Annotated in this window: 53 protein-coding genes (1 of these 53 only partly in view); 35 read left to right on the forward strand and 18 right to left on the reverse strand. The window is 69.4% G+C overall.

Going from position 1 to position 57,108, the window contains the following annotated elements:
- Positions 1-220 precede the first annotated feature (220 nt).
- Positions 221-2,206, reverse strand: a complete 1,986-nt coding sequence (locus tag C466_RS14530) for an aconitate hydratase (protein WP_004599074.1) — start codon at positions 2,204-2,206, stop codon at positions 221-223.
- Positions 2,207-2,481: 275 nt separating this feature from the next.
- On the opposite strand from C466_RS14530, the gene C466_RS14535 reads away from it, so the two are divergent.
- On the forward strand, positions 2,482-2,955 hold the full coding sequence (locus C466_RS14535; RefSeq protein WP_004599073.1) for a deoxyuridine 5'-triphosphate nucleotidohydrolase: 474 nt from the start codon (positions 2,482-2,484) through the stop codon (positions 2,953-2,955).
- 24 nt (positions 2,956-2,979) lie between these two features.
- Here the strand turns inward: C466_RS14535 and C466_RS14540 are convergent, their stop codons facing one another.
- The 4 genes from C466_RS14540 to C466_RS14555 all read right to left on the reverse strand — a co-directional run bounded on the left by C466_RS14540 (position 2,980) and on the right by C466_RS14555 (position 6,567).
- Complete coding sequence (locus C466_RS14540) at positions 2,980-3,354, reverse strand: tautomerase family protein (RefSeq protein WP_004599071.1); 375 nt, start codon at positions 3,352-3,354, stop codon at positions 2,980-2,982.
- Positions 3,355-3,708: 354 nt separating this feature from the next.
- Positions 3,709-5,073: an LLM class flavin-dependent oxidoreductase gene (locus C466_RS14545; protein WP_004599069.1), complete on the reverse strand. Its 1,365-nt coding sequence runs from the start codon at positions 5,071-5,073 to the stop codon at positions 3,709-3,711.
- 95 nt (positions 5,074-5,168) lie between these two features.
- Positions 5,169-5,576 (reverse strand): CBS domain-containing protein, encoded by a 408-nt coding sequence (locus C466_RS14550; protein WP_004599067.1) that lies wholly within the window; start codon positions 5,574-5,576, stop codon positions 5,169-5,171.
- Positions 5,577-5,610: 34 nt separating this feature from the next.
- On the reverse strand, positions 5,611-6,567 hold the full coding sequence (locus C466_RS14555) for a DUF5787 family protein (RefSeq protein ID WP_004599066.1): 957 nt from the start codon (positions 6,565-6,567) through the stop codon (positions 5,611-5,613).
- Positions 6,568-6,702: 135 nt separating this feature from the next.
- Here C466_RS14555 and C466_RS14560 point away from each other — a divergent pair, with 135 nt between their 5' ends.
- The 3 genes from C466_RS14560 (at position 6,703) to C466_RS14570 (ending at position 8,668) form a co-directional block, all read left to right on the forward strand.
- Positions 6,703-7,086, forward strand: coding sequence for a hypothetical protein (locus C466_RS14560; RefSeq protein WP_004599064.1), 384 nt, complete (start codon positions 6,703-6,705; stop codon positions 7,084-7,086).
- Positions 7,083-7,730, forward strand: coding sequence for an NUDIX hydrolase (locus C466_RS14565; protein WP_004599062.1), 648 nt, complete (start codon positions 7,083-7,085; stop codon positions 7,728-7,730). The genes C466_RS14560 and C466_RS14565 overlap by 4 nt, the downstream gene beginning before the upstream one ends.
- Positions 7,731-7,828: 98 nt before the next feature.
- The gene (locus tag C466_RS14570; protein ID WP_004599060.1) at positions 7,829-8,668 is read left to right on the forward strand and encodes an NAD+ synthase; all 840 of its coding nucleotides are present in this window, start codon (positions 7,829-7,831) and stop codon (positions 8,666-8,668) included.
- Between the two features lie 491 nt (positions 8,669-9,159).
- Here C466_RS14570 and C466_RS14575 read toward each other — a convergent pair whose 3' ends face one another.
- Complete coding sequence (locus C466_RS14575) at positions 9,160-10,281, reverse strand: anthranilate phosphoribosyltransferase (protein ID WP_004598614.1); 1,122 nt, start codon at positions 10,279-10,281, stop codon at positions 9,160-9,162.
- Positions 10,282-10,677: 396 nt separating this feature from the next.
- On the opposite strand from C466_RS14575, the gene C466_RS17060 reads away from it, so the two are divergent.
- Positions 10,678-10,836, forward strand: coding sequence for a DUF7317 family protein (locus C466_RS17060; protein WP_017341892.1), 159 nt, complete (start codon positions 10,678-10,680; stop codon positions 10,834-10,836).
- Between the two features lie 89 nt (positions 10,837-10,925).
- Entirely contained in the window at positions 10,926-12,005 is a 1,080-nt protein-coding gene (ahbB, locus tag C466_RS14580; protein WP_004598619.1) for a siroheme decarboxylase subunit beta, read from the forward strand.
- A 45-nt stretch (positions 12,006-12,050) separates the two neighbouring features.
- Here ahbB and C466_RS14585 read toward each other — a convergent pair whose 3' ends face one another.
- From C466_RS14585 to C466_RS14595, 3 genes are all read right to left on the reverse strand, one after another.
- The gene (locus C466_RS14585; protein WP_004598622.1) at positions 12,051-12,830 is read right to left on the reverse strand and encodes a bacteriorhodopsin; all 780 of its coding nucleotides are present in this window, start codon (positions 12,828-12,830) and stop codon (positions 12,051-12,053) included.
- A gap of 1 nt (position 12,831) precedes the next feature.
- Positions 12,832-14,523, reverse strand: coding sequence for a methyl-accepting chemotaxis protein (locus C466_RS14590; RefSeq protein WP_004598624.1), 1,692 nt, complete (start codon positions 14,521-14,523; stop codon positions 12,832-12,834).
- A gap of 132 nt (positions 14,524-14,655) precedes the next feature.
- Positions 14,656-15,210, reverse strand: a complete 555-nt coding sequence (locus C466_RS14595) for a DoxX family protein (protein ID WP_004598626.1) — start codon at positions 15,208-15,210, stop codon at positions 14,656-14,658.
- Positions 15,211-15,360: 150 nt separating this feature from the next.
- Here C466_RS14595 and C466_RS14600 point away from each other — a divergent pair, with 150 nt between their 5' ends.
- The 3 genes from C466_RS14600 to C466_RS14610 all read left to right on the forward strand — a co-directional run bounded on the left by C466_RS14600 (position 15,361) and on the right by C466_RS14610 (position 16,986).
- Positions 15,361-16,167 (forward strand): aldo/keto reductase, encoded by an 807-nt coding sequence (locus C466_RS14600; protein WP_004598628.1) that lies wholly within the window; start codon positions 15,361-15,363, stop codon positions 16,165-16,167.
- 73 nt (positions 16,168-16,240) lie between these two features.
- Positions 16,241-16,438: a hypothetical protein gene (locus C466_RS14605; protein WP_004598630.1), complete on the forward strand. Its 198-nt coding sequence runs from the start codon at positions 16,241-16,243 to the stop codon at positions 16,436-16,438.
- Between the two features lie 128 nt (positions 16,439-16,566).
- On the forward strand, positions 16,567-16,986 hold the full coding sequence (locus C466_RS14610; RefSeq protein ID WP_004598632.1) for a DUF5790 family protein: 420 nt from the start codon (positions 16,567-16,569) through the stop codon (positions 16,984-16,986).
- Positions 16,987-17,004: 18 nt separating this feature from the next.
- Here C466_RS14610 and C466_RS14615 read toward each other — a convergent pair whose 3' ends face one another.
- On the reverse strand, positions 17,005-17,763 hold the full coding sequence (locus tag C466_RS14615; protein ID WP_004598634.1) for a creatininase family protein: 759 nt from the start codon (positions 17,761-17,763) through the stop codon (positions 17,005-17,007).
- Between the two features lie 105 nt (positions 17,764-17,868).
- Between C466_RS14615 and C466_RS14620 the strand changes: the two genes are divergently transcribed.
- Positions 17,869-18,207: a DUF5789 family protein gene (locus C466_RS14620; protein ID WP_004598635.1), complete on the forward strand. Its 339-nt coding sequence runs from the start codon at positions 17,869-17,871 to the stop codon at positions 18,205-18,207.
- Positions 18,208-18,254: 47 nt separating this feature from the next.
- On the opposite strand, the gene C466_RS14625 is transcribed toward C466_RS14620, so the two are convergent.
- Positions 18,255-20,198: an ABC transporter ATP-binding protein gene (locus C466_RS14625; RefSeq protein ID WP_004598636.1), complete on the reverse strand. Its 1,944-nt coding sequence runs from the start codon at positions 20,196-20,198 to the stop codon at positions 18,255-18,257.
- 215 nt (positions 20,199-20,413) lie between these two features.
- Positions 20,414-20,692 carry a DUF7538 family protein gene (locus C466_RS14630; RefSeq protein ID WP_004598637.1) on the reverse strand — a complete coding sequence of 93 codons (279 nt, stop codon included), beginning with the start codon at positions 20,690-20,692 and terminating at the stop codon, positions 20,414-20,416.
- A 116-nt stretch (positions 20,693-20,808) separates the two neighbouring features.
- Between C466_RS14630 and rnz the strand changes: the two genes are divergently transcribed.
- From rnz to C466_RS14705, 15 genes are all read left to right on the forward strand, one after another.
- On the forward strand, positions 20,809-21,741 hold the full coding sequence (gene rnz / locus C466_RS14635; protein ID WP_004598638.1) for a ribonuclease Z: 933 nt from the start codon (positions 20,809-20,811) through the stop codon (positions 21,739-21,741).
- A gap of 628 nt (positions 21,742-22,369) precedes the next feature.
- Positions 22,370-23,296: a replication factor A gene (locus C466_RS14640; protein ID WP_004598639.1), complete on the forward strand. Its 927-nt coding sequence runs from the start codon at positions 22,370-22,372 to the stop codon at positions 23,294-23,296.
- Between the two features lies 1 nt (position 23,297).
- Complete coding sequence (locus C466_RS14645; RefSeq protein WP_004599859.1) at positions 23,298-23,963, forward strand: RPA family protein; 666 nt, start codon at positions 23,298-23,300, stop codon at positions 23,961-23,963.
- Positions 23,964-24,128: 165 nt separating this feature from the next.
- The gene (locus C466_RS14650; RefSeq protein ID WP_004598641.1) at positions 24,129-24,533 is read left to right on the forward strand and encodes a hypothetical protein; all 405 of its coding nucleotides are present in this window, start codon (positions 24,129-24,131) and stop codon (positions 24,531-24,533) included.
- 332 nt (positions 24,534-24,865) lie between these two features.
- Positions 24,866-25,969: a pyruvate dehydrogenase (acetyl-transferring) E1 component subunit alpha gene (pdhA, locus tag C466_RS14655; RefSeq protein ID WP_004598642.1), complete on the forward strand. Its 1,104-nt coding sequence runs from the start codon at positions 24,866-24,868 to the stop codon at positions 25,967-25,969.
- On the forward strand, positions 25,970-26,956 hold the full coding sequence (locus tag C466_RS14660) for an alpha-ketoacid dehydrogenase subunit beta (protein ID WP_004598643.1): 987 nt from the start codon (positions 25,970-25,972) through the stop codon (positions 26,954-26,956). It abuts the gene before it with no gap.
- A 108-nt stretch (positions 26,957-27,064) separates the two neighbouring features.
- The gene (locus tag C466_RS14665; RefSeq protein ID WP_004598644.1) at positions 27,065-28,708 is read left to right on the forward strand and encodes a 2-oxo acid dehydrogenase subunit E2; all 1,644 of its coding nucleotides are present in this window, start codon (positions 27,065-27,067) and stop codon (positions 28,706-28,708) included.
- Entirely contained in the window at positions 28,708-30,135 is a 1,428-nt protein-coding gene (lpdA, locus tag C466_RS14670) for a dihydrolipoyl dehydrogenase (RefSeq protein WP_004598645.1), read from the forward strand. The genes C466_RS14665 and lpdA overlap by 1 nt, the downstream gene beginning before the upstream one ends.
- Before the next feature lie 376 nt (positions 30,136-30,511).
- Entirely contained in the window at positions 30,512-32,641 is a 2,130-nt protein-coding gene (gene katG / locus C466_RS14675; RefSeq protein WP_004598646.1) for a catalase/peroxidase HPI, read from the forward strand.
- 233 nt (positions 32,642-32,874) lie between these two features.
- The gene (locus tag C466_RS14680) at positions 32,875-34,029 is read left to right on the forward strand and encodes a substrate-binding domain-containing protein (protein WP_004598647.1); all 1,155 of its coding nucleotides are present in this window, start codon (positions 32,875-32,877) and stop codon (positions 34,027-34,029) included.
- Positions 34,030-34,071: 42 nt separating this feature from the next.
- A complete protein-coding gene (pstC, locus tag C466_RS14685; RefSeq protein ID WP_004598648.1) occupies positions 34,072-35,199 on the forward strand; it encodes a phosphate ABC transporter permease subunit PstC in 1,128 nt (375 codons plus the stop codon).
- Positions 35,196-36,764, forward strand: coding sequence for a phosphate ABC transporter permease PstA (gene pstA / locus C466_RS14690; RefSeq protein WP_004598649.1), 1,569 nt, complete (start codon positions 35,196-35,198; stop codon positions 36,762-36,764). Before pstC ends, pstA begins: the two co-directional genes overlap by 4 nt.
- Positions 36,761-37,675 (forward strand): phosphate ABC transporter ATP-binding protein PstB, encoded by a 915-nt coding sequence (gene pstB, locus C466_RS14695; protein WP_049902514.1) that lies wholly within the window; start codon positions 36,761-36,763, stop codon positions 37,673-37,675. Before pstA ends, pstB begins: the two co-directional genes overlap by 4 nt.
- On the forward strand, positions 37,672-38,349 hold the full coding sequence (phoU, locus tag C466_RS14700; protein ID WP_004598651.1) for a phosphate signaling complex protein PhoU: 678 nt from the start codon (positions 37,672-37,674) through the stop codon (positions 38,347-38,349). The genes pstB and phoU overlap by 4 nt, the downstream gene beginning before the upstream one ends.
- 2 nt (positions 38,350-38,351) lie before the next feature.
- Positions 38,352-39,368, forward strand: a complete 1,017-nt coding sequence (locus C466_RS14705) for a hypothetical protein (RefSeq protein ID WP_004598652.1) — start codon at positions 38,352-38,354, stop codon at positions 39,366-39,368.
- 40 nt (positions 39,369-39,408) lie between these two features.
- On the opposite strand, the gene C466_RS14710 is transcribed toward C466_RS14705, so the two are convergent.
- Positions 39,409-40,359: a hypothetical protein gene (locus tag C466_RS14710; RefSeq protein WP_004598653.1), complete on the reverse strand. Its 951-nt coding sequence runs from the start codon at positions 40,357-40,359 to the stop codon at positions 39,409-39,411.
- Between the two features lie 52 nt (positions 40,360-40,411).
- Positions 40,412-40,591 carry an arsenate reductase/protein-tyrosine-phosphatase family protein gene (locus C466_RS17480; protein ID WP_004598654.1) on the reverse strand — a complete coding sequence of 60 codons (180 nt, stop codon included), beginning with the start codon at positions 40,589-40,591 and terminating at the stop codon, positions 40,412-40,414.
- Positions 40,592-40,846: 255 nt separating this feature from the next.
- Here C466_RS17480 and C466_RS14720 point away from each other — a divergent pair, with 255 nt between their 5' ends.
- From C466_RS14720 to polC, 4 genes are all read left to right on the forward strand, one after another.
- The gene (locus C466_RS14720) at positions 40,847-41,176 is read left to right on the forward strand and encodes a DUF5783 family protein (RefSeq protein ID WP_004598655.1); all 330 of its coding nucleotides are present in this window, start codon (positions 40,847-40,849) and stop codon (positions 41,174-41,176) included.
- A gap of 74 nt (positions 41,177-41,250) precedes the next feature.
- Entirely contained in the window at positions 41,251-41,640 is a 390-nt protein-coding gene (locus C466_RS14725) for a NifU family protein (RefSeq protein ID WP_004598656.1), read from the forward strand.
- Between the two features lie 235 nt (positions 41,641-41,875).
- Positions 41,876-42,295 carry a PPC domain-containing DNA-binding protein gene (locus C466_RS14730; protein WP_004598657.1) on the forward strand — a complete coding sequence of 140 codons (420 nt, stop codon included), beginning with the start codon at positions 41,876-41,878 and terminating at the stop codon, positions 42,293-42,295.
- Between the two features lie 40 nt (positions 42,296-42,335).
- Positions 42,336-47,447, forward strand: a complete 5,112-nt coding sequence (gene polC / locus C466_RS14735; RefSeq protein WP_004598658.1) for a DNA polymerase II large subunit — start codon at positions 42,336-42,338, stop codon at positions 47,445-47,447.
- Between the two features lie 274 nt (positions 47,448-47,721).
- On the opposite strand, the gene C466_RS14740 is transcribed toward polC, so the two are convergent.
- A complete protein-coding gene (locus C466_RS14740; RefSeq protein WP_004598659.1) occupies positions 47,722-48,366 on the reverse strand; it encodes a bifunctional 4-hydroxy-2-oxoglutarate aldolase/2-dehydro-3-deoxy-phosphogluconate aldolase in 645 nt (214 codons plus the stop codon).
- Positions 48,367-48,625: 259 nt separating this feature from the next.
- On the opposite strand from C466_RS14740, the gene C466_RS14745 reads away from it, so the two are divergent.
- A complete protein-coding gene (locus C466_RS14745; protein ID WP_004598660.1) occupies positions 48,626-50,815 on the forward strand; it encodes an elongation factor EF-2 in 2,190 nt (729 codons plus the stop codon).
- Between the two features lie 108 nt (positions 50,816-50,923).
- On the opposite strand, the gene C466_RS14750 is transcribed toward C466_RS14745, so the two are convergent.
- Positions 50,924-51,406 (reverse strand): DUF3592 domain-containing protein, encoded by a 483-nt coding sequence (locus C466_RS14750; RefSeq protein ID WP_004598661.1) that lies wholly within the window; start codon positions 51,404-51,406, stop codon positions 50,924-50,926.
- 433 nt (positions 51,407-51,839) lie between these two features.
- On the opposite strand from C466_RS14750, the gene C466_RS14755 reads away from it, so the two are divergent.
- The 4 genes from C466_RS14755 (at position 51,840) to rpsJ (ending at position 55,302) form a co-directional block, all read left to right on the forward strand.
- Positions 51,840-52,469, forward strand: a complete 630-nt coding sequence (locus tag C466_RS14755; RefSeq protein ID WP_004598662.1) for an amino acid-binding ACT domain protein — start codon at positions 51,840-51,842, stop codon at positions 52,467-52,469.
- Positions 52,466-53,458, forward strand: a complete 993-nt coding sequence (locus C466_RS14760; RefSeq protein WP_004598663.1) for a homoserine dehydrogenase — start codon at positions 52,466-52,468, stop codon at positions 53,456-53,458. The genes C466_RS14755 and C466_RS14760 overlap by 4 nt, the downstream gene beginning before the upstream one ends.
- A gap of 266 nt (positions 53,459-53,724) precedes the next feature.
- Complete coding sequence (tuf, locus tag C466_RS14765) at positions 53,725-54,990, forward strand: translation elongation factor EF-1 subunit alpha (protein WP_004598664.1); 1,266 nt, start codon at positions 53,725-53,727, stop codon at positions 54,988-54,990.
- Positions 54,991-54,993: 3 nt separating this feature from the next.
- Positions 54,994-55,302 carry a 30S ribosomal protein S10 gene (rpsJ, locus tag C466_RS14770; RefSeq protein WP_004048854.1) on the forward strand — a complete coding sequence of 103 codons (309 nt, stop codon included), beginning with the start codon at positions 54,994-54,996 and terminating at the stop codon, positions 55,300-55,302.
- Between the two features lie 87 nt (positions 55,303-55,389).
- On the opposite strand, the gene C466_RS14775 is transcribed toward rpsJ, so the two are convergent.
- Both C466_RS14775 and C466_RS14780 read right to left on the reverse strand, forming a co-directional pair.
- Positions 55,390-55,950, reverse strand: coding sequence for a rhomboid family intramembrane serine protease (locus C466_RS14775; protein WP_004598665.1), 561 nt, complete (start codon positions 55,948-55,950; stop codon positions 55,390-55,392).
- A gap of 81 nt (positions 55,951-56,031) precedes the next feature.
- Positions 56,032-56,334 (reverse strand): hypothetical protein, encoded by a 303-nt coding sequence (locus C466_RS14780; RefSeq protein ID WP_004598666.1) that lies wholly within the window; start codon positions 56,332-56,334, stop codon positions 56,032-56,034.
- A 118-nt stretch (positions 56,335-56,452) separates the two neighbouring features.
- Between C466_RS14780 and C466_RS14785 the strand changes: the two genes are divergently transcribed.
- Positions 56,453-57,108: the 5' portion of a lysylphosphatidylglycerol synthase transmembrane domain-containing protein gene (locus C466_RS14785; protein WP_004598667.1), read on the forward strand. The gene runs 478 nt beyond the window's last position; 656 of the gene's 1,134 nt are visible here — the first part of the coding sequence; its start codon is at positions 56,453-56,455; its stop codon lies beyond the right edge, outside the window.

Here is a 57,108-nt window from a genome sequence, read left to right on the forward strand (position 1 = left end):
GGAGGTGTTCACCGTAGAATCACTAATCACTTATAAATAGACGACAGCAACACCACGACTCAATTTATAAACGACCGCTCAGCCGATCGACTCATCCACTCCCGCTCTCGCTCACATCGGAATCGACGACACTCCGCCGATCCACACAGCCGCCGCTGAAAGAGCGGACACGTCGAAAAATGCGGGCAATCGAGTTGCTGAGTCTCGCGGGACAGCGCGCTCAGTCGTCGGCCGGCGCCGCGCCGGAGCCGCCGTCGGCGTGCTGCTGTTTGACCCACGAGAGCTTGCCGCCGGCCGCGAGGATGTCGCGCTCGCGCTCGGAGGCGTCGAGGTCGGCGGTGAACTCCCACTCGCCGTTGACGCTCACGGTGAACTCCTCCTGCCCGGAGCGGACGCCCGCGGGCACGTCGTCGACGATCGCGAGGTCGTCGCCCTGGTCGATCTTCTCGTACGTCTCCTCGTCGATCGCCAGCGGGACGATCCCGAAGTTGAAGAGGTTCGCCTTGTGGATGCGGGCGAAGCTCTGGGCGAAGACGGCCTCGATGCCGAGGTACATCGGACAGAGCGCGGCGTGTTCGCGCGAGGAGCCCTGGCCGTAGTTCTCGCCGGCCACGAGGACGCCGCCGTCGGCGGCGAGCGCGCGGTCGGCGAACGTGTCGTCCACGCGCGAGAGCGTGAACTCGGAGAGCTTCTCGATGTTCGAGCGGAACTTGAGGATGTCCGCCGTCGCCGGGATGATGTGGTCGGTGGTGATGTTGTCCTCCATCTTGAGGAGGGCCTCACCGCCGTCCACGTCGATGTCGTCTTTCAGCGGCACGTCGCCGATGTTCGGGCCCTTGACGAGGCCGTCGTCGATCGCCTCGTCGGGCGAGATGATGTCGGAGTCGTCCTCGCCCATGCCGGGACCGTACTTCGTCCCCATCTCCAGGCCGGGCGCCTCGAGGTCGCCGAGCTCGTCCGCGAGGTCGCGCGGGTCGACGATCTCGCCGGTGATGGCCGCCGCGGTGGCGACCTCGGGCGAGCAGAGGAAGACGGAGTCGTCCTCGATGCCCGAGCGGCCCTCGAAGTTGCGGTTGAAGGTGCGCAGCGAGACGGAGTCGGAGGCGGGCACGTGGCCGATACCGATGCACGCGCCGCAGGTCGCCTCGGAGAAGTTGACGCCGGCCGCCATCATCTCCGCGGTCCAGCCCTCGCGGGCCAGCATCTCGGAGGCCTGCTTCGAGCCGGGCGCGACGATCATCTCGGTCTGCTTGGCGACCTCGCGGTCCTCCAGCATCTTCGCGCTGGGGAGGATGTCCTCGTAGGCGCCGTTGGTACAGGAGCCGACGATGACCTGCTCGACGTCGGTGCCCTCGTACTCGCTGACGGGGGCGACGTTGTCGGGCATCGAGGGGGCGGCCACGAGCGGTTCGAGCTCGTTTAAGTCGACCTCGATCGTCTCCGCGTACTCCGCGTCGTCGTCGGGCTGGAGGTCGACGTACTCCTCCTCGCGGTCCTGGCGCGCGAGCCAGTCCTTCGTCTTCTCGTCGGTCGCGAAGATCGAGGAGGTGGCGCCGAGCTCGGTGCCGAGGTTCGTGATCGTGGTGCGCTCGGGGATCGTGAGCTTCTCGGCGCCGGGGCCGGTGTACTCGAAGATCTTGCCGACGCCGCCCTTGACGGTCAGCTCGCCGAGCAGGTGGAGCGCGATGTCCTTGGCGGTCGCCCACTCGGGGAGCTCCCCCTCGAGGTGGACGTTGACGACTTCCGGCATCTCGACGTAGTAGGGGCCGCCGCCCATCGCGACGGCGATGTCGAGGCCGCCGGCGCCGATCGCAAGCTGGCCGAGCCCGCCGGGGGTCGGCGTGTGCGAGTCGGAGCCGAGCAGCGTCTTGCCGGGCGCCGCGAAGTTCTCCTTGTGGACCTGGTGGCAGATCCCGTTGCCGGGCCGGGAGAAGTACGCGCCGTACGTGCCGGCCGCGGAGCGGAGGAAGCGGTGGTCGTCGGTGTTCTTGAAGTCGAACTGGTACGTCTGGTGGTCGCAGTACTGCGCGGCCAGCTCCGTCTGGACCTCGTCCAGGTCGAGCGCCTCGAACTGGAGCCACACCATCGTCCCCGTCGTGTCCTGCGTCAGCACCTGGTCGATCTCGATGCCGATCTCCTCGCCGGGCGTCAGCTCGCCCTCGACGAGATGCTCATCGAGGATCTTCTCCGTAATCGTTTGTCCCATATCACGCCAAGATGGCCGTCCCGTGGATATAAAACCCGCGAGTTTCCCGAAGATCGACCGTGTTAGATCCCGCGATGCGGCAACGATCGCTGTGATCTCCGCGTGGTACCACGCACCGTGAAATACGTAGCCGTCCGGAGTGTTTTAGGTCATTAATCACCTGAAACGACCGAAATCGGGGGTTTCAATGGTCGCGGCGAAACCTGCCGATTCGCCCCTCCGCGTCGCGCGACGCGGGCGACACCGTTTTGCCTCGCCCGCGGTTCCGGACGCGCATGTTCGACTCGGGAGCCGCGGTCGCGGCGGCGCTGGAGGCGGCCGGCGCCGACCTCGACGAGGAGCAGCGACAGCCGAACGGCGTCGACCTCACCGTCGACGCGGTGTTCGCACAGACCGAACCGGGACGGCTCGGGCGCGACGGGAAGCGCGTGGGCGAGCGACGGGAGCTGGAGCCCCGCGGCGACTGCTACCGGCTCGAACGCGGGAGCTACGTCGTCCGCTACGGCGAGCGGGTACGGATCCCGGAAGAGCGGATCGGGTTCGTCCTCCCGCGCTCGACGCTGCTGCGCAACGCCTGTACCCTCGACACCGCGGTGTGGGACGCGGGCTACGAGGGGGTCGGCGAGGGCCGACTCGACGTGGGCCACCCGATCGAGATCGAACCGGGCGCGCGGATCGCGCAGCTGGTGCTCGCCGAGGCCGACCACGAGGGGACATACGACGGCGCGTACCAGCGGGAGAACCTCTGAGGGACGGCGTCTGCTGCGGGCCGGCTACGCACCGTCCCAGTCGCCGCCGACGCGGTCGATCCCCATCATGTCCTCCCCGGCGTGTTCGGAGAACACGACCTTACAGTTCGGCTCGGGGACGTCGAACGCCTCGACCGCCCGCTCCATCACCGCCAGCGCGAACGCGCGCTTGTATTCGAAGGGCCGGCCCTCGCGGATCTCGGCGTCCAAGAAGAGGAGCGGCCCCTCGACCGCCCGCCCGATCGCCATCGCGGACGGTTCGCGTTCCGCGATCGTCACGGCGACGTGGCCGGCGCTCGTCTCCATCTCCTCGGTGTACCGATCGGTGACGAACGAGACGAACGCCTCGCGGTCGGCGGGCGACAGCGACAGCGTCGTCGCGAACTGTAGGAGTGGCATACTCGCGACTCGGACCGGGGCGACTTCGCACTGTCGGCCGTCGCGGCGCGTCGGCGCGGAACGGTCGTTGCCCGCGGCTGTGCGAGCGACTCGCTCGGTGAGTAAAGGAACGAACGGCACGCCCGTGCCGGGAAAAGGTGGCACGGGCGTGTCGTTCTGTAGGTCCCCGCTGACGCTTCGGCCCTCCAAGCGAAGCGTCACCTGATACAAGCGGTGGTAGACACTTAAGCGTGCCGGGGGCGGCAGCGTTGTCGTATTAGTTAGCGGCAATTCGTTCACAACAGCTCGCTAATATGAGCCGCGAAACCGCGCGACTGCGTCCGGTCGAGTCGGTGTCCGAGCGCTTTCCGCGCGCTACTGCCGGGCGGGGTGGTCCGCGCGGAGCCCCGTCTGCCCCTCGCCGAGGAGCTGTTCGCGGAGCGTCTCGCCCGGGGGTTCGGCGTCGGCCGGAGGGACCAGTCCGCGCTCGCGCAGCTCCGGGACGACGAGGTCGACGAAGTCGACGAGCGAGTCGGGGCGGACGACCTCCTTGACGTTGAACCCGTGGACGCCGACCTCCTCGTGCCAGCGCTGAAGCTCGTCGGCGACGTGTTCGGGGGTGCCGACGACCTTCGGCGAGGTGGTGCCGAGCCCGCAGAACTCCGCGACCTCGCGGACCGTCCACTCGCGGTCGGGCTGGGCCTTCGTGAACGCGTTCATCGTCCCCTGGATCGCGTCCGTCTCGATGTGCTCGACCTTCTGGTCTGGGTCGAGCTCGGAGAGGTCCATGTCGAGGAAGCCGGACAGGAGCGCGAGCGTCGCCTCGACGTCGACGTGCCGCTTGTACTCCTCGTACTTCGCCTCCGCGAGCGCGTGCGTCTCGCCGACGACCGGCACCACGCCGATGAAGAACCGGAGGCTCTCGGGGTCGCGGCCGGCGTCGGCCGCGCGCGACTTCACGTCCTCCATGTACTCGACGACCCCCTCCTCGGTCGGCTGGCTGGCGAAGACGGCCTCCGCGTTGCGCGCGGCGAACGACCGGCCGTGGTCGGAGGAGCCGGCCTGGTAAACGACCGGGGTGCGCTGGGGGGACGGCTCGCAGCCGTGCGGGCCCGGCACGGAGAAGTGGTCGCCCTCGTGGTCGATCGCGTGGACCTTGTCGGGGTCCGAGTACCGCCCGGCCTGGCGGTCGACCTCGACGGCGTCGTCCTCCCACGACTCCTCCCACAGCTTGTAGCAGACGTCGAGGAACTCGTCGGCGCGGTCGTAGCGCGTCTCCTTGTCCATCCGCTCGTCGAGCCCCAGGTTCTCGGCGGCCGACTCCAGGTAGGAGGTGACCACGTTGATCGCGATCCGGCCGTCGGTGAGGTGGTCGAGCGTCGAGAACTCCCGCGCGAGCTGGTAGGGGTGGGTGTACGTCGTCGAGCGCGTCACCGCGAACCCGAGGTCGTCGGTGACCTCCGCCATCGCCGGCACGACGAGCTGCGGGTCGTTCGCGGGGGTCTGGACCGCCTTTTCCACGGCGACCTCGCGGTCGTCGCCGTACACGTCGTAGATCCCGCGCACGTCCGCGAAGAACACGGCGTCGAAGCCGCCGCGCTCGGCGGTCCGCGCGACCTCGGTCCAGTACTCGCGGTCGGCGTAGTCCGCCGACCGGTCGCCGGGGTACCGCCACGACCCGGGCGAGACGTGCTCGACCGAGGACATGGTGAAGAGGTTGAGGTGTAGGTGATCGGACACGGACCTCGGTACGCGCTCCGGAGTAATACGGACACAGGAAGTGGCGGGTCTTGTCGCTGTCGCGGACGCCTCGGATGCGCCGCTTCGACGCGACGCTACGCCGAGACGGACTCCGGCGAGGAGACGTACGCCGCGAAGTCGGAGGTGGTGATGATGCCGATGGGCGTCTCCCCGTCGACGACCGGCACGTGGTGGAACCCGTGTTCGAGCATCGTCGCGGCGACGGCCGCGACGTCGTCCTGCGCGCCCGCCGTGATCGGGTCCCGCGTCATGTACCGCTCGACCGTCGTCTCGGCCTTCGGCTGGCTCTTCGCGACGATGTCGACGAAGTCAGTCGAAGTTAAGATTCCGACGAGGCCGCCGTCGTCGTCGACGACCAGCACCGAGCTGATGTCGTTGTCCAGCAGCACCGCGGCCGCGTCCTCGACCAGCGTGTCCGGCGTCACCGTGTGGAGGCCCGTCGACATCAGTCGTGCCACGAAGACGTCTTCGATCTCGTCCATACCTGAAACACCCGCCCTCGCCGTATAAGCGTTCTCACAGGTACCGCGAGAGCCCGGACTGGCGGCGCGGGCCGTCCCCGTCCGGGTCCGCGACCCACGCCGTCCGCTCGTCTCGAAGCCCCTCTCGGTCCGCCGCCGGCGGGTCGGCGGGCTCGAAGGCGGAACACCCGCTCCCGCACTCGCGACCGGGGTCGACCACGCGGTCGAAGTGCGCGCAGCGCGGCCGGCCGTCGGCGGTCGCCTCGCCGTGCGCGCACGCCGGCGGCTCGGGACGCCACCCCTTCCCGTACGCGCGCTCGGCGATCCGCCGCCGCTTGCGGGCCTTCGCCTCGGGGCCGACCAGGGCGACGTCCGCGCGGGAGGGGCGCTCCTCTACGATCTCGACGCCGGGCGCGTCGGGGTCGAGCGGCGTCGGCTCGCGGACGACCTCGCGCTCCCCGGTCTCGGGGTCGAACCGCCAGACGCCGACCGCGTCGGGGATCCGGTTGAGGTGCGCGCGGGTGACGTAGGAGGCGGTCGCGAGGACGACATCGTCGAAGAGGCCGAGCGCGGCGTCGTAGCGCAGCTGCGCCTCGAGGTCGCCCGGCGTCCCGAGGTCGGGCTTGTTCTCGACGGCGACCAGCCCGCCGACCCAGTCCTCGGGGTAGCGCGCGGTCGCGCGCACGACCGGCCGCCCGTTCCGGCGCTCGCGTTCGAGGTAGCCGACCTCGACCGCGCGCTCGACGACCGCGGCGGCCCGGTCCGGCGGGAGGTCGAACGCGTCGCGGACGGGGACGGCCTCGCCGGGGCCGACCGCGGCCTCGATGGCGGGGTCCGGGATCCGCTCGGCGCTGACGGCGGCGCGGTCGTCGAAGCCGGGCCCCGGCGACAGCAGGCAGACGTCGACGATGCGGGTCCCCGGCGTCTCGACGCCCGCGCCGAGCTGGCGGGCGACGACGCGGTCCGGGGATTCGAGCGCGGCGCAAAGCGCCAGCTCGAACCGGTACTCCATGACGGGGGAAGGGACCCGGCGGGCTAAAGCGCGTCGTCCGCGACGATCGCCGCCGAGTCCCGCCCTCGTTCGCCTCTGTACCGTCGCCCCGCCGCCGGCCGAAACCGGTATTCCCCGCCGGCTCCAACTTCGACTATGCGCCGGGTCACCCGGAACGTCTTTATCGCTATCGCCTTGGTCGTCGTCGCGCTGCTCGCGCTCGGCGCCCTCCCCAGCTACCTCGGCAGCGGCGACCCGTACTACCTCACGGTCGAGCCGATCGAGACGAACGGCACCGCCGCCGACGTGAACAACGTCTCCGACCGGCGGTACCCGTTCCTGATCGGCGCGATAGAGAGCGAGGACGGGCGCTCCATGGGGTACCAGACCGGCCCGTACGGCATGAAGGAGTGGTTCACGCACACGCCGTTCGACGAGGTGGACGCGCTCACCCGGCAGGTGCCGAACGCCTCGACGGAGACCGGCGTGCGGGTGCGCCGCGACGGCCAGGTGTACCGCGCGGAGGTGGTCCGCCCGTGACGCGCGAGAACGCTGACTCCGACGCGGGCGACGCCCCCGACGACCCCGATGCCCCCGCCGCCGACCTCCGCGACCTCCCCGCGTTCGCCGACGGCCGTAACCACTCGCTGCCGGGAGAGCCCGAGTGGCCGGTGAAGGAAGTGGTCGTCGAGTACGACGAGGGGTGGTTCGTCGGCGGCTACGACCGCGTCGAGCAGCCCGACGGGACGGAGAAGAACTACTACTGGGCCGAGCTGTCGCCCGCGACGGTGATCGTCGCGGTCGCGGACGACCGGGTGCTGTTCGTCGAGCAGTACCGGCCCACCGTGCGGAACACCCAGCTGGAACTTCCCGCGGGGATCGTCGAGTCCGGCGAGTCCTACACCGAGGCGGGCGCGCGCGAGCTCGCCGAGGAGACCGGCTTCGAGCCGTCCTCGACGTCGCTGCTGCAGGAGGTATGGTGTTCGACGGGCGTGTTGCGCCACACGCGCGGCTACGTGTTCGCGGAGGGGTTGGAGCCGGTCGACGTCGACCACGACAGCAACGAGTTCCTCGCCCCGCGGTCGGTCCCGGTCGAGGAGGCGCTCGAAATCGCCCGCGATCCGCCGACGAACGACGCGACGCTGGAGGGGCTCCTCCTCGCCGAGCGCGAGGGGCTGCTGTAGGCTCACGCCCGCCGTCACCCCCCCCTTCGAACCCGACGAACGTCCAGTTCCCGGCGTCGACGGGGAGGTATTAGGCGTCTCGACCCCTAACACCCTCCATGAGCCAGACTTCGGAGCAGTCGGTGTTGCTGTCGGACGACCCCCCGCTCGACCTCCGCCTCTCGGACGAGGAACTGGCGGCGACCCGCGAGCGCATCGTCTCGTTCATCCGCGACGTCGTCGACGAGGCGGGCGCGGAGGGGGCAGTACTCGGCCTCTCGGGCGGTATCGACTCGACGCTCACCGCCCACCTCGCGGTCGAGGCGCTCGGCGAGGACGGCCTCCACGGGCTCACGATGCCCTCGGCAGTGAACGACGCGGACGTGATGAGCGACGCCGAGCGCGTCGCCCACGACCTCGGGGTCGAGTACGACGTGATCGAGATCCAGCCGATCGCGGAGGCCTTCTTCGATGCGGTCCCGGAGGCCGCGGCGGACCAGATGGCGGCCGGCAACGTCTACGTCCGCACCCGCGCCGTGCTGAACTACTTCGTCGCCAACGCCGAAAATAGGGTCGTCCTCGGCACGGGCAACCGCGCCGAGGCGATGACCGGCTACTACACGAAGTACGGCGACCAGGCGGTCGACTGTAACCCGATCGGGAACCTCTACAAACAGCAGGTGCGCCAGCTGGCCGCCCACGTCGGCGTCCCCCGCGACCTCGTGATGCAGGAGCCGACCGCGGGGATGTGGGAGGGCCAGACCGATGCCGAGGAGCTGGGGCTCGACTACGACACCGTCGACGCCATCCTCGCGGTCCACGTCGACGGCGGCCTCTCGCGCGCGGCGACGGTCCGCGAACTCGACGTCCCGGCAGAAGCCGTCGACCGCGTGGTCGACCTCTACGAGCGCAGCGCCCACAAGCGGGCGATGCCGCCGGCGCCCGAGCGGGATTTATAAAAATCGACGCGGTGGCGCGTGCCTGCGAGCGGCCGACAGGCCGCGAGACGCGAGGGACCGAAGGTCCCTCTGGCAGCCGGCGCGAAGCGCCGGCGACAGCACGCGCGAGGGAGTCGCTGGCGCCGGCGGCGCCAGCGACGAGGCTGGGGAGGCGTGAGGTGCGGTCGCTGTGCGGGGCGGGACTCAAAGGGACAGTCCTGAGGCGGGCGCAGGCAATGTAAGTAGCGTGGCGCTACGCGCCACGGAAAGGCGGCGGCGAAGCCGCCGGCGACACCGCAGGAGCGAGCATCGCGAGCGACGAGGAGCGCAGCGAGCGTGCGTCCGCCTCGCGGCTGGGGCTTTGGCGGTGTTCGCCGCTGATCCGCTGTTAGCCATTTATAAACGAGTGGTTGCCTCTTTGGAGGAATTCGTCGCAGAGTCTTCGACTGCTTATAAACCTCTAGCAGCGACACCGCTCGATCAGAAACGGAATTCCGGCGACGCGACCGCTCTCAGAACTCCCGCATCGCTTCCAGCACGTCGTACGCGGAGCCGTCGTCGATAACCTCGCGGGCCGCGTCGAGGCCCTCCTCGATCGAGTCGACGTCCTCGCCGGCGTAGATCCGGAGCGCGGCGTTGACCGCGACCGCGTCCGCGAAGGCGCCGTCGCGCTCGCCGGCCAGCACCTCCTCGGTGATCGCGGCCGACTCGACCGCCACGTCGTCGACCGCGAGGTCCTCCTCTTCGAGGTCCATGCCGTAGTCGGCGGTCTCGATCTCGAAGTCGGTGAAGCTCGCGCCCTCGCTGCCGGCCGCCTCGGCGTCGCCCTCGCTCGCGCCGCCCGCGCCGTCGCCCGCTGCGTCCCACTCGGCCACCTTCGTGTAGCCGGGGCGCACGTCGTCGTACCCCTCCATGCCCTGGAACATCAGGACGCGGTCGAGGTCGTGGAACTCGCTCTCGACGAACGTGTCGACCACCTTCTTCGCGAACGCGAGGTGGTAGAAGGAGCCGAGGTGAACGGAGGCGCCGGCCGGGTTCGCCAGCGTCTCGACGGTGTTGACGAACGTCCGGACGCCCATCTGGTCGCGGCGGTCGAACAGGTCGTCGATGGCGGGGTTGAACGCGGGCTGGTAGTAGAAGCCGAAGCCGGTCTCGTCGACCATGTCGGCGGAGTCCGAGGGCGTCAGCTCGGTGTGGACGCCGAGCTCGTCGAGGACGTGCTTGTACGAATCCTGCTTCTGGGTCGGCACGCGATCGCCCGAGTGGACGACGACGGGGGTGCCCGCGGCGGCCGCGACCGCTCCGGCCGCGACGCCGAGGATCGCGGTCCGGCCCTTCCCGTCGTAGTTGGCGCCGCAGTCGACGGGGTCGACGTCCGGTTCGGCGTACTCGACGCGGTCGCACATCACGTCGACGTACGCGCCGAGCTCCTCGGGCGTGTTCCGCTTCCAGCGGTTGGAGAGCCAGAACGCCCCGAGCGTCGTCGGGTCCGGCTCGCCCGCGAGGATCCGCTCGAACGCCTCGGTCGCCTGCGCGCGCGTGAGGTCGTCGGCCGACTTGTGGCCGGAGCCGCAGACCTCGGTCATCAGCCGCTTGAGGGGCCAGTCGCCGAACTCCTGGGTCGCCTGAGCCATACGCGCCGTTCGGGTTCTCCGACGAAAAGTCCCCCGTTCGACTCCCGGGCGCCGGGAACGCGTCGGGCCGGGGCCGGTCGCCCTACGCGCGACCGAGGCGACGCGCGCGAGCGGCGAGCGGGGNTCCCCCGTTCGACTCCCGGGCGCCGGGAACGCGTCGGGCCGGGGCCGGTCGCCCTACGCGCGACCGAGGCGACGCGCGCGAGCGGCGAGCGGGGTGACAGCGCCGATCTCGCCGGGTCCGTGGTACTCGTTCGCAAACAATAACTCCACGGGCGTTCGTTTATCCGTCATAGAATAACAGATTCAAGCCTTTCTTCTCTCTATTGATTCTGTATAAAGGGCCAAACAGCGTTAGAGTTATATGTATGTCCAGCCATCGTTTGGATGTACCCGATGACGTCCAAATCCGTCGCCACCGCGCTCACGCTGTACCGCTCCCGCACGCTGACGCTCGAACAGGCCGCGACCGTCGGCGGCTGCTCGACGACGCAGCTGGAAGAGAGCGCCCGGGCGTTCGCCCCGACGCCGGGCGACGCTCCCGCGGACGACTGAGACGCGCGCTCGTCTCCGACGACACGCGTCCCGCTGACGCTCGACGACCCTCCGAAACCCGTACGTACGCGGGTCTCCTAACCCGCGTAATGAGTTTGGACGCCGACTGGCGGGCCGACCTCGACGCGGTCGACGCGGCCCTCATCGACGAGTACCAGAGCGGCTTCCCCGTCGAACCCCGGCCGTTCGAGCGGGTCGCCCGCGAGATCAGCGCCGAGACGGGAATCGACGTCGACGCCGAAACGGTCCTCGACCGCGTCCGGGACCTCCGCGAGCGCGGCGTGTTCCGGCGGTTCGGTGCGGTGCTCAACCCGCCGGTCATCGGCTCGTCGACGCTCGCGGCGGTGCGCGCCCCCGAGGACCGGTTCGACGCGGTCGCCGAGGTCATCAACGGCTACCGGCAGGTGAACCACAACTACCGCCGCGACCACGAGTGGAACCAGTGGTTCGTCGTCACCGCGGGCTCCCGCGAGAAGCGCGACGAGATCCTCGCGGAGATCGAGGCGCGCACCGGCTGTGAGGTGCTCGCCCTCCCGATGCTCACGGACTACTACATCGACTTGGAGTTCCCCGTGGTCAACGCCGACCGATTCGCCCGAGAGTCGCTCGACGAGACCGCGGTCTCCGCCACCCGCATCTCCGAGAACGCTCGCGGCGATCTGAGCCCCCTCGAAGCAGACCTCCTCTTGGCGATCCAAGACGGCTTCCCGCTCTCTTCGACCCCCTACGCCGACGTGGCGGACGAGATCGGCGCGAGCGGCTCGGGCGTCGACCCGACCGTCGACGACGTCCTCGAAGCGGTCGAGCGCCTGCTCGCGGACGGCTGTATCAAGCGGATCGGCTGTATCGTCAACCACGTCGTCACCGGGTTCACGAACAACTGTATGGTGGTCTGGGACGTGCCCGACGACGAGCTCGACGCGCGCGGCGAGGCGGTCGGGAGCCTCCCGTACGTCACCCTCTGTTACCACCGGCCGCGCCGCCCTGACTTAGACTGGGAGTACAACCTGTTCACGATGATCCACGGCCGCGAGGCGGAGGCCGTCGACGCGAAGATCGACGAGCTGGCGGCCGACCACCTCCCGTTCGCCCACGAGCGGCTCTACTCGACGGAGACGCTGAAACAGACCGGCGCGCGCTACGAGGACCTCGTCGCGGACGGGCAGTAGAAGGACACAGCGGACGGAAAAGAGGAGAGGGAGACGGCCCGCGGCTCAGTCGTCGCCGAGGACGGTCGGCTGCTCCTCGTCGCTCGAGTCCAGCGCATCGGCGGCGACGAACTCGCCGTCGCCGCCGAGCCCGCTGCCGGCGCCGAGGCGGTCGAGCGCGTCGGCGCCCGCGACCGCGACGACGACGAAGCCGACCTTCGAGACGACGTCGAGGTAGACGAACACGAGCATCTCCGTGGCGGGCGTCAGCAGGCCGAAGCCGGTCGGCGCGAGCAGCCACACGACCGGGTACAGCGTCCACAGCACCACGGTGATGTTCCGGAGCGTGCCGAAGACCGCGCGGACCCGGTCGCCCTCCGCCGAGGCCGACCGCGGGAGCGAGACGAGGAGCCCGTAGACGAGCGCGACGTACGCGGCCCCGGCGACGCCGAAGGCGACCCACGAGACCGTCCCGGTCGTCGCGGCGGCCGCGATACCGCCGGCGATGATCACCACGTCGACCCCGATCAGCCCGGCGAGCACGCGCCGCGACGGCCGCGCGAGCAGGCCGAGGTAGAGCAGCAGCAGCGGCGTCGTCAGGAGCCAGTCGACGTACCGGGCGACGTCGAGATCCCCGGCTGACAGCGAGACGCTTCCGAACCCGAGCGCCATCAGGAGGTACGCGATCGCCGCGATACCGGTGACCCCGGCGAGGGTGCCGTAGTAGACCGCGTGCGACTCGTCTGCCTCCGAAGACCGGGAGAACCACGCCCACAGGGGCGGAATCGTCCCGGCGCCCATCGCGAGGGCGCCGATCCACGCCCAGACGGCGGTGTCGACGAGCATCTCAGTTCACCCCCTCCCCGGCGGGCGATTCGTCGCCCCCGCCGCCGTCGCGCGAGAAGTCGAACTCGGTCCCCCCGCCGTCGGTTCCCCCGTCGGAGACCGCGGTAGCGGCGTTGTTGCCGCCGCCCGCGGCGTCCCGGTCGGTTCCGCCGCTCGCGGCGCCGAGGTCGTCCTCGGCCGCGAACTCGAAGTCGTCGACCGCGTCGCGCAGCGCGAGCGCACGGTCGGAGAGCGACCCGGCCGCGGTCTCGACCGCCCCGAGGGTCTGCTCCTGTTCGTCGACCGCCCCGGTGACGTCGCCGGCCGCGCTGGCCGTCTGCGCGCTGATCGCGGAGACGTCCTCGACGTGGCCGACGACTGCGTCGACGGAGTCCGCCTGCGTCTCGGTCGCTCGGGTGATCTCGGTCATGCTCGTGTCGGTCCGTTCGGAGGCCTCCGCGAGGCGTTCGAGGGCGTCGATCGACGTCTCGACCGTGTCGACGCCGGCGGAGATCCGCTGTTCGGTGCGCGCCATCGCGTCGGCGCCCGTCTCCGCGCGCTCCTGGACGGAGTGGATCCGGGCTTCGATCTCGCCCGCCGATTCCTGGGTCTCCTCCGCCAGCGCCTTCACCTCCTCGGCGACGACCGCGAAGCCGGCGCCCTCGGCGCCGGAGCGGGCCGCCTCGATGGAGGCGTTCAGCGCGAGCAGGTTCGTCTGCTCGGCGATCTCCGAGATGGTGTCGACGACCTCGCCGATCTCCTCGACCTCCTCGGCGAGCGCCTCGACCTCCGCGGTCGTCTCCGCCGTCGTCTCCTCGACCGCGTCCATCTCGGCGAGCGCCTCCTCGGCGGCCTCGCGGCCCTCCTCGCCGACCTCGGCGGCGTGTTCCGCGGTCTCCGCCACGTCGGTGACCGTGGAGGCGACCTCCTCGGCCGACGACGCGAGGTTCTCGGCCTCGTCGGTCGCCGCCTGGAGGTCGTCGCGCTGGGTGCGCGCGCCCTCGGCGATCTCCGAGACCGCCTCGCTCACGGTCCCGGTCGTCGCCCGCAGGTCCTCCGTGCGGTCGTCGACGGTCCCGGCCACGTCGGCGGTGTCCTCGGCGACGGTCGCGACGGACGCGACCGTCTCCTCCAGCTCGTCGGCCATCTCGTTGAACGCGACGCCGACGCGCGCCATCGCCTCGTTGTCGGCGTCGGAGTCGACCCGCTGGGTCAGGTCGCCGTCTGCGAGCGCCCGCATCGCCGACTCGTACTCGGTCGCCTTCCGCTCGACCGTCTCGGCGCGCGCGTCGGCCTCCCGCCGCGCCTGCTCCGCCTCCTCGCGAGCCGCTTTCGCGTCGGAGATCTCCGAGCGCAGCGAGCCGCGCATCTCGTCGAACGCCCGGAACAGCCGCCCGATCTCGTCGGTTCGGCCCGTGTCCAGTCGCACGTCGAGGTCCCCCTCGGCCATCCGCTCGGCCTTGGCCGTGAGCTGTCGCAGGGAGATGACCGTGTTCGATCCGATGGTGACGCCGATGAGCGCGAGCCCGATCACCGTCAACAGCGTCATCCCGACGAGCCCGGAGCGTACCGCCGCGCCTGCGGCCCCGGCCTCCTCCGCGCGGAGGTAGACGATGACACCGTATGAAACTGAAACCCCCATGACCCCGATCAAAGACAGCGCGAGCTTCGCGCCGTAACTCGACCGGACGCCGGAGGACGATCCCGCTTGCATGTGTACTGGATCGCACGGATCGTATCGGGATAATAACTGCTCCCCGAATATTACCAGTGATAACTGCGTTCGGCGCTGCGTCCGTTTAGCCCGCGGTTGGCGACCGAATCGGTCCGGGGGACCGACCTCGCCTCACCCGAGGAGGTACCGCGTCCACGGGTACCGCTCCACGAGGGGCCGGCCGCCGACCTCGTACTCCTCGACGACCGAGTCGAGCCCGAGGATCCGCCCGGCGCCGAAGGCGGCGACCGAGAGGAACACGAGCATGTACGCGAAGTCGCCGTTGATGTAGCCGTGCGAGATGTCCCAGTTGCCGAGATAGAAGAGGAGCATCATGAACGCGCCCCAGAACGCGGCGAGCCGCGTGAGGAGTCCGACGATCACGCCGAGCCCGATGAGCACCTCGCCCCACGGCACCGCGACGTTCACGAAGTCGACGAACAGCGCGTTCTCGCCCATCGCGGCGAACAGGCCGGCAGCCGGGCTGCCGTTCGCGGCGGGCGCGTTCTGGAGGTACCCGACGGCGCTGAAATCGCCGCCGAGGACCTTACTGAGGCCGCTCTGGAAGAACGCGAGACCGATCATCAGCCGCAACGCGAGGATGAACCAGACGCTGAGCGTGTGGAGCTTTCCCTCGACCGAAACGCTGCCGATCGTGCTTCGGAGCGCGACTTCTTTCGTTGACATACGTCACCCGACTCTCGGAGGTGTCTTAAGTAGAACGGCGGATTCTCGGGCGGCGTGACCCGTTCGAGGTCGCTCCCGCGATCTGTTCGAGGCCTGTCTCGCGGTTCGGGGACCGGTACGTTGAGGGCGTCGCCGTCCGCACGCGACCACATGGCGAGCACCTTCGACCGACTCGGGTACGGGACGTACAAGCTGGCGGACGGCGAGGAGTGCGCGGCCGGCGTCGCGCACGCGATCGAGACCGGCTACCGCCACGTCGACACCGCGCAGGGGTACGACAACGAGGCCTCGGTCGGCGACGGGATCGACCGCAGCGACGTCGACCGCGAGGACCTGTTCGTCGCGACGAAGCTCTCGACGGACAACCTCTCGTACGACGACGCCGTCGAGACCGCGCGCGCCAGCCGCGACCGGCTCGGCGTCGACTCGATCGACCTGCTGTACGTCCACTGGCCGATCAACAGCTACGACCCCGAAGAGACGCTGCCCGCGCTCGACGACCTCGTCGACGACGGCGTGATCGACCGGATCGGGCTCTCGAACTTCCGGCCAGACCAGCTCGACGAGGCGATCGCTCGACTCGACCACGACGTGTTCGCCCACCAGGTGGAGTGTCACCCCCTGCTTCAACAGGAGCGGCTCCGCGAGTACGCCGTCGAGGACGGCCACTGGCTCGTCGCCTACTCGCCGATCGCGCGCAACCGCGTCGCCGACGTCGACGTGCTTCAAGAGATCGCGGCGAGCCGCGACGCGACCCCCGCGCAGGTGAGCCTCGCGTGGCTGCTCTCGAAGGAGCGCGTCGCGCCGATCCCGAAGGCGGCCGACTTCGGGCACGTCGGGGAGAACTGGGCCGCCCGCGAGCTCGACCTGACGGACGACCAGATCGCCCGGATCGACGCCTTGGACCGCGACGAGCGGATCGTCGACTTCGAGGAGGCGTCGTGGAACCGAGGGTGATCTCCGGAGCGCTCAATACCCGTACTGTGGCCTCATAGTCGGTTTAACGGGCCTCCCGATCGAACGGTCGACCGTGTCGGACCCGAACCCCCAGACGGACGTGCGTCCCGACCCCGAGAGCGAGTCAGGCCCCCGCGACCGCCCGGCCCTCCTCGCCGCCACGCCCGACGTCGAGGCCGTGTCCGACTGGCTCCGGACGCTCGCCGCCCTCGCGGGCCTCCTCGGTCTCCTCCTGACGCTGATCGCGGTGGAACTGCTGGTCCGGATCTGAGCCCGTCCGCCGCCGAACCGAAACTGAACGCGAAATCCGCCCGATCCGGCGATGGACCCGTCCTCACCGGCGGTTTCACTTCCGCTTTCGGGCGCGTTTTTAAAAGGTGCGGGCACGACGTGTCCGGTATGGGCCAGTCCACGTTCGACGACGACGACCTGTTCGGCGAGGCGGCCGAGGAGACCCGCGCGGAGGTCGAAGAGCACCTCGCGGCGGCGCGCGACCAGCTCCCCGACCCCGACGCGGTGTGGGAGACGGACGCGGACAACGTCCTCGGCGCGCTCAACGGGCTGAAGTCCGCCCTCGACGCCGGCGACGCGGTCGACAGCGTCCGCTCGGCGAAGAAGGCGTACGTCCTCGGCGAGCGCGCCGACGCCTTCGAGGACGCCGACGATTTAAAAGCGGAGATCGAGGAGCTGGAGTCGCTCGTCGGCGACATCGAGGACGCCGCCGAGGAGGTGGCCTCCCTCACCGGCACCGTCCCCGCGATCCGCGGGGCGCTTCAGGACGCGGCGGACGACGACGAAGCGGAGGAAGACGAGGAGTAGCTCCCGCGCCGTGCTTTTTTAAGCGGCGTCGCGGTCGACGACGGCCGCCGACAGCTCCGCGAGCGCCGCGCTCGCGCGGTCGAGCAGCTCCGTGCCGCGCTCGGCGTCGCCCGCACGCGGGTCGCCGACGACGCCGTTGTCGGTGAACTCGTCCGAATCGTGCGCGAGGTTCACGCCGGACACCCACTCCCCCCACCGGTCGGCGGCGCCAGCGCTCGCCGCTTCGACCCGCTCCTCGCGGACGAGGTCGGGGTTCGTCGCGCGAAGCAGCGCGGTCTCCAGCGGGCCGGCGTGGCCCATGTCGCTCGCGTGGTCGCCGACCGCCTCGAACCAGGTGAACGCGACGCCGTACCCCGCGTGGGCGTCGTCCCGCGAGAACCGGCGGGCGACCTCCGCGAGCGCTTCGACGTTCCCGCCGTGGCCGTTGACGAACACGACGCGGTCGACCCCGTGGGAGACCAGCGACTCGGCGGCCTCGCGGACGTAGGCGCGGAACGTCTCCGGCGACACCCACATCGTCCCGTCGAACGCGCGGTGTTCCTCGGCGACGCCGACGGGGACCGGCGGCGCGACCGCGACTTCCCCGCGGCCCGCTCCCGGCCCGCCACTCGACTCCTCGTAGGCGTCGGCGGCCGCCTCCGCGACCGCGACGGCGTTCAGCGCGTCGGTGCCGAGCGGGGCGTGCGGCCCGTGCTGTTCCGTGCTCCCGACCGGGAGAAACGCGACGTCGACCTCGGCGTCGCGCACGTCGGTCCACGTGACCTCGCTGAGGCGCATACCGGGTCCTCGACGCGCGGCGTCGTATAGGCGGCGGTCACCGGCGACGCCGTGGCCGTTCGGCGCTCGCGTCGGTCACCGTCGAGCGAACGCTCCCGGGGTATTATGCCCCTCCCCGTGGATCGCGACCGCATGAGCGGTGACAACGCGGATCACGACCCGGAGGCGCACGGTTCGGCTCCCGCCGTGACGTTCGGCCCGCTGAAGCGGGCGCTCCGCGAACACCGCTACCCGGTCACGGCGGCGGAGCTGATAGAACAGTACGGCGCGGCGACACTGGAGACTCCGACGGGGACGGCGCGGCTCGACGGCCTGCTCGAAGGGAGCGAAGAGGCGCAGTACCGGAATCCGTCTGAGGTCCGAGAGGCGGTCCTCGACGCGCTCGGGTACACCGACGCGTCTCCGGAGGCGCCCGCGGACGAGTGGACCGAACTCCCGCGGTGACGCTCGGGCGCTCCTGAATCGTCCCGCCCGGTCGACCGCGGTCGCGGTCAGTCGTCGTCGCTCTCGGCGTCCTCGACGATCCGGGCGGTGCGCTCCTGCGCGCGGTCGATGAACTCCTGTGGCAGCTCGTCGATCTCGCCGGCCTGAACGCCCCAGAGGTGCGCGTACAGCCCGTCGTTGTCGAGCAGCTCGTCGTGGGTGCCGCGCTCGGCGATCTTCCCGCCCTCCAGCACGAGGATCGTGTCCGCGTCCTTGATCGTCGAGAGCCGGTGGGCGATCGCGAACGTCGTCCGTTCCTCCGTGAGCCGGTCGAGCGAGCGCTGGATCAGCATCTCCGTCTCCGTGTCGACGTCGGAGGTCGCCTCGTCGAGGATGAGGATGTCCGGGTCGGTCAGCACGGCGCGCGCGATGGTGATCCGCTGGCGCTGACCGCCGGAGAGCTTCACGCCGCGCTCGCCGACCATCGTGTCGTAGCCGTCGGGGAGGTTCTGGATGAAGTCGTGGGCCTCGGCGGCCTCGGCTGCCTCGCGGACCTCCTCGTCGGTCGCGTCGAAGGTGCCGTAGGTGATGTTCTCGCGGACGGTGCCGTAGAACAGGTACGACGACTGCCCGACGTAGCCGATCGAGCGGCGCAGCGACCGCAGCGTCACGTCGCCGACGTTCTGGTCGTCGATCCGAATTTCCCCGTCGTCGACGTCGTACATCCGGAGGAGGAGCTTGAGGACGGTCGACTTACCGGCGCCGGTGGGACCGACGAGGGCGAGCGTCTCGCCGCCCTCGACCTCGAAGTCGATGTCCTCGACGATGGTCTCGTCGTCGTAGCCGAAGGAGACGTCGTCGTACACCACGTGTCCCTCGTCGACGGCGAGCTCCTCGGCGTCGCGGTCCTCCGCCAGCTTCGAGGGCTCGTCCATCAGCCCGAAGATCCGCGCGGAGGAGGCGCGGGCGCGCTGGTACATGTTGATGATCTGCCCGAACTGCGCCATCGGCCAGATGAACCGCTGCGTGTAGAGGATGAACACGACGAACATCCCCTCGGAGAGCTCGCCGGTGAACGGTCCGGGCGGCCCCTGGAACACCCAGAGCCCGCCGACGATGAACGTGAGCACGAAGCCGATGCCGGCGAGGACGCGGAGCGCGGGGAAGAACTTGATCCGCGTCTCGATGGCGTCCCAGTTCGCGTCGAAGTAGTCGAAGGAGACGTCGTCGACGCGGTCGGACTCGTAAGACTCGGTGTTGGCGGCCTTGATCACCTGGATGCCGCCGAGGTTGTTCTCCAGCCGGGAGTTCATCTTGCCCACCGTCGACCGCACCTCGGCGTACTTCGGCTGAATGATCTTGATGAACAGGTAGGTGAACCCGGCGATGACGGGGACGGGAAGCAGCGCGACCAAGGCGAGCTGCCAGTTGATCCAGAAGAGGAGGACGCCGATCCCGACCACCATCACGGAGAGGCGGAACACGGAGTTCATCCCGTCGTTGAGGAACCGCTCCAAGCGGTTCACGTCGTTCGAGAGGATGGACATCATCTCCCCGGTCTGCTTGTCCGAGAAGAAGTCCATGTTGAGCCGCTGCATCTGGTCGTACGTGTCGGTCCGGACGTCGTGCTGGATGTTCTGTGCGAACGCGTTGAACCCCCAGTTGCGGACCCAGTGGAACCCGGCGCCGAAGGCGAACGCCCCGGCCAGCACCGCGATCGTGAACCAGAACTGCGCCGCCTGTTCCGTCGGGAGCCACGCGTCCGGCAGCAACACGAGCGGGATCTGCTCGTCGAACGCGGCCTCGCCGCGGAAGATCGCGTCGAGGGCGATCCCGAGCATCAGCGGGGGAAGCAGATCGAGCAGCCGCGCGAAGACGCTCGCGAGGATCCCCACCGTCACCTGCGGGACGTAGTCGCGGCCGTACTCGACGAACAGCCGCTTCATCGGATTCTCGATCTTGTCCCGCTGCTCCTCGAAGGGATCGTCTTCCTCCCATTCGACGCCACTCATCACAAAATCGTATCAGGTAGGGCGGCAAATAGGTTTCCTTCGAACCGAAATACATCGGCAGAAAACGCCGGTAACGAGCGGTCGATCGGGTGATATCGACCTCGAGAACGCGTTCGACGGCGGGGCGGCTCCGGTCGGGTCGGGGTAAGATCGGCGCGCGCGGGCATCGGTCCGGCGACTGCCCGTCGGCCTCACCTCTCGCGGCCCCGAGGCGGTCAGAGTTCGCGGCGCTCGACCTCGGTGTCGATCCCGGCCTCGTCGAGGTCCTCCCGGACGCGCCGCCGGAGCGGCTCCGGGACGCCGTCGCGCGGGACCGGCGCGGCCGTTCCGCCCTCGTCGTCGTCGGTCGGGACGGCCCAGTAGAGCACGCGGCCCGTCTCGGCGTAGAACTCCACCGCGTATCGGTCGCTACCCCCCTCGTAGTGGACGCGGGCGGCCGCGCCCTCCGCGCGCCACCCCTCCTGTTTGACCAAGGCGGCGATCGGATCTCGCATGCTCGCCCTCGGGCGGCCGGACTCATGTGGGTGTCGGCCGGCGCTCCGCGAGGCCGAGCCGACCGCCGCTCTCCCGCATCGACACCGGTTTACAACCGCCGCCCCGACGACTCGGCATGTCTCTTCGCGTCACCTTCCTCGGGACGGGCGGCGCCGTCCCGACCGTCGAGCGCGCGGCGAGCGCCGTCTTCGTCAACCGCGAGGGCGACCGCTTCCTCTTCGACTGCGGCGAGGGCACCCAGCGCGAGATGATGCGCGCCGGCACCGGGTTCGCCGTCGACCGCGTGTTCGTCTCCCACCTCCACGGCGACCACGTCCTCGGCATCCCCGGCCTCGTCCAGACGCTCGGGTTCAACGACCGCACCGACCCGCTGACGGTCCACTGCCCGCTGGGGACCGACGACCACCTTCACGACCTCGTCCACGCGGTCGGCCACGACCCGGCGTTCCCGGTCCGGATCGAGCCGGTCGCCCCCGGCGAGGTCGCCTACGAGACCGACGAGTACGAGGTCCGCGCGTTCGAGACGGAACACCGGACCGTCTCGCAGGGGTACGTCTTGGAAGAGGACGACCGCCCCGGCCGGTTCGACCGCCCGAAGGCGGAGGCGCTCGGCGTCCCCGTCGGCCCGAAGTTCGGGCGCCTCCACGAGGGCGAGTCCGTCGAGGCCGAGGACGGGACGGTCGTCGAGCCCGAGCAAGTCGTCGGCCCGCCCCGCCCGGGCCGCAAGTTGGTGTACACCGCGGACACGCGCCCGCGAGAAGCGACCGTCGAAGCGGCCAAGGACGCCGATCTGCTCATCCACGACGCCACTTTCGCCGACGACATGGCCGACCGCGCCCGCGACACGGCCCACTCCACCGGCCGCGAGGCGGGGTCGATCGCCGACCGTGCGGACGCGAAGCGGCTCGCCTTGGTCCACATCTCCTCGCGCTACGCGGCCGACGCGCGACCGATCCGCCGCGACGCCCGCGAGGCCTTCGACGGCGAGTGTATCCTCCCCGACGACGGCGACCTGATCGAGGTGCCGTTCCCCGACGCGGACGACTGACACGGCGGGTCCGCATGAACGAATCGACGTTCGACGAACGATCCCGTAGCCGAGACCACCGAAGCCCCAGCCGCTCGGCTGTACGTAACTAGTTCTCGAACAGCGGAGAACGCCTCCAAAGCCCCAGCCGCGAGGCCGCAGTACGCTCGTTGCGCTCCTCGCTCGCGCTGCTCGCTGCGGTGCTTATGTCGCCTACTGCGGCCTCGCGGCTGCCCCTTTGAGTCCCGCCCCGCACCGCTTCGCACCACTGCCTCACTCCTCCCCAGCCTCGCGGTTCGCGCTCTGCGAGCGCTCACCGCGTCCCTCGCGCGTGCGACTCGCGCCCTACTGGGCGCTCGTCGGCACGCGCCACCGCTCCGCTTCGTCACCTCCGTCGGATCTCCACCTGTGTGACTCCGGCCCGTGTGATCGTTCCACTCGAAACGAAGCCCGCGCACGGCTGACGGGCGTCTGACGCGAGCGAGGTCGTCCCGTCGGCCGATCTCCGCGGATCGAAAGAACACCGCGTAGCGGCCCTCAAGCGGGCGTTTCGTTTCACTTTCACCACGGTCACGTACATTTTAATACCATCTGGAACCAACCGTCGTACGCCTCCCACTGAAAACAAGACCGGAGGCGGAGACACCCCATGAGCGAACTGCGACAGGAAGCGGAAGCGATAGCGGAACAGTTCTCGGACCACACCGACGTCGACCCCGACGACGTCGAGGAGCGGCTGACGACGCTCGTCGACGAGTACCGCGTACCGCTCGACGAGGCGAGCCGGAGCGTCACCAACAGCTACCTCGAAGACGCCGGCATGGAGCGCGACGAGCTCGGCCGCGGCGGCAGCGAGGAGGTCCTCGTCAACGACATCGACGAGGACGAGCAGTGGGTCGACCTGCGCGTGAAGCTGGTCGACCTCTGGGAGCCCCGGAGCGACTCCATCTCGCAGGTCGGCCTCCTCGGCGACGAGTCGGGCACGATCAAGTTCGTCGCCTTCGAGACCTCCGACCTCCCCGAGCTGACGGAGGGGCAGGCGTACGAGCTCTCGAACGTCGTCACCGACGAGTACGAGGGGAGCTACTCGGTGAAGCTCAACCGGACGACCGGTATCACCGAGATCGACGAGGAGATCGAGGTCGGCGACAACGCCGACACCGTCGAGGGCGCCCTCGTGGACATCCAGTCCGGCTCCGGGCTTATCAAGCGCTGCCCCGAGGAGGACTGTACGCGCGTCCTCCAGAACGGGCGCTGCTCGGAACACGGCCAGGTCGAGGGCGAGTTCGACCTCCGGATCAAGGGCGTCCTCGACGACGGCGAGACCGTCACCGAGGTCATCTTCGACCGCGAGGCCACCGAGGAGCTCACCGGCATGACCCTCGAAGCGGCCAAGGACATGGCGATGGACGCGCTCGACACCACCGTCGTCGCCGAGGAGATGGGCGAGGACGTGCTCGGGCGCTACTACCGCGTCACCGGCCCGACGTTCGGCCGGTACGTCCTGGTCGACGAGATGGACGAGCCCGGGAGAGTCGACGTTGAAAGCGCGCTGATCGAAGCGAGGTCGATTTGAAATGAGCCAGTCAGCCCCCACCCGAGAGGTCGCCCGGCGCGTGTTCGCGAGCGAGTTCAACGACGCCGGCTACACGTTCACCGAGTCCGACGACGAGCGCGCCCCCGTCTACGCGCTGTTACCGACTGGCGAGTCCTCGAACCGCGTGTTCTTCGTCGGCACTCTCACGGAGAAGGAGGACGTCGGCGAGGACAGCGAGTACTGGCGCGGCCGCATCGTCGACCCGACGGGCACGTTCTTCGTGTACGCCGGCCAGTACCAGCCGGAAGCCGCTTCCAAACTCCGGGACTTGGAGCCCCCGGCCTACGTCGCAGTCGTGGGGAAGCCCCGGACCTACGAGACCGACGACGGCACGGTCCGGGTCTCCGTCCGCCCCGAGTCGATCACCGAGGTCGACGCCGCCACCCGCGACCGCTGGGTCGCGGAGACCGCTCGCCGCACCGTCGAGCGCGTCGCCGCGTTCGACGACGAGGGCAACGAGTACGCGCGGATGGCCCGCGAGGAGTACGACCTCGATCCCGAGACGTACAAGGCCGCCGCACTGTCGGCGCTGGAGGACCTCGACGAGAGCGGCGACGAGCTCGCGGGCGACGAGTCCGGGAGCGACGACGCCACGCTCGACGACGCCTCGGACGGGACCGACCCGGCCGGCACGCCGGAGCCCTGACGCGGCCGGCGGCTCGGCGTTCTGACGCGGTCGGCGCGCCGGAACGCTGACGCGCTAACCCCAGATTTTCGCGGGGTTCGGCGCGGCTCTGCCTCCGTACGCGATTTTCGCTCTTGCGATCGTCTGACAAACGCTTAAGTGATCCGCGGAACGAACGGTCCGATAATGGGCAACAAGAACAAGACGATCTCGTTCCGCGTCAACGAGGACGCGTTCGAGACCCTCCGCGACATCGCCGAGGAGCGAGACATCTCGCTGTCTGCGGTCTTCCGGGACTACGTGGACACGCTCGTTGCCCACGACGGTCAGGTCCGGGTTATCCCGGAGGCCGAACTGGACAGCATGGGCGACAGCGGGGAGTCGTTCCCCCCGAAGATCGAGGTCCCGAAGAGCTTCGTCCGCGAGCACGAGCGCCTGGAGCTCGAGGCCGAACACCTCCGCGAGCAGCTCGAAGAGCACAAGCGCTACGTCAACTACCTCCGCGAGCAGCTGGAGGACGGCGACGAGGAAGTCATCCAGCTGGAGGACCTCGACGGCGAGCCCGACGAGCCCTCGTTCCGCCTCGGATAACCCTTCGATCCGGGCGAGACCGCCCGTCCAACCGATTCTCTCGCGCCACTCGCGGTCGCCGAGCCGCGGCGCCGCGACGCCCGGCTCCCGCGCCGGACGACCGACCCCCGCGCGAAAACCTTCCTGTTCGTCCGTTACTGACCGACGAAACGCCCATCTTGGCGAAAATATTGCCGAACGAGTCGGAGTTTGTTCAGAAACGTCCGATTCTCCCCGAATCTGATGGACGGTCTCTCAGCGCGAAGCCGCTATTTCTGATTATACTAAATTATTTACGAAAACGATATTACCCGGGCGGTGGACGTATCTGACATGCGAAGGTGGGTTCGACCGTGACCGTGTTCGACAGGGCGTACGACGATACGGTTCGCGTCCTCGACGAGGACGGCGAGGTCGTCGGCGATCTCCCCGACCTCGACGACGAGTCGCTCGTCGAGATGTACAGGCACATGCGGCTGGCGCGCCACTTCGACGGCCGCGCGGTGAGCCTCCAGCGGCAGGGCCGGATGGGGACGTACCCCCCGCTCTCTGGACAGGAGGGCGCCCAGATCGGGTCGGCGTACGCGCTCGACGCGGACGACTGGATGGTCCCGTCGTACCGCGAGCACGGCGCCGCCCTGGTTCACGGGCTGCCGCTCAAACAGACGCTGCTCTACTGGATGGGCCACGAGGACGGGAACCGCGCGCCAGACGGCGTCAACGTCTTCCCGGTCGCCGTCCCCATCGCGTCGCAGGTCCCCCACGCGACGGGCGCCGCGTGGGCCTCGAAGCTCCGCGGCGAGAACGACGCGTTCATCTGCTACTTCGGCGACGGCGCGACGAGCGAGGGCGACTTCCACGAGGGGGTCAACTTCGCCGGCGTGTTCGACACGCCGACCGTCTTCTTCTGTAACAACAATCAGTGGGCGATCTCCGTCCCCCGCGAGCGCCAGACTCGGAGCGCGACGCTGGCGCAGAAGGCGGAGGCGTACGGCATCGACGGCGTCCAAGTCGACGGGATGGACCCGCTCGCGGTGTACAGCGTCACGGAAGCGGCCTTGGAGAAGGCGCGCGACCCCGAGACGGACCGGCCGCGGCCGACGCTCATCGAGGCGGTCCAGTACCGCTTCGGCGCGCACACGACCGCCGACGACCCGACCGTCTACCGCGACGACGACGAGGTCGAAAGCTGGAAGCGCAAGGATCCGATCGACCGGCTGGAGTCGTACCTCCGCGGCGAGGGCGTCCTCGACGACGAGCGCGTCGCGGAGATCGAGTCGTCGGTCGAGGCGCAGGTCGCGGACGCGATCGACGCGGCGGAGTCGATGGCGCGGCCCGACCCGCGCGAGCTGTTCGAGCACGCCTACGCGGAGCTTCCGCCGGAACTGGAGCGGCAGTACGAGGAGTTCGCCGCGCTGCACGACGAGCGCGGCGACGCGGCGTTCCTGGAGGATTGAATGACCGAGACACAGAACCTCACGCTGGTACAGGCGATACGAGACGGATTACACACCGAACTGCGCGAGGACGACGACGTCGTCGTGATGGGCCAGGACGTCGGCAAGAACGGCGGTGTCTTCCGCGCCACCGAGGGCCTCTTCGACGAGTTCGGCGGCGACCGGGTGATCGACACCCCGCTCGCCGAGTCGGGCATCGTCGGCACCGCCGTCGGGATGGCCGCGATGGGGATGCGACCGGTCCCGGAGATCCAGTTCTCCGGGTTCATGTACCCCGGCTTCGACCAGATCGTCTCGCACATGGCGCGGTTCCGCACCCGGAGCCGCGGGCGGTTCACGCTCCCGATGACGCTGCGAGCCCCCTACGGCGGCGGCATCCGCGCACCGGAACACCACTCCGAGTCGAAGGAGGCGTTCTACGCCCACGAGGCGGGGCTGAAGGTCGTCATCCCTTCGACCCCCTACGAGGCGAAGGGGCTGCTCGCGGCGTCGATCCGCGACCCCGACCCGGTGATCTTCCTCGAACCGAAGCTGATCTACCGGGCGTTCCGCGAGGAGGTGCCCGAGGAGCCGTACACGGTCCCCATCGGCGAGGCGGCCACGCGCCGCGAGGGCGACGACGTCGCGGTGTTCACCTACGGCGCCATGACCCGCCCCACGCTGGAGGCCGCCGAGACGCTCGGCGAGGAGGGGATCGAATGCGAGGTCGTCGACCTCCGGACGATATCGCCGCTGGATCGCGAGGCGATCGTCGAGGCGTTCGAGAAGACCGGCCGCGCGGTCGTCGTCCACGAAGCGCCGAAGACGGGCGGGCTCGCGGGCGAGATCACGGCGATCCTCCAGGAGGAGGCCCTCCTCTACCAGGAGGCGCCGATCGGCCGCGTCACCGGCTTCGACGTGCCGTACCCGCTGTACGCGCTGGAGGACTACTACCTCCCGTCCGCGGCGCGCATCGAGGACGGGATCTTGGAGGCGGTCGAATTTTAAGATGTCCGCCGGAGATACATCCATGAACATCGAGGGGCGACGCACGATCGTCGAGCATCGAGGCGCGATCGACGAGCGTCGACGCGCGACCGCCGAGGGGGTCGACACATGACCGTCAAGGAGTTCAAACTCCCCGACGTCGGGGAGGGCGTCGCGGAGGGCGAACTGGTCTCGTGGCTGGTCGCGCCCGGCGACCGCGTCGAGGAGGATCAGCCCGTCGCCGAGGTCGAGACCGACAAGGCGCTCGTCGAGGTGCCGTCGAGCTACGACGGGACCGTCGAGGAGCTGTTCGTCGAGGAAGGGGAGATGGTCCCCGTCGGCGACGTGATCATCTCCTTCCGCGTCGACGAGGACGGCGACGCGGGGGCGGCCGCCGCCGACGCGGGATCCGACGCCGAATCGGACTCCGATTCGGCCGCGGCCGACGAGCCCGAGCCGGAACCGGACGCGACCGCCGACGAGGGCGACGCGGAGCCCGCCGAACCCGACACGCCCTCCGGGCGCACCTTCGCGCCGCCGTCGGCCCGCCGGCTCGCCCGCGAACTCGGCGTCGACGTCGCGGCCGTCGAGGGGAGCGGTCCCGGCGGCCGCGTCAGCGAGGCCGACGTGCGGGCGCACGCCGAGGGCGGGGCCGCCGAGAGCGGCGGGAGCTCCGACGGCGACGCCCCGACGCCGCGGCCCGCGCCGACCGACACCGGATCGGGCGAGCGGAAGTCCGCGGTCAGCAAGCGCGGGGGCGATGAGTCGGCCGACTCCGCGGCGGCCGGGGGGAACGCCCCCGAGCCCGCGGGCCGCGAGACGACGCTCGCGACGCCCGCGACGCGGAAGGTCGCGCGCGACCGGGGCGTCGACATCGACGACGTGCCGACCGACGAGACTCGCGACGGCGAGGCGTTCGTCACGGCCGAGGCCGTGAACGCGTACGCGGACGCGCTGGAGTCGCCGGCCGAGCCGACCCCGGAGCCGGCCGACGTCGACGCGGGCGCCGGGGACGACCCGGCCGCTGCTAGCGACGCCGCGGACGCGGCCGCCGCCGCGTCGGGCGACGAGACCGTCCCCTACCGCGGCGTCCGGCGCACCATCGGCAAGCAGATGGAGCGGTCGAAGTTCACGGCGCCGCACGTCACCCACCACGACACCGCCGAGGTCGACTCGCTCGTGGACGCCCGCGCGGACCTGAAGCCGACGGCCGAGTCGGAGGGGGTGAAGCTCACCTACATGCCGTTCGTGATGAAGGCCATCGTCGCCGGGCTGAAGGAACACCCGTACCTCAACAGCGAGCTCCGCGAGGAGGACGAAGCGATCGTCCTGAAGAAGGACTACAACCTCGGGATCGCGGTCGCGACCGACGCCGGCCTCATGGTCCCCGTCGTCGACGACGTCGACGAGAAGGGGCTCTTCGAGCTGGCCGACGAGGTGAACGACCTGGCCGCTCGCGCCCGCGAGCGCAAGCTCAAGCCCGCCGAGATGAAGGGCGGCACCTTCACCATCACCAACTTCGGCGCCATCGGCGGCGAGTACGCCACGCCGATCATCAACTACCCCGAGACCGCGATCCTCGGCCTCGGCGCCATCGAGGAACGACCCGTCGTGCGCGAGGGCGCCGACGGAGCGAGCGAGGTCGTCCCGGCGCCGACGCTGCCGCTGTCGCTGTCGATCGACCACCGCGTCGTCGACGGCGCGATCGCGGCCCAGTTCGCAAACACCGTCATGGAACACTTAGAAAACCCCCTGCTGCTACTCAACGAATAATGGTCGTCGGAGACGTCACCACGGGAACGGAGGTACTGGTCATCGGCGCGGGGCCGGGCGGCTACGTCGCCGCCATCCGCGCCGCACAGGAGGGGCTCGACACGACCCTCGTCGAGAAGGACGCCTACGGGGGCGCCTGTCTCAACCGCGGCTGCATCCCCTCGAAGGCGCTGATCACGGGCAGCGGGCTCGCCCACGAGGCCGGCAACGCGGAGTTCATGGGCGTCCACGCGGACCCCGCCGTCGACATGGGGAAGATGGTCGAATGGAAGGACGGCGTCGTCGACCAGCTGACGGGCGGCGTCGAGAAGCTCTGCAAGGCGAACGGCGTGAACCTGATCGAGGGGACCGCCTCGTTCGTCGGCGAGGACACCGTCCGCGTCGCGCACGGCGGCGACGGGCAGGGCTCCGAGACGCTCTCGTTCGAACACGCGATCGTCGCGACCGGCTCGCGACCGATCCAGATCCCCGGCTTCGAGTTCGCCGAGGACCACGTCTGGAGCTCCGCCGACGCGCTCGACGCCGACACCGTCCCGGACCGGCTCGGGATCGTCGGCGGGGGCTACATCGGGATGGAGCTGGCGACGACGTACGCGAAGCTCGGCGCCGACGTGACGGTCGTCGAGATGCTCGACGACATCCTCGACCCGTACGAGGACGACGTGAAGCGGATCGTCCGCAACCGCGCCGAGGAGCTGGGCGTCGAGTTCCACTTCGGCGAGGGCGCGAGCGAGTGGTCGGAGGCGCCCGACGGCGGCTACCTGCTCCACACGGAGACGGAAGAGGGAGAGGAGTCGACGTACGGCGTCGACAAGGTCCTCGTCGCGGTCGGCCGCCAGCCGGTCACGGACGGGCTCGACCTGGAGGAGGCCGGGATCGAGACTGACGAGCGCGGGTTCATAGAAACTGACGACCGCACCCGGACCGCCGTCGAGCACGTTCACGCCGTCGGCGACGTGGCCGGCGACCCGATGCTCGCGCACGCGGCCTCGAAGGAGGGGATCGTCGCCGCCGAGGTGATCGCGGGCGAACCCGCCGCGATGGATCAGCAGGCGATCCCCGCGGCCGTCTTCACCGACCCCGAGATCGGCACGGTCGGGATGACCGAGGAGGAGGCCGCGGACGCCGGCTTCGACCCCGCGGTCGGCGAGATGCCGTTCAACGCCTCCGGGCGGGCGATGACGACCGGCCACACCGAGGGGTTCGTCCGGATCGTCGCCGACGAGGAGACCGGCTTCGTCCTCGGCGGACAGATCGTCGGCCCCGAGGCGTCGGAGCTGATCGCGGAGGTCGCGCTCGCGATCGAGATGGGCGCGACCCTGGAGGACGTGGCCGCCACCGTCCACACCCACCCGACGCTCGCGGAGGCCGTGATGGAGGCGGCCGAGAACGCGCGCGGACAGGCGATCCACACGCTGAACCGCTGACCGCGTTCGACACCACTGAACCGCTGACCGCGCTCGACACCGCTGAACCGCTGACCGCGCTTGACCCCTCCGTGTTTCCGTGCGGCCGCGGTCCTCGCCCGCCGAGGTCCCGCGACGAAGTGAACTGATGCGCCGCTGGATCCTCGAGTGTGACTCTCACTCATGACCGTCGAAGTGTCGAAACGGCTACTTATCGGGGCTGGTAGCAGACGCTTACCGCGCGGTAAACCCATCGGAGCGCCGCTGCGACCCCTGTCAGCGACTTCGAAGATCTACGAAAAGAACTTCATTATTTCGATAGAAACTCTCTGTTATAACGATGATTCCCTCTCCGACTTAGACAATATTATCAGCGAAGAGGGCCGATCATTTCTTGATGGCTAGTAACACCCAAGAGTGGTGGCCGGATCAGTTGGATCTGGAGCTGCTCGATCAGAACTCCGCGAACATCGGCCCCTACGACGAGGGGTTCGATTACGCGGCGGCGTTCGAGGAACTCGACCTCGAGGCGGTCAAATCCGACCTCGAAGACGTGATGACCGACTCGAAGGAGTGGTGGCCGGCCGACTACGGGCACTACGGCCCGCTGTTCATCCGGATGGCGTGGCACAGCGCCGGCACGTACCGCTCGCTCGACGGGCGCGGCGGCGCCGCCGGCGGACACCAGCGGCTCCCGCCGATCAGCAGCTGGCCCGACAACGTGAACCTCGACAAGGCCCGGCGGCTGCTGGAGCCGGTCAAGACGAAGTACGGCGAGAAGCTCTCGTGGGCGGACCTCATCGTGCTCGCCGGCAACGTCGCGCTGGAGTCGATGGGCTTCGAGACGTTCGGCTTCGCGGGCGGCCGCGAGGACGACTTCCGGGGCGACGACGCCGTCGACTGGGGCCCCGAAAGCGAGTTCGAGACGACCTCCCCCGACCGCTTCGACGAGGACGGCGACCTGAAGGCGCCGCTCGGCAACACCGTGATGGGCCTCATCTACGTCAACCCCGAGGGGCCGAACGGCGAGCCTGACCTCGAGGGCTCCGCGAAGAACATCCGCCAGTCGTTCAGCCGGATGGCGATGAACGACAAGGAGACCGTCGCGCTCATCGCCGGCGGCCACACGTTCGGGAAGGTCCACGGCGCCGACGACGGAGACAACCTCGGCCCGGAGCCCGAGGACGCCCCCATCGACCTCCAGGGTCTCGGCTGGGACAACGAGTTCGGCGAGGGGATGGGCCCCGACACCATCACCAGCGGCATCGAGGGGCCGTGGAACGCCACCCCGACCGTCTGGGACCTGAGCTACGTCAACAACCTGCTCAGCTACGAGTGGGAGCCGGAGAAGGGCCCCGGCGGCGCGTGGCAGTGGACCACGAAGAACGACGAGCTCGACGACGCCGCGCCCGGCGTCGCGGACGCCTCCGACAAGGAGGACGTGATGATGCTCACGACGGACGTGGCCCTGAAACACGACGACGACTTCCGGGCCGTCCTCGAGGAGTTCCGCGACGACCCCGACGAGTTCCAGGAGACGTTCGCGAAGGCGTGGTACAAGCTCATCCACCGCGACATGGGCCCGCCGGAGCGGTTCCTCGGCCCCGAGGTCCCGGAGGAGACGATGATCTGGCAGGACCCGCTGCCGGAGGCCGACTACGAGACGATCGGCGACGCGGAGGTCGCGGCGCTCAAGGAGGCGCTCCTCGACTCCGGGCTGTCGACCGGCGAGCTCGTCAAGACCGCGTGGGCGGCGGCGTCCACCTACCGCGACAGCGACAAGCGCGGCGGCGCCAACGGCGCTCGCATCCGCCTCGAACCGCAGCGCAGCTGGGAGGCCAACGAGCCCGAGCGGCTCGCCGACGTCCTCTCGACGCTCGAAGACGTTCAGGCCGAGTTCAACGAGTCGCGCTCCGACGACGTCCGCGTCTCGCTCGCCGACCTCATCGTGCTGGGCGGCACCGCGGCCGTTGAGGAGGCCGCGGCCGACGCCGGCTACGACGTCGAGGTGCCGTTCGCGCCCGGCCGCGTCGACGCCGCCGCGGAGCAGACCGACGTCGACTCCTTCGAGGCGCTCAAGCCCGAGGCCGACGGCTTCCGTAACTACCTCGGCGACGCCGACGAGAACGTCGAGGACCTCATGGTCGACAAGGCGGACCTGCTGAACCTGACCGCCAGCGAGATGACCGTGCTGGCCGGCGGCCTGCGTGCGCTGGGCGCCACCTACGGCGACCGCACCGCGTTCACCGACGAGCCGGGGACGCTCACCAACGAGTTCTTCAACAACCTGCTCGACATGGAGTACGAGTGGGACGAGGTTACCGACGCCGAGGACGTCTACGAGGTCCGCGACCGCGAGACCGGCGAGGTCGCGTGGGAGGCGACCCGCGCCGACCTCATCTTCGGGTCGAACGCGCGGCTCCGCACCATCGCCGACGTGTACGCGAGCGACGAGGAGAAGTTCGTCGAGGACTTCGTCGCGACGTGGAGCGAGGTCATGAAGCTCGACCGCTTCGACCTCGACTAACGCGGTCGCTGCCCCGTCTGACAGGGGTCCGCGTTTCGACGGCTTCGGTACCCGGCCGTTCGGGCCGGGGACAACGGTCCGAAAGACGCCGCTTCGACGGGCACGTCTCTCTATATATCAGTCAGTACCGGTAGCCACTGCTACCGCCCGATAGGAGCCGCCACGGAGGAAAACGTATAAAGATAGTGACCTATTATAAAACTGTTTAATAGAATCTCGCCTCCGATACGGTGATGTCACAGGATTCGGGGCGTCAGGCGGACTCGGTATCACGCCGGAAGTACCTGCTCACCTCGGCCGCCGTCGGAGCGGTCGGCCTCGCCGGGTGTAGCGGCAACGGCGGCGACGACGACGACGGCGGCAGCGAGGAGAGCGGCAACACGATGAGCTCCGGGTCGTCGGGCCCGTCGACGGTGACCGCCGAGGGGTCGTCGACGGTGTACCCCATCTCGAACAAGGGGAGCTCCTACTGGAACTCGAACTCGCCGGCGAGCGACGGCGAGTACTGGGGGTCGAACGACGAGTCCTCGGTCGCCGGCTGGGACCAGATCGAGACCGACATGAACATCGCCGACTACTTCGCCAGCCTGTACGGCTTCGAACCGTCTGGCGAACGCTCGAACCCGCCGTTCGCGACCCGCGTCGCGCTGAGCCACTCGGGGACCGGCTGTGAGGCGGTTCGGGACGGACTCGTCGACATCGGGAATTCCTCCGGACCGATCACGGCGGAACTCGACATCAGCGAGGACGAGCGCGACGAGAACTACGTCGACCACGTCGTCGGCCGCGACGGGCAGCCGGTGTTCGTCAGTCAGGCGATCTACGACGCCGGCGTCGAACAGCTCACCGGCGACCAGATCCGCGGTATCTACCAGGGCGACATCACCAACTGGAGCGAGGTCGGCGGCCCGGACCAGGAGATCTACGTGGTCGGCCGCGCCGAGGGCTCCGGGACGGACACCTCGTTCCGGCTGAACATGCTCGGCGACGCCGACGCGCCGATGGACGTCGACACGCGCCTCGGGCAGAACCAGCAGGTCCAACAGGTCCTCCAAGACAACGACAACGCCATCGGCTACATGGCGCTGGCGTTCTCCGGGTCGGGGATCCAGGCGATCGCCATCGACTTCGAAGGCACCGTCTACCGCCCCGACCCCGACGCCGAGAACACCATCTTCGACTCCGAGTACCCGCTGAACCGGGACCTGCACATGTACACCCGGATCGACGAGGAGACGCCCGAGGGCACGGACAAGCGCGAGGCCGCGTTCCTCAACATGTTCCTGACCGAGTTCGGCCAGAAGACGTTCGTCGAGGACGTCAACTACATCACGCTGCCGACGTCGGACATCGAGGCCGAGCGCGAGAAGCTTCCCGACCAAGCGTAACGTTCGGCCGCGCGAACCGCGGTTCGCGGCCACTTCCATTATATGCCATTCAACACCTCTCAAACCGGTTGGCGCGCTCGCATCGAACGGCGGCTGACCGGCGCCCGGGAGTTCGTCGACGACACCGACCCGGAGGCGCTGGCCGTGGTCACCGCCTCGATGGGAGCGCTACTGACCGCCTTCATCGGCTTCCTGCTCGCCTCGCCGTGGACCGCCGTTCCGTTCGGGGCGTTTCTCCTCGTCACCGGCTACGGCTGGGCGCGCCATCAGGCGCTCGTCGCCCGCGCGATCTCCCTCGCGATGACGACGGTGACGCTCCTCACGCTCGGCCTCATCGTCGTGTTCATCTTCGCCGAGTCGATCCCGGCGTTTCGGTACGAGACGGCGAGCGTCTTCGGCGTCTCCGTTCCCGGCGCCGGGATGTTCACACAGGCGCGCTGGGACGCCGTCTCGGACCCCGTTCGCTACTCGCTGCTCCCGATGATCCACGGGACGGTGATGGTGACGACCATCGCGACGCTCGTGGCGGCCCCGCTCGGCGTCGCCGCGGCGCTCTTCATCGCCGAGATCGCGCCGCCGCGGGTCCGCGAACTCGTCAAGCCGGGCATCGAGATACTGGCGGGCATCCCCTCGATCGTCTACGGCTTCATCGGGTTCACCGTGATCAACCCGTGGGCAAGTGGGGCGTTCGACCTCAACGGCGGCTCGACGTACCTGTTCGTCGGGATGGTCGTCGGGCTGATGGCGCTGCCGACGGTCGTCTCCGTGGCCGAGGACGCGCTGACGAGCGTCCCGGACGTGATGAAGGACGGCTCGCTCGCGCTCGGGGCGACCGACTGGCAGTCGATGACCTCGATCACGCTGCCGGCGGCCTTCTCCGGCGTCTCGGCGGCCGTCCTGCTCGGCGTCGGGCGAGCGATCGGCGAGACGATGGCCGCGACGGTGATGCTGGCCGGCGTCCCGCGGATAAGCGACCCCCTCGTGAACGTCTTCTACGGCTACGAGACGCTCACCTCCCTCATCGCCCGCGGCTACGGGAGCGCGAACGGCGTCCACGAGAGCGCGCTGTTCGCCGCCGGGGTCGTCCTGTTCGTGACCGTGTTGTGCCTGAGCATCGGCTCGCAGTACATCGAGGCGCGTATGCGTCGCCGCCTCGGGGGTGCGGAATGAGCCGCGCCACGCGGACCGCGCTCGTTCGGGACGACCGCACGCTGTACGAGGCGGTCGCCGGGACCGCCGTCGGTCTCTCCGGGGTCGCGTTCGTCGTCGGCCTGACGGCGCTTCTGGGACTCGTCGGGATCGACGACCCCGTCGCCGGCGTCGGGCTGTCTGTCGCGCTCGGAGCGCTGCTGCTCGCGCTCGGCGCGTCGGTCGTCGGCTTCGGGATGGCCTCGCGGTTCGGGTTCGTCGACGCCGCGCCCCAGCCCAGCGCGGGGATCGTCGCCGCGGTCGCGTTCACTGCGATCTGGGGCGCCGTGGGCGCGGCCGCGTCCGGTGCGGCGGGGGTCGGGACGGGCGGTCGGCTCGCCCTCGGGGCGGTCCTCGGCGGAACCGCGTTCGCGGCGACCGCGTTCCCCCGCGAGGACGTCGGATCGACGGCGCCAGCGGGCGCGCTCGCGGTCCTCTGTGGGCTCTCGCTCCTCACTGGCCTCATCGCCCCCGGGTGGGAGCGCGCGCTCGACGGGTACAACGCGACGCTGTTCGGCGACACCGTCGTTCCGGCGGTCGTGCTGTTCGCCTCGCTGGTGACCGGCTGGAGCGCCGCGAAGGCGTACGGCGGGTTCGGCGCTCGCGGCCGCAACGTCGGCGCCTATGTGCTCATCTACCTCGTCGTCGGCTCGATACTGGCGGTGCTGGTCGGACTCGTCGCCTTCGTCGCCGCGAAGGGGCTCCCCGGGCTGTTCAACGGCTTCTCCCTCGGGGGGTCGGGGCTCGTCAGTTGGCCGTTCCTGACAAGCGGCGCCGGCCTGACGGCCGAGGTCGCGGGCGTGTTCCCCGCCCTCCTCGGGACGATATGGCTGGTCGCCGGCGCCGTCCTCTTCGCCGTGCCGACCGGGGTCGGCGCCGCCGTGTTCCTCAGCGAGTACGCCGAGCAGGGCCGGTTCACGGGGGCGGTCGAGGTGGCGACCAACGGCCTCTGGAGCACGCCGAGCATCGTGTTCGGCCTGTTCGGCGCCGCCTTCCTGATCCCGCGGTTCGGTAACCAGAAGTCGCTGATCGCCGGCATGTTGACGCTCGGCTTCATGCTGCTGCCGCTGGTGTTGATCACGAGCCGGGAGGCGATACTCGCGGTCCCCGACGAGTACCGCGACGCCAGCGCGGCGCTCGGCGTCTCGAAGTGGCAGACGGTCCGCAGCGTCGTCCTCCCCGCGGCGATCCCCGGTGTGACCACTGGCGTCATCCTCGGCGTCGGACGCATCGCCGGCGAGACCGCCCCGATCCTGCTGACGATGGGCGGCGGCGTCCTCCCGGCGAAGTCGGCCGCTCCGGACGTGCTGGGAAGCTTCCGACTGAGCGCGTCGCCGCCGTTCGTCAGCAACCCCTCGCTGTTGGAGGCGACGAGCGCGCTCCCGTATCAGCTGTACGCGCTCATCACCGCGGGCCTGAGCGGCAACATCCAGAATCCACAGGAGTACGCGTGGGGGCTGGCGCTGACGCTGCTGCTCGTCGTGCTGGCCTTCTACGCGGTCGGTATCGCGACGCGCTACTACTTCAGGCGGAAACTACACCAATGAGTCAGACAGACGCAGCGGAACCCGTGGCGAACCGCACCGACGGCCAGGGGGTCTCCACGACCGCCGGCGAGACCGTCGAAGAGACGCGCCCGGAGTGGACGAGCTACGAGGCCGGCGGCGAGACGAAGTTCGCCGTCGACGACCTCGACGTCCACTACGGCGACGACCACGCGCTGAAGGGCGTCTCCATGGACATCCCCGAGCGGAGCGTGACGGCGCTGATCGGCCCGTCCGGCTGCGGCAAGTCGACGTTCCTCCGGTGTCTCAACCGGATGAACGACCGCATCCGTGCGGCCAGCGTCGACGGAACCGTCGAGCTCGACGGCGAGGACGTGTATCAGGACGGCGTCGACCTCGTCGAGCTACGCAAGCGGGTCGGGATGGTGTTTCAGAGCCCCAACCCCTTCCCCAAGTCGATCCGCGAGAACGTGTCGTACGGTCCGCGGAAACACGGCGACATCGAGACGGGACTCCTCGCCCGACTGACCGGGCGCGCGGAGCCCGACCGCGAGGAGGCGCTCGTCGAGCGGTCGCTCGAACGGGCCGCGCTGTGGGAGGAAGTGAGCGATCGACTGGACGACAACGCGCTCGGGCTGTCGGGCGGGCAACAACAGCGCCTCTGTATCGCCCGGTGCCTGGCGGTCGATCCGGAGGTCATCCTCATGGACGAACCGGCCTCGGCGCTCGACCCCATCGCCACCTCGAAGATCGAGGACCTCATCGAGGACCTCGCGCAGGACTACACGGTCGTCGTCGTCACCCACAGCATGCAGCAGGCGGCCCGCGTCTCCGACCAGACCGCGGTCTTCCTGACCGGCGGCGAGCTCGTCGAGTACGACGACACCGAGAAGATCTTCGAGAACCCCGAGAGCCAGCGCGTCGAGGATTACATCAGCGGAAAGTTCGGGTGATCACCGTGCCGCGAGAGGACTACCGCGACTCGCTGGACGAGCTGCGCGCCGACGTCGAGTCGATGGGAACGGCGGTGCTCGACCAGCTCTCGCGGTCGCTCGACGCCCTCGAGACGGACGACCGCGGGCTGGCCCGCGAAGTGATCGCCGGCGACGAGCGCGTCAACCGGCGGTACCTCGACCTCGAAAGCGACTGTATCGACCTGATCGCGCTCCAACAGCCCGTCGCCTCCGACCTGCGCTTCGTCGCCGCCTCGTTCAAGATCCTCACCGACGTAGAGCGGGTCGGCGACCTCGCGACGAACCTCGCCCGGCACGCGCTCGCCGCCCGACCGGACGAGATCGCCGAGGTCCGGGTCCGGGAGATCGGCGAGACGGCCCGCGACCAGGTCCGAGCGGCCCTCCAAGCCTACGTCGACGCCGACCCAGCCGCGTGTCGGGCGATCGCCGAGCGGGACGACGAGCTCGACGCCTCGTGTCAGCACGCCAGCGAGACCGTCGTCCGCGAGCTCGTCGCCAGCGAACCCGACCGCTGGGAGGTCGAACAGCTGCTCGACGGCGTGTCGCGGTTGCTGCTCACGATTCGGGACCTGGAACGGGTCGGCGACCACGCCGTCAACATCGCCGCGCGCACGCTGTACGCGACCGACGGCGATCCCGAGCTGATCTACTGACAATGGAGACCAGAAAGCTCCAGGAGGTCGGCGGCGGGACGTTCACCGTCTCGATCCCGAGGGGGTGGGCGACGACTCACGGCTTCGAGGTCGGCATGGAGCTCCAGCTGTACACGCACCGCGACGGGTCGATACTCGTCCGGTCCTCCGAGGCGGACGTCGACCGCCTCGACGACGCGACGATCGACGTCGACGGGGGGACCGATGCCGCCGAACGTGCCGTGCGAACGGCCTACGCGGTGGGGTTCGAGACGGCGACACTGCGTCGCCCGGACGGGTTCGACGACGCGGAGCGCAAGGCGGTCCGATCGACGACGCGGGACTTGGTCGGGATGAACGTCCTCAGCGAGTCCGACACGGAAGTCACGGTCGGGCACCTCTTGGACGCGTCGTCCGTCTCCGTCTGTCAGTCGGTCGTCCAGCTACAGTACGTGGTCGGTTCGCTCCTCCGCGACGCGGCCGAGAGCTTCGCCGAGGCCGCGGACACGAACGCGCGGGTCCGCGACCGCGCCGACGAGGCGCGCCGCTCGGCGGAGATGGTCACGCGACACTTCTCGCGGTCGCTGGTCTCGCACGCCGAGCTCGACGCGCTCGGCGTCTCCCGCCCCGAGCTGTTCGCGTACCACGCGACCGCCCGTCGCCTCGGAACGCTCGCGGACCTATCCGTTCGCATCGAACGCACCGGCGAACGCCTCTCCGAGCCGCCCGCGGCCGAGCCGGCCGAAGCCGTGCGCTCCGCCGCCGACGACGTCGCGTGCGCCGTCGACGACGCGGTGACCGCCGTTCTCGACGACGATCCGACGGAGGTCCGGCGGGCGAGGGGTCGCTGTGACGACGCCGAAGACGCCATCGAAGCCGTCGAACGGCGGGCGTACGACGGGGCCGCTTCGGGAACGGCTCCCGGGACGGCCGCCCTCTCGGCCGTTACCTGTCACCTACGGCGGGCCGTCGAGTGCGGTCGGTCCGTGGCCGACACCGCGGCGAGATCCGCGGTCCGCGCCGAGAACGTCGACGGCTGACCGTCCGTCCGAGCGGTCGTCGCACCGCGGGTGCGGTCCGTCACTCGGCTTCGGGCCGGTGTTCCGCGACGACGGCCTCCACCTCGCCCCACGCGACCGGCGGCTCCATCGCGGCGAGCGCCTCGTCGAGCGCGGTCAGCCGGTCGCCGAACCGCGCGACCCACTCGGGGTCCGCCTGCGAAGCGAGCCGGTCCCCGACCGCCCCGTGGCGGCCCTGTACCTCGTCGATCTGCGGCTCGATCCCCGACGGCGCGGGAGCGCCCTCGCGTTCGGCCCACCTCCGAAGCGCCGCCAGCTCCGCCCGGAGATCGGCGATCAGCAGCGACGCGACGCGGTGGCGGACCCGCGCGGCGGCCCACGTCCGTCCCGCTTCGCTCTCCGGACCGCTGCCGTCGCCACCGAGGGCTTCGGAGAGCTCGTCGAGCTCCTCGATCGACTCCGCGACCGCGTCGACGTCGCCGTCGAGCTCCGCGGCCCGTCGGTCGGGGTCGGTGAGCCACTCCTCGAAGGAGCCGAGCTCGAACTGGAGGTCGTCGGCGGCGCGTTGGACCTCGGTCGCGGCGGTCGTCAGCCGCCTGATCCGTCGCGCGACCTCGTAGAGGTCGCCCTCCGCTCTCATCGCGAGAACCTCCTGAACGGCCTCGCCGAGCGCGTCAGACCGGTCCTCGACCGCGTCGAGGCGCGCATCGAAGTCGCCGAGGCGCGTCGACACGAGATCGAGGTCCGCGACCGGTGAAGCGGTCTCCCGCGCGCCGTCCAGCTTCTCGGCAGCGAGTTCCACCCGCGTCTCGGCGGTCGTCACCACCTTCGACGCGTTCGCGAGCGCGTCGTCGACGGCCGCCCGACGGACCGTCCCGTCCCGCGCCACGATCGCGAGCGTCTCCCGTCGCTCGCCGAGGTCCCTCTCGTCGTCGTTGACGAGCTCGGCCGCCCGCTCCGTGGACATCCCGTCGAGGTTCGTCGAGCCGCCGTCCGACGCCGTCTCAGTCATGCGACCTCTGTTTCCCCGTTCGTCGGCCGTTCGCTGTCGTTCACGTTTCATCTCAAGTCACTCCACGGACGCGGTCGGCGGGCTGAGTCCCGCCCGTCAGGACCTCGATCCGACCGCCCGCGTTACGGCGGTCCGGCTCGCGCTCGGCGAACGCCGCCGCCATCTGGCTCCGGCCCGCGTTCTGGACGCAGACGAACGCGGTCCGACGGTCCGGCCGATTGTGGTGGCTCACGGCCCGTTATGCGGGAGGTATCACTATAATCGTTACTTGGGACCGCTACCGAGAGATATAGAGCAATATAGCGATCCGAACACTGTTCACACTGCGGGGAGGACCGCGAACGACAAATTCTATATCGCGACATGAGATTTATCAAGCCAGAGCCGGTCGAACCCCACAGCTGACCGCACGCTCGATTTTCACGCCCGATCCGGCGTTTCGGCGGCGATCGACCGGCTTTTTTCCCGCCGGACCCTCGCCCGCGACATGGCCGACGAGTTCGACCCGGAGAAGTTCGAGGACAAGTACGCGCACTACTTCAACGAGCTCCAGCGGGCGTACAAGAACGCGTTCGAGCAGATGAACGACCGGTACGACTCGGAGCTGATCCACGGGATCGACCAGACCGTGCTCAACGAGTCGGAGCCGTTCTACGAGGACGGCGAGTTCCGCGTCGAACTCCCGGAGAACCCGCGCGAGCGCATCCGCGGCGCCGTCGCGGTCGACGACGAGACGTTCGAGGAGACGTTGGAGGAGTACGTTGAGCGGATCGAGTCCGAGCTGTACCGGACCCTCGGCGTCGATCGGCCGGAGTGATTCGACGAGGCGCGTCACCCGCCGGAATCCGCCCGAACCAAAGGCATAAGCCCGCCGCCCGCCAACTCGCGGGCATGAGCACGGACACCGACGCGGCTGACGCGGAAAACGAACTCCGCGAGCGGATCACGAACTTCCTGCGGCGCAACTTCCCGCAGATCCAGATGCACGGCGGGAGCGCCGCCATCGCCCACCTCGACCGCGAGAAGGGCGAGGTCACGGTCCAGCTCGGCGGCGCCTGTTCCGGCTGCGGTATCTCCCCGATGACGATCCAGGCGATCAAGTCCCGGATGGTCAAGGAGATTCCCGAGATCGAGACGGTCCACGCCGACACCGGCGCGTCCGCCGGCGCGGACGGCGACCTCGGCGGCACCAGCAGCGGCGGCGGCATGTCTCCCTCCTTCCCCGGCGAGACGACCGACGACGACGGCGGCGACGACGAAGGCCCCCAGGCCCCGTTCTGAGTCGGTCCGAACCGCGACGCTCTCCTCTCTCTTTCCGCTTCGCCAGTCGCATCACTGTTCGCCGATACTCAGGCGTTTTAGGGCCGAAGAGTCGTTGTAGCGGCCTTTTTCTCGTTTCTGCTGTGTCTCCCCGGCGACTCTGATTAAATTGTATATCGCTATATCGAATCCGATCCGTCGGTCCCGCTCGGTCCGACTGAAGGCTTTTTCTCCCCGGCAGCCGTGGGGAGTTGCTATGTACCATCGCGAGGTCGAACCCACGGCGGAGTACGTCGCGCGGTTCGAGACGGGCGCCGACTGGCGCGAGGAGATAGAGAGCCTCGCACGCGAGGAGGACGTCGAGGCCGGCTGGTTCACGGCGCTCGGCGCGGTCCAGGACGCGGACGTCTGGTTCTACGACCAGGAGGAGACCGAGTACCGCTCGGTGACGTTCGACGAGCCGCTGGAGGTGGCCGCCTGCGTGGGCAACGTCTCGCTCCTGGAAGGAGACGTTTTCGCGCACACCCACGCTGTGCTGTCGCGACCGAGCGGCCAGGCGCTCGCGGGCCACCTCGACTCCGCGACCGTCTGGGCCGGCGAGTGCCACCTGCGCGCGTTCGCCGAGCCGCTGGAGCGCTCGCACGACGAGGCGACCGACCTCGACCTGTGGCTGTGACCCGCCGAACGCGCCGCGTGATTCCCTCGACCGAGGCCCGATGAGACCGGACGACGAGCGCTACTTCGCGCGGATCGAGGAGCGGCTCGACGAGGCGTGGGACGTGGCGGAGGCGGCCAAAGAGCAGGGCCGGGACCCGGAGCCGGAGATCGAGATCCCGGTCGCCCGCGACATGGCCGACCGCGTCGAGAACATCCTCGGTATCGACGGCGTCGCGGAGCGGGTCCGCGACCTGGAGGGGGAGATGTCCCGCGAGGAGGCCGCCCTGGAGCTCGTCACCGACTTCGTCGACGGCAGCGTCGGCGACTACGACTCCCGCGAGGGGAAGATCGAGGGGGCCGTCCGCACCGCCGTCGCGCTGCTCACCGAGGGCGTCGTCGCCGCGCCGATCGAGGGGATCGACCGCGTCGAACTGCTGGAGAACGACGACGGCACCGAGTTCGTCAACGTCTACTACGCCGGCCCGATCCGCTCGGCGGGCGGGACCGCGCAGGCGCTGTCGGTGCTCGTCGCCGACTACGCCCGGTCGCTGCTGGGCATCGACGAGTACAAGCCGCGCGACGTGGAGGTCGAGCGCTACGCCGAGGAGATCGCCTTATACGACAAGGACACCGGGCTCCAGTACACGCCGAAGGACAAGGAGTCGAAGTTCATCGCGAAGCACATCCCCGTCATGCTCGACGGGGAGGCGACGAGCGACGAGGAGGTCTCGGGGTTCCGCGACCTCGAACGCGTCGACACCAACTCCGCGCGCGGCGGGATGTGCCTCGTCGCCGCCGAGGGGATCGCGCTGAAGGCCCCGAAGATCCAGCGGTACACCCGCGACCTCGACGAGGTCGACTGGCCGTGGCTCCAGGACCTCATCGACGGGACGATCGGGAAGGACGGGGCAGGCGACGGCGACGCCGCGGAGGCGGAAGAGGACGCGGCCGACGCGGAGGGCGGCGACGGCGAGGAGGGCGGCGACGGCGAATCGGACGAGGCGGAGGGCGAGCCCGAGAACGGGGCCGAAGCCGACGGCCCGCCCCGCGCTGACCCCTCCCAGAAGTTCCTCCGGGACCTCATCGCGGGTCGCCCCGTGTTCACCCACCCGAGCGAGGCCGGCGGGTTCCGACTCCGCTACGGTCGCGCGCGAAACCACGGATTCGCGACCGGCGGCGTCCACCCGGCGACGATGCACATCGTCGACGACTTCCTCGCGGCCGGGACGCAGATCAAGACGGAGCGGCCGGGGAAGGCCCACGGCGTCGTCCCCGTCGACTCCATCGAGGGGCCGACGGTCCGGCTCGCGAACGGCGAGGTCCGCCGGATCGACGACCCCGAGGAGGCGAAGGAGGTCCGCAACGGGATCGAGAAGGTGCTCGACCTCGGCGAGTACCTCGTCAACTACGGCGAGTTCGTCGAGAACAACCACCCGCTCGCGCCCGCCTCGTACGCCCCCGAGTGGTGGGTCCAGGAGTTCGAGGCGGCCGGCGCCGACGTTCAGGCCATGGGCGACGACCCGCACGTCGACCTCGACCACCCTGACGTCGACGAGGCGCTCGCGTGGGCGCGCGAGTACGACTGCCCGCTCCACCCCGAGTACACCTACCTCTGGCACGACGTGTCGGTTGACGCGTTCGAGGCGCTCGCCGACGCGGTCGCCGCGGGCGAGGTCGTCGAGGGCGTCCTCGCGGTCGAGCGCACCGAGGCGGTCCGGGACGCGCTGGAGTCGCTTTTGCTCGAACACGCTGCGACCCCGGACGCGCTCCGGATTCCCACGTGGCGCCCGCTCGCGCGGTCGCTCGGGATTGACGACGGGCTCCGGAAGGAGTGGGACGCGGACGACCTCTCGCGGGCCGCTCGCGAGTACGCTGACGGCGAGAACGCGATCCGCGCGGTCAACGAGGTTGCGCCGTTCGAGATCCGCGAGCGCGCGCCGACCCGGATCGGCAACCGGATGGGCCGCCCCGAGAAGTCCGAGAGCCGCGACCTCTCGCCCGCGGTCCACACGCTCTTCCCGATCAACGAGGCGGGCGGCCCGCAGCGCGACGTGGCCGAGGCCGCGAACGTCATGGACGACACGGGACACCGCGGGCGGCACGAACTTCAGGTCTCCGACCGGGTCTGTCCCGACTGCGGCGAGCACACCTACGCCGCGCTCTGTCCCGACTGCGAGACGCACACGGACCCGCACTACGAGTGTAACGACTGCGGCACCGTCTGCGAGCCGGACGAGGCCGGCCGGGTCGAGTGCCCGAACTGCGAGTGGGAGGTGACGGCCGCGACATACCAGGAGGTCGACGTCAACGACGCGTACCGCTCCGCGCTGGAGACGGTCGGCGAGCGCGAGTCCGCCTTCGAGATCCTCAAGGGGGTCCAGGGGCTCACCTCGCGGAACAAGACGCCCGAGCCGATCGAGAAGGGCGTCCTCCGCGCGAAGAACGGCGTCACGTCGTTCAAGGACGGCACGGTCCGGTACGACATGACGGACCTCCCGGTCACCGCGGTCAAGCCCGCGGAACTCGACGTCACCGCCGATCACTTCCGCGAGTTGGGCTACGAGACGGACGTCGACGGCGAGCCGCTCCGTCACGACGACCAGGTGGTCGAGCTCCGGGTCCAGGACATCGTCCTCTCGGACGGCGCGGCCGAGCACATGCTCAAGACCGCCGACTTCGTCGACGACCTGCTCGAACAGTTCTACGGGCTCGACCGCTTCTACGAGGTGAACGAGCGCGACGACCTCGTCGGCGAGCTCGTCTTCGGGATGGCGCCCCACACGAGCGCCGCGACTGTCGGGAGAGTGGTAGGTTTCACCTCGGCCGCCGTGGGATACGCGCATCCGTACTTTCACGCCGCGAAACGTCGGAATTGCTTCCATCCAGAGACGAAAATCTGGTACGAGGACGAGACCGGTAGTTTACGATACGACGAGATCGACGACTTCGTCGAGACGTACCTCGATCAGTCTGAGATCGAGTTCGACGACTTCGGAACGGCGATTGGCGAACTGGAAGGCGTCGACGGAGACCTGTCCGTTCCCGCGGTGACTGCTGACGGAGAGCGAGTCTCTCGACCGGTTGAGGCGGTCAGCAAACATGAAGCCCCGGATCACATGATACAGGTCCGTACGACGTCCGGACGCTCGATAACCGTCACTCCCGATCACGGTGTCCACGTGTACGACGGAGAACAAGACGAGATCGTCAGCAGGGACGCACAGGACCTCGACACGACCGATAAACTGGTCGTTCCTGATTCGATCGGGAGCGACGACTCCGGTCGGAGTCAACAGCGGTTCGATCTGCTTGCCGAGTTCATCCGATCCGAAGCGGTCCCGACCGACCGTCTCATGATAAAGGGACTAGACAAAGATCGGCTGTACGATCTCTTTGAGGACACCTTCGCGGATGACTGGGAGGGACGGTTCTACCCGCTCCAGAGCATGACTGAGGTGTTCGACACGAACAAGAAGACGCTGAGTAACTACTTGTACCGAGAGAGTTTCCCCGCGTCGTATCTAGAGCAGTGCTTCTCTTCGACCGATGATCTCCTCGCGTTCGTTCCCGACGACGTGACGCTCGGGATGAAACGTGACCGCACAGAGATCGATCGGACCGTTGACCTCAACCAGCGCGTCGCAACGCTACTCGGCTACTACGCGGCCGAGGGATTCGCTCGTGAACAGGAGACGCCGAAAGGGACGATCCACCAAACGACAATCTGCGGGACCGAGACGGAAGCGAGGGAGTTCTTCCTCAACGCTTTGCGCGAGGAGTTCGGGGTCGACCCGTACGAAGAGAACAACGCGAAGGTCACCGTATCCGGCCGTCTCCTTCGAGCCTTCTTTGATTCCGTCCTCGACGCTGGCGTGCGTGCAGAGAGCAAACGTGTTCCGGACTCCATCTTCGACGCGCCCGAAAAAACGGTTGGTGCGTACCTGAGCGGGTATTTCAGCGGTGACGGCGGTGTCGACAAGGGCTCTCTCCGGATCACGGCTACGACGGTAAGTGAGGAGCTTCGCGAGGACTTACTCGCGCTCCTACGGCGACTGGACATCCACGCGACGGTCGACCGACCGAAGCGCGTCCTACTTCACGAGAAATTCCCCGAGTTCTACGATGAGAGCGACATGCGGCTGACCTCTCAGACATACGTCATTTCTGTCTCTTCACGGGACGCCGTTCGGTTCTCCGAGATTGCTGGGTTCCACCTCTCTCGGAAGCACGACCGACTCATGGAGAACGTCTCGTCTGTCGACCCGTACGCACCGAAGGTATCGGACGGCGGATCCGGAGAGTACCTCGTCGAGGGCGTCGACGAAGTCGAGATCGTCGAGAGCGACGTTGACCACGTGTACTGTCTCACCGTCGAGGAGACGCACTCCCTCGTTGCGAACGATCTGTCGGTCGATCAATGCGACGGTGACGAGGACTGCGTCATGCTCCTCATGGACGGACTGCTCAACTTCTCGAAAGAATTCCTGCCAGACCAACGCGGCGGGCGGATGGATGCACCCTTAGTGATGTCTTCGCGAATCGACCCCTCGGAGATCGACGACGAGGCGCACAACGTCGACATCGTGCGGGAGTACCCGCTGGAGCTGTACGAGGCGTCGCGCGAGCTGGCCGACCCGGAGGAGGTCGAGGAGCTGATCCAGATCGGCGAGGACACGCTCGGGACCGACGACGAGTACCACGGGTTCGACCACACCCACGACACGACGGACATCGCGATGGGGCCGGACCTGTCGGCGTACAAAACGCTCGGCGACATGATGGAGAAGATGGACGCGCAGCTGGAGCTGGCCCGGAAGCTGCGCGCGGTCGACGAGACGGACGTGGCCGAGCGCGTCATCGAGTACCACTTCCTGCCGGACATCATCGGGAACCTGCGCGCGTTCTCCAGACAGGAGACGCGCTGCCTCGACTGCGGCGAGAAGTACCGTCGGATGCCGCTGACCGGTGAGTGCCGCGAGTGCGGTGGCCGCGTGAACCTCACCGTCCACGAGGGGTCGGTGAGCAAGTACGTCGACACCGCCATCGAGGTCGCGGAGCGGTTCGGCTGCCGGCCCTACACGAAGCAGCGGTTGAAGGTGTTAGAGGGGTCGCTGGAGTCGATCTTCGAGGACGACACGAACAAGCAGTCCGGCATCGCGGACTTCATGTGACGACCGCGGGACGACCCCGCCCCGTCGCGGCCTGTCCCGCGGCGGCGACGGGGTCACTCTCCCCGTCAGGGGAGACCGGCGAGCGGTGGTTGGGTGTACCGACAGCGTGTTCCGGATGACTTCCAGGCTGTGCCTCTCGTCTGCGGGCTGGAAGCCGGTCTCAGTTTGCGTCTCCGCGTTCTTGTATGTGTGGCATGGCATACCAGACTTTTAAAAATGGAACGGCGGTCTGACCGCGGTCGTCGCCGCGCGTTCGATCGGCCGTCGCGCGTGCTCAGTCGCCCGCGCGCGCAGCCTCGACGACCCGCGTGAACTCGCGGGCGGTCTCGGTGATGACCTCGTAGTCGCCGCGCTCGGCGGCGTCGTAGTCGACGAGCGCGCCGCCGGCGCCGACCGCGAACGCGCCCGCGTCGATGTACTCGGCCGCGTTGTCGGGGCTCACGCCGCCGGTCGGCATCATCGGGATCTGGCCGAGCGGACCCTTCATGGCGCCGAGGTGGGCCGGGCCGACGGTCTTCGCGGGGAACACCTTCACGAAGTCCGCGCCGGCCTCGTAGCCGCGGATCGCCTCCGTCGGCGTCATCACGCCCGGGGCGCTGACGGCGCCGTAGCGGTTACACGTCTCGATGACGTCCTCGTGGAGGCTCGGCGAGACGACGAACTCCGCGCCCGCCATCAGCGTGGTCCGGGCCGTCTCGCTGTCGAGGACCGTTCCCGTGCCCACGACGACCTCGTCGTCAAAGGAGCCGGCGACCTCGCCGAGCTTCTCGGCCACGTCCGGCGTGTCGGCCGTGATCTCGACGGCGGTGACCCCGCCCTCGCGCAGCGCCTCGGTGATCTCGATCAGCTGGTCGGCGGGGACTCCGCGCAACACCGCGACGACGCCGCTGTCGACGAGCCGTGAGAGCGTCTCGTTCATACCTCCAGTTTCCCGAGTCGGAACTTAAAACCGCCCCGATGGCCGCAGGCGGTGAGCCCGGGCGCGAGCGCCGCCGTCGACCGCGAACGCCGCCGCCGACAGCGAATGCCGCCGTCGACCGCGAGCGGGGTCCAGTCTCAGCCGCCTGTCCCGTGACACCGGTCGACACGAAATCGGCGGCGATCGGGGGGACTCGCCCGCGAAACGGCCGCGACGAAACACTACCCTTTTGACCCTCCTTTCGGTAACACTCGGTATAATGGGCCGACGCAAGAAGATCGTTCAGGAATGTGAGCGGCTGATGGACACCCCGGAGAACATCCGGAACATCGCCATCGCCGCCCACGTCGACCACGGGAAGACGACGCTCTCCGACAACCTGCTGGCGGGCGCCGGCATGATCTCCGAGGACACCGCGGGCGAGCAGCTCGCGATGGACACGAAGGAGGACGAGCAGGAGCGCGGGATCACCATCGACGCGGCGAACGTCTCGATGACCCACGAGTACGAGGACACCAACCACCTCGTCAACCTCATCGACACCCCGGGCCACGTTGACTTCGGGGGCGACGTCACCCGCGCGATGCGCGCGGTCGACGGTGCGCTGGTGGTCGTCGACGCCGTCGAGGGCGCGATGCCCCAGACGGAGACGGTGCTCCGGCAGGCGCTCCGCGAGGGCGTGAAGCCGACGCTGTTCATCAACAAGGTTGACCGCCTCATCTCGGAGCTCCAGGAGGGGCCCCAAGAGATGCAAGAGCGGCTGATGTCCGTCATCGCCGACGTCAACGAGCTCATCCGCGGGATGGCCGAGAACATGGACGACATCCCCGAGGACTGGACCGTCTCCGTCGAGGACGGCACGGTCGGGTTCGGCTCCGCGCTGTACAAGTGGGGCGTCTCGATGCCCTCGATGCAGCGGACCGGCATGGACTTCGGCGATATCATGGAGCTCGAACAGAACGACAAGCGCCAGGAGCTCCACGAGCGGACGCCGCTGTCGGACGTCGTGCTCGACATGGTCTGCGAGCACTTCCCGAACCCGGTCGACGCCCAGCCCCGCCGCGTCCCGCGCATCTGGCGCGGCGACCCCGAGTCCGACCTGGCCGACACGATGCGGCTGGTCGACGAGGACGGCGAGGTCGTCTTCATGGTCACCGACATCTCGATGGACCCGCACGCGGGCGAGATCGCGACGGGCCGCGTCTTCTCCGGCACGCTGGAGAAGGGCCAGGAGCTGTACGTCTCCGGCACCGCCGGCAAGAACCGCATCCAGAGCGTCGGCCTCTTCATGGGGTCCGAGCGCGAGGAGGTGGACCGCGTCCCGGCAGGGAACATCGCGTCCGTCACCGGACTGCGTGACGCCATCGCCGGTTCCACGGTCTCTTCCGTGGAGATGACGCCGTTCGAGTCGATCGAGCACATCTCCGAGCCGGTCATCACGAAGTCCGTCGAGGCGCAGAACATGGACGACCTGCCGAAGCTCATCGAGACGCTCCAGCAGGTCGCCAAGGAGGACCCGACGATCCAGATCGAGATCAACGAGGACACCGGCGAGCACCTGATCTCCGGGCAGGGCGAGCTCCACCTCGAAGTGATCACCCAGCGGATCCGCGACAACCAGGGTATCCCGGTCATCACCGGGGAGCCGATCGTCGTGTTCCGCGAGCAGCCCCAGGAGTCGTCCCGCGAGGTCGAGGGGCAGTCGCCGAACCGGCACAACAAGTTCTACATCACCGTCGAGCCGATGGACCAGGAGATCGTCGACGCCATCCAGCTCGGCGAGGTCTCGATGGACATGCCCGAACTGGAGCGCCGCGAGGCGCTGCAGGATGCCGGCATGGACAAGGACACCTCGCAGAACGTCGAGGACATCCACCGGACGAACATCCTCATCGACGACACGAAGGGTATCCAGCACCTCAACGAGACGATGGAGCTGGTCCTCGAGGGGCTTCAGGAAGCGCTCGACGACGGCCCGCTGGCCGCCGAGCCGGTCCAGGGGTCGCTGTTCCGCCTCCACGACGCGAAGCTCCACGAGGACACCATCCACCGCGGTCCCGCGCAGGTCATCCCCGCGGTCCGCGACGCGGTCCACCGCGCGCTTATCGACGGCGAGGTCCGCCTGCTGGAGCCGATCCAGGACGTCCGGATCGACGTGCCCAGCGAACACATGGGCGCCGCGTCCGGCGAGATTCAGGGCCGTCGCGGCCGCGTCGACGACATGTACCAGGAGGGCGACCTCATGGTCGTCGAGGGCATCGCGCCCGTCGAGGAGATGATCGGGTTCTCCTCCGACATCCGCTCGGCCACCGAGGGCCGCGCCTCGTGGAACACCGAGAACGCGGGCTTCCGCGTGCTCGTCGACAACCTCCAGCGCGAGAAGATCATGGAGATCCGCGAGCGCAAGGGGATGAAGCTGGAACTGCCGCAGTCGATCGACTACTTCTAAGTCGACGACGCGGTTCGCGCTGCGGTTCCCGGCCGTCTGCGGTTCTCTTCCGCTGATCTCCTCTCTCGGTTCTTTCGACGTCCCGACGCCACTTCGACAGCGGCGCGACTACCTGATCGCCGACCGCCCGCCGACGAGGACGAAGCCCAGTCCGACCGCGACCGCGACGAGCGGCGCGTTCGAGGTCCGGTCCTTCAGGAACGCGGCGTCCGGGTCGGACGGATCGACGTGCGCGGTCGCGGACTCGCCGACGGCGTACTCCGAGACGACCTCGCGGGCCGCCGACTCGGTGTCATAGTTCGGCGAAATCGCAGACGGGAAGACGCTCCCGCTCTCGTAGGCGGTCCCCTCGTACTCGTAGGAGAACCGCACGACCGGGCGGTAGTCGGTGTCCGCGCTGCTGCCGGCCGAGGTCGGCTCCACGCCGAGTTCGGTTATCTCGGCGTCGACCTCGACGGCGTCCGCGACGGCGTTCGACTGCTGGGTGTAGTCGTACGCGCCGTACCCGGTCGCCGCGAGGCCGATGATCAGCATGATGACCGCGCCGCGCCTCGTCTTCGGGCCGCCGATCGAGAGTCCGTCGTCCCCCATCGCTACCTCACCTCGGGGCCGCGGAGGGCGGTTCCGGAGCGGTGGCGTCGCGACCGTCGCCGAACTGCGGGGAGGGAGTTCACACCGGCGCAACAGCCCCGCGACACAAAATTGTGCTGGGGTTCCGCGCGCACCTTCCCCTCGGAGTCGAGCGGTTTTCGCTCCGGAATCGAGCGGTTTCCGCTCGCCCGGCGGCGGACCGTCTCACGACCGTGCGCCGCGTTGACAGGCGTGCGGGCGAGGCAACGCCTGCCATCGCCGAAGGCTTATACCCGATCGTCCGACTCCGTTCGAGTATGCAGACGGGCACGACTCCCCCCCGGCGCACCGCGACGGAGCCACCGAGCGACCGCTCCACGCCGGGCACAGGAACGTGTCTGCGAACGCGCGCCCCCGGACTGGTCCGCCGCAGCGAGGCGCCGGAGGTGGCGGCGTGAGCGACCGTCGCGACGGGGCGCCCGAGGCCGCGCTCGACGCCGAGGACGCGGCCGATTCGGCCGCCGCCGGGAGCGCAGACGCGGCCTCCCCGGACGGCGGTCACGCGGCCGCGGCCCCCTCGACGCACACGGTGCGGCTGGAGCTGGTCGACGAGCCGGGCCAGCTGCTCGCCGCGCTCCACCCGATCGCGGACAACGGCGGGAACCTCCTGTCGATCTACCACGAGCGCGGGAACAAGACGCCCCGCGGGCGGATCCCGGTCGAGGTCGACTTCGAGGCGACGCCCGAGCGGTTCGAGGAGATCGTCGACGCGCTCCGCAGCGAGGGCGTGAACGTGATGCAGGCGGGCACGGAGCGGTACGCGGAGGAGGTGACGCTGCTCCTGTTCGGCCACCTCATCGACACCGACCTCTCCGACACGCTCTCGCGGATCGAGGCCTGCGAGTCGGCGTCGGTCGCCGACGTGTCGCTCGCGGCCCCGCAGGGCACCGAGGAGGTGTCGAGCGCGCGGCTCCGGCTCGAAGCGCGCGCCGGCGAGACGGACGCGGCGCTCGCGGCGGTCCGCGAGCTCGCCGACGAGAAGGAGCTCCGCGTCGTGGAGCCGCTCACGGGGGTGGACGCGTGAGGCTCGCCGTGATCGGCGCGGGCGCGGTCGGGCGCTCCGTCGTCGAGCTGGCGGGCGAGTACGGCCACGAGGTCGTTGCGGTCGCGGACTCCTCGTCGGCGACCGTCGCGGACGGGACGGACGGCCGGGCCGGCGGGATCGGCGTCGACCCCGACGCGGTCGTCGCGCGGAAGGCGGAGCGGGGGATCGTCGGCGACGCGGACCCGGACGACGCCCTCGCGGCGGACTACGACGTCCTCGTCGAGGCGACGCCGACCACGCTCGGCGACGCCGAGCCCGGCTTCTCGCACGTGACGGCAGCCTTGGAGCGCGACCGCCACGCCGTCCTCGCGAACAAGGGCCCGGTCGCGGAGCGGTTCGGCGACCTGCGGGCGGCCGTCGACGACAGCGACGGCGAGATCCGGTTCGAGGCGACGGTCGGCGGCGCGATCCCCGCGGTGTCGACCGTCGAAGACATCGAACCCGGCCACGTCACCGCGGTCCGGGGCGTGCTCAACGGGACGGCGAACTTCATCCTGACGCGGATGGCCGCCGAGGGGCTCGACTACGACCACGTGCTCGCGGAGGCGCAGGACCTCGGCGTCGCGGAGGCGGACCCCTCCTTCGACGTGGACGGGACCGACGCGGCGCTGAAATGCGTCATCCTCGCGAACGTGCTATCCTTCGGCGCGGTCGACGACCCCGACGCCGCCCGCGAGTTCACGCTCGCCGACGCCGACGTCTCGGGGATCCGCGACGTGCCCGGGTCCGCGCTCCGCCTCGCGGCCGAGGACGGCCGGACGGTCCGGCTGATCGGCGAGGCGACCGGCGAGACGGTCCGCGTCGCGCCGCGGCTCGTCCCCGAGAACGGAACGCTCGCGGTCTCCGGCACCCAGAACATCGTCCAGATCGAGACGACCCACGCCGGCCGGCTCAACATCTCCGGCCGCGGCGCGGGCGGCCCGGAGACCGCGAGCGCGGTCCTCGGCGACGTGGGGCGGCTGGAGTAGGCCGGGTCGGCCGGCTGGAGTGAGCCGGGTCGACCGGCTGGAGTGGGCCGGGTCGACCGGCTGGAGTGGGCCGGGTCGACCGGCTGGAGTGGGCCGGGTCGACCGCCGAGTCCGTCGCGGCGGACCGGGGCGTGTGTCGCTCTGTCGTGTCCCGCGTTGTCGAGAATCGCCGGACGGCGTCGCGATACTCTGTGGGCCGTATCGAAACCGTTTTAGTGGAATCAACCGAAACTTACTCACAGAGCGCCTTAGCGCGTGATTACCCCATGAGTGACAAACCGCACCAGAACTTGGCCATTATCGGCCACGTCGACCACGGCAAGAGTACGCTCGTGGGTCGCCTCCTCTTCGAGACGGGGAGCGTCCCCGAGCACGTAATCGAGCAGCACCGCGAGGAAGCCGAAGAGAAGGGCAAGGGCGGCTTCGAGTTCGCCTACGTGATGGACAACCTCGCCGAGGAGCGCGAGCGCGGCGTCACGATCGACATCGCCCACCAGGAGTTCGACACCGACGAGTACTACTTCACCATCGTCGACTGTCCGGGCCACCGTGACTTCGTGAAGAACATGATCACGGGCGCCTCGCAGGCCGACAACGCGGTGCTCGTCGTCGCGGCCGACGACGGCGTCGCGCCCCAGACACGCGAGCACGTGTTCCTGGCCCGCACGCTCGGGATCAACGAGCTCATCATCGGCGTCAACAAGATGGACCTCGTCGACTACAGCGAGGACTCCTACAAGGAGGTCATCGGCGAGGTCGAGGACCTGCTCAACCAGGTCCGCTTCGCGACCGACGACACCACGTTCGTGCCGATCTCGGCGTTCGAGGGCGACAACGTCGCCGAGGCGTCCGAGAACACCGACTGGTACGACGGCCCCACTCTGCTGGAGTCGCTCAACGACCTTCCGGAGGCCGAGCCGCCGACGGACGCGCCGCTCCGCCTGCCGATCCAGGACGTGTACACCATCTCCGGCATCGGGACCGTCCCCGTGGGACGCGTCGAGACCGGGATCCTCAACACCGGCGACAACGTCTCCTTCCAGCCGTCCGACGTGGGCGGCGAGGTGAAGACGGTCGAGATGCACCACGAAGAGGTGCCCAAGGCCGAGCCCGGTGACAACGTCGGGTTCAACGTCCGCGGCATCGGCAAGGACGACATCCGCCGCGGCGACGTCTGTGGCCCGGCCGACGACCCGCCGAGCGTCGCCGAGACGTTCAAGGCGCAGGTCGTCGTCATGCAGCACCCGTCGGTGATCACGGCCGGCTACACCCCGGTCTTCCACGCCCACACGGCGCAGGTCGCCTGTACGATCGAGTCCATCGATCAGAAGATCGACCCCTCGTCCGGTGAGGTCGCCGAGGAGAACCCGGACTTCATCAAGTCCGGCGACGCCGCGGTCGTCACCGTGCGCCCCCAGAAACCGCTCAGCATCGAGCCGTCCGGCGAGATTCCGGAGCTCGGCAGCTTCGCCATCCGCGACATGGGTCAGACCATCGCGGCCGGCAAGGTGCTCGAAGTCAACGAGCGATAATCGATGCAGCAGGCACGCGTCCGCCTCGCCGGCACGAGCCCCGAGGACCTCGACGACATCTGCGACGACGTCCGCGAGATCGCGGACTCGACGGGGGTCGCCCTGTCGGGCCCGATCCCGCTGCCGACGAAGACGCTCGAGATCCCGTCGCGCAAGTCCCCGGACGGTGAGGGGACGGCGACGTGGGAGCACTGGGAGATGCGCGTCCACAAGCGTCTGATCGACATCGACGCCGACGAACGCGCGCTCCGCCAGCTCATGCGCGTCCAAGTGCCGAACGACGTCAGCATCGAGATCGTTCTCGAAGACTGAGCGCTAGGGCGTTTCTCTTTCACCCCTTTCGTTTTTCACACCGTCCAGCCTCGGCGCCGTCGCGCGTTCGGTCCGCGCCGCTGTCGGTCAGCGCGCGTCGAGCAGCCCGGCGCGCCCCGCGACGAGCCCGCAGAACGCCCCGGTCGTGTGCGCGATGAGCGCGACGCCGGGCGCCGCCGTCGTCGCGGTGAGGACGACGGCGACGAGGCCGAACAAGAGGAGTTGGACCCGCGGCGAGAGGCGCAGCCGGTCGAACAGCGTCGCGCTCACGACGTTGCCGGCGAGCAGGTAGCCGCCGAGCGCGAAGACGGCGCCGCTGATCCCCAACACGGCGGACGGGGGGCCGAGCAGGCTCCCGACGGTCACCTGCGCGACGCCCGCGAGCGCGCCGGTGACGACCACGAACGCGTGGAAGCGGGCGCGGGTCGTTCGGCGCTCGACGAGGGGCCCGACGAGCAGCAGTCCGAGGGCGTTCGCCAGCAGGTGGCCGACGGAGCCGTGCGCGTACACGCTGGTGACGAGCGTCCACGGGGCGACGGAGACGGGGGTCGACAGCGCGAGGAGCCCGAAGAGGCCGACGACGCTGAGGAGGGCCTGCGCGGCGCCGACGAGGAGGACGATCCCGAGCGTTTCGAGGGTGGCGCGCATCGGGCGAGGGTTGGGGCCGCGCGGTGAAAAGAGTGGGTGAGGCCGTCGTTGCGAGTCGACCGGAGCGAGCCCGGACGCGACTCAGATCACGTCGTCTGGGTCGTGCGCGTTCGCCATCCGCGTCGCCTCGGCGGCGTACCGCTCTCGGCCGTCGGGGTCGTCGACGGTCCCGACGTTCGACGGCGGCGCGTCGACGGCGGCGGTCGTGTCGCGCACGTCCGTGAAGGAGGTGAGCGCGCGCTCCTTGCGGAAGTAGCGCTCGCCGTCCGGCGTCGCGTACGTGAGGATCACCATGTTCTGCTCGTCGTCGGAGTAGGTGCGCTCGACGAGCCACATCCGGATCTCGTCTCCCGCGGAGCCGGCGGCCGCTTCGTTCGCGTTCATGTGCGGTATTTCGATTTCCACGAACAAACGTGTTGCGTCGGCCCAGAGCCGGCTCGCGTCGCCGCTCGCCTCCGCGAACCGCCAGCGTTTTATTCTTTAGGGCGACCTAAACGAATAGATGAATCCGCGCGTCGCCGCCGCTCGGCTCCGCAAACGGCTCCGTCGGCTCCGCGACCGGCTCCCGCAGGGAACCCTCGCGGTCGCGGGGACGGTCGTCGTTCTCGCGGTCGGCGGCGCGGTGCTGACCCGGACCCTTGACGTCGGGACCGTCGTCGACGCGGCCGCGACCGCGGACCCGGCGCTGCTCGCCGCGGCGCTCGCCGCCTACCTCGCCTCGTGGCCGGTCCGCGGGCGGCGGTACGGCGACGTGCTCGCCCCGATGGGACACCGGTGTCGCACGGCGTTCCTCACGGCGACGGTGTTCGCGAGCCAGACCGCGAACCTGATCGTTCCGGCACGTGCCGGCGACGGGGTGCGCGCGTACCTCCTGAACGACCGGCGCGACGTGCCGTACCCGACCGGCGTCGCGTCGCTGGCGGTCGAGCGCGCCTTCGACCTGGTCGCGCTCGGCGTCCTCGGCGGCGCCGCGCTCGCGGCCCTGCTCGTCGACGGACGGGCCGCGGCGCCGGACGGGTCGGGGCGAGCGGTCGCGGCCGCCGGGGGAATTGCGGTCGCGGCCGCGCTCGGCTCGGCGGTCACCGTCGCGGTCGCCCGGAGCGACCGCCGGTTCGGCCCGGCGCTCCGCGAGCGCGCCGACGGCTCCCGGCTCGCACC

The sequence above is a fragment of the Halorubrum distributum JCM 10118 genome (assembly GCF_000337335.1).
GTDB classification, from domain to species: domain Archaea; phylum Halobacteriota; class Halobacteria; order Halobacteriales; family Haloferacaceae; genus Halorubrum; species Halorubrum distributum.

Bases quoted from the DNA above. Each gene is read 5' to 3' on its own strand.
- C466_RS14530 (WP_004599074.1), bottom strand. From the start codon at position 2,206: ATGGGACAAACGATTACGGAGAAGATCCTCGATGAGCATCTCGTCGAG.
- C466_RS14535 (WP_004599073.1), top strand. From the start codon at position 2,482: ATGTTCGACTCGGGAGCCGCGGTCGCGGCGGCGCTGGAGGCGGCCGGC.
- C466_RS14540 (WP_004599071.1), bottom strand. From the start codon at position 3,354: ATGCCACTCCTACAGTTCGCGACGACGCTGTCGCTGTCGCCCGCCGAC.
- C466_RS14550 (WP_004599067.1), bottom strand. From the start codon at position 5,576: ATGGACGAGATCGAAGACGTCTTCGTGGCACGACTGATGTCGACGGGC.
- C466_RS14555 (WP_004599066.1), bottom strand. From the start codon at position 6,567: ATGGAGTACCGGTTCGAGCTGGCGCTTTGCGCCGCGCTCGAATCCCCG.
- C466_RS14560 (WP_004599064.1), top strand. From the start codon at position 6,703: ATGCGCCGGGTCACCCGGAACGTCTTTATCGCTATCGCCTTGGTCGTC.
- C466_RS14570 (WP_004599060.1), top strand. From the start codon at position 7,829: ATGAGCCAGACTTCGGAGCAGTCGGTGTTGCTGTCGGACGACCCCCCG.
- C466_RS14575 (WP_004598614.1), bottom strand. From the start codon at position 10,281: ATGGCTCAGGCGACCCAGGAGTTCGGCGACTGGCCCCTCAAGCGGCTG.
- C466_RS17060 (WP_017341892.1), top strand. From the start codon at position 10,678: ATGACGTCCAAATCCGTCGCCACCGCGCTCACGCTGTACCGCTCCCGC.
- ahbB (WP_004598619.1), top strand. From the start codon at position 10,926: ATGAGTTTGGACGCCGACTGGCGGGCCGACCTCGACGCGGTCGACGCG.
- C466_RS14585 (WP_004598622.1), bottom strand. From the start codon at position 12,830: ATGCTCGTCGACACCGCCGTCTGGGCGTGGATCGGCGCCCTCGCGATG.
- C466_RS14590 (WP_004598624.1), bottom strand. From the start codon at position 14,523: ATGCAAGCGGGATCGTCCTCCGGCGTCCGGTCGAGTTACGGCGCGAAG.
- C466_RS14595 (WP_004598626.1), bottom strand. From the start codon at position 15,210: ATGTCAACGAAAGAAGTCGCGCTCCGAAGCACGATCGGCAGCGTTTCG.
- C466_RS14600 (WP_004598628.1), top strand. From the start codon at position 15,361: ATGGCGAGCACCTTCGACCGACTCGGGTACGGGACGTACAAGCTGGCG.
- C466_RS14610 (WP_004598632.1), top strand. From the start codon at position 16,567: ATGGGCCAGTCCACGTTCGACGACGACGACCTGTTCGGCGAGGCGGCC.
- C466_RS14615 (WP_004598634.1), bottom strand. From the start codon at position 17,763: ATGCGCCTCAGCGAGGTCACGTGGACCGACGTGCGCGACGCCGAGGTC.
- C466_RS14620 (WP_004598635.1), top strand. From the start codon at position 17,869: ATGCCCCTCCCCGTGGATCGCGACCGCATGAGCGGTGACAACGCGGAT.
- C466_RS14625 (WP_004598636.1), bottom strand. From the start codon at position 20,198: ATGAGTGGCGTCGAATGGGAGGAAGACGATCCCTTCGAGGAGCAGCGG.
- C466_RS14630 (WP_004598637.1), bottom strand. From the start codon at position 20,692: ATGCGAGATCCGATCGCCGCCTTGGTCAAACAGGAGGGGTGGCGCGCG.
- rnz (WP_004598638.1), top strand. From the start codon at position 20,809: ATGTCTCTTCGCGTCACCTTCCTCGGGACGGGCGGCGCCGTCCCGACC.
- C466_RS14640 (WP_004598639.1), top strand. From the start codon at position 22,370: ATGAGCGAACTGCGACAGGAAGCGGAAGCGATAGCGGAACAGTTCTCG.
- C466_RS14645 (WP_004599859.1), top strand. From the start codon at position 23,298: ATGAGCCAGTCAGCCCCCACCCGAGAGGTCGCCCGGCGCGTGTTCGCG.
- C466_RS14650 (WP_004598641.1), top strand. From the start codon at position 24,129: ATGGGCAACAAGAACAAGACGATCTCGTTCCGCGTCAACGAGGACGCG.
- C466_RS14660 (WP_004598643.1), top strand. From the start codon at position 25,970: ATGACCGAGACACAGAACCTCACGCTGGTACAGGCGATACGAGACGGA.
- C466_RS14665 (WP_004598644.1), top strand. From the start codon at position 27,065: ATGACCGTCAAGGAGTTCAAACTCCCCGACGTCGGGGAGGGCGTCGCG.
- lpdA (WP_004598645.1), top strand. From the start codon at position 28,708: ATGGTCGTCGGAGACGTCACCACGGGAACGGAGGTACTGGTCATCGGC.
- katG (WP_004598646.1), top strand. From the start codon at position 30,512: ATGGCTAGTAACACCCAAGAGTGGTGGCCGGATCAGTTGGATCTGGAG.
- C466_RS14680 (WP_004598647.1), top strand. From the start codon at position 32,875: ATGTCACAGGATTCGGGGCGTCAGGCGGACTCGGTATCACGCCGGAAG.
- pstC (WP_004598648.1), top strand. From the start codon at position 34,072: ATGCCATTCAACACCTCTCAAACCGGTTGGCGCGCTCGCATCGAACGG.
- pstA (WP_004598649.1), top strand. From the start codon at position 35,196: ATGAGCCGCGCCACGCGGACCGCGCTCGTTCGGGACGACCGCACGCTG.
- pstB (WP_049902514.1), top strand. From the start codon at position 36,761: ATGAGTCAGACAGACGCAGCGGAACCCGTGGCGAACCGCACCGACGGC.
- C466_RS14705 (WP_004598652.1), top strand. From the start codon at position 38,352: ATGGAGACCAGAAAGCTCCAGGAGGTCGGCGGCGGGACGTTCACCGTC.
- C466_RS14710 (WP_004598653.1), bottom strand. From the start codon at position 40,359: ATGACTGAGACGGCGTCGGACGGCGGCTCGACGAACCTCGACGGGATG.
- C466_RS14720 (WP_004598655.1), top strand. From the start codon at position 40,847: ATGGCCGACGAGTTCGACCCGGAGAAGTTCGAGGACAAGTACGCGCAC.
- C466_RS14725 (WP_004598656.1), top strand. From the start codon at position 41,251: ATGAGCACGGACACCGACGCGGCTGACGCGGAAAACGAACTCCGCGAG.
- C466_RS14730 (WP_004598657.1), top strand. From the start codon at position 41,876: ATGTACCATCGCGAGGTCGAACCCACGGCGGAGTACGTCGCGCGGTTC.
- polC (WP_004598658.1), top strand. From the start codon at position 42,336: ATGAGACCGGACGACGAGCGCTACTTCGCGCGGATCGAGGAGCGGCTC.
- C466_RS14740 (WP_004598659.1), bottom strand. From the start codon at position 48,366: ATGAACGAGACGCTCTCACGGCTCGTCGACAGCGGCGTCGTCGCGGTG.
- C466_RS14745 (WP_004598660.1), top strand. From the start codon at position 48,626: ATGGGCCGACGCAAGAAGATCGTTCAGGAATGTGAGCGGCTGATGGAC.
- C466_RS14750 (WP_004598661.1), bottom strand. From the start codon at position 51,406: ATGGGGGACGACGGACTCTCGATCGGCGGCCCGAAGACGAGGCGCGGC.
- tuf (WP_004598664.1), top strand. From the start codon at position 53,725: ATGAGTGACAAACCGCACCAGAACTTGGCCATTATCGGCCACGTCGAC.
- rpsJ (WP_004048854.1), top strand. From the start codon at position 54,994: ATGCAGCAGGCACGCGTCCGCCTCGCCGGCACGAGCCCCGAGGACCTC.
- C466_RS14775 (WP_004598665.1), bottom strand. From the start codon at position 55,950: ATGCGCGCCACCCTCGAAACGCTCGGGATCGTCCTCCTCGTCGGCGCC.
- C466_RS14780 (WP_004598666.1), bottom strand. From the start codon at position 56,334: ATGAACGCGAACGAAGCGGCCGCCGGCTCCGCGGGAGACGAGATCCGG.